Consider the following 56,806-nt stretch of genomic DNA (forward strand, 5'->3'; position numbering starts at 1 on the left):
ACGCGTTCGCGTTTGATTTTCCATTTGCCGCCCTCGCTCACCAATTCCAAGGTTTTTTCGACTACGTCTTGGTAGTTTTGCGAGCTGTAGTTTTGCTTGAACGTCACGTCGGCACGGTCTTTGCTGACATTGGCGCAGCTAAAGTTTTCAAACTTCAGGCTGATATCGCCTTCTTTGTTCACACGAGCACGGCGTTTGGCTTCCCAATCGGCGCGTGTGCGGCCAGCACCCACGTCAAACTGACTGCTGTAAAGCGCTAAATACTCATCGGCTTTCTTGCTAGACCATTGCGTGCGCCAGTTTTCAACAAACTCAGTCACGGTTTTGTCGCACGTTGCAGTGGGCGTAGTGGAAACGGGTGTCGCTGGCGTTGGAGCTAGAGATTCAGCGCTACGCGGTGGGCGCGCTGCTACAGCAGCGGCGCGATCCAGTGGAACGGCCGCGATCAAAGCGCCTGAGCAGCTGATTTTTTCATCTTCGGCCAAATTGTCGCCCAGATCATTGTCGGGCGAGGTGTTTTCGAGCGGCGAAATCTGCAAAGCAGCAAGCAATTCATGCGATTGCATCAACACCCGTGCGTAAGAGAGTTGATGATCGTATTCGGCGCGAACCAAAGCGCGTTTGGCTTCGAAGAGTTCGTTTTCAGTATCGAGCACGTCCAGTAGCGAGCGTTGGCCGATGTCGAATTGTTTACGGAAGGCATCGCGGGCTTTTTCGGTCGACAGCACGTGTTGATCGAGGTATTTGAGTTGTTCTCGCAGGCGATAAGTATCATTCCACGCGATTTGTGTGGTTTGGCGAATATCGCGGCAGGTTTTATCGCGTAGTTCTTGGGCGATATTGAGCAATTCAGCATATTGGCTGGCGCGCGCAGTATCGCTTCCACCGCGGAACAGGTTGTAATTCATGACGAGCTGAATTTTTCCGTCTTTATAGCTGCCGTCGATATTGTCGCGATTGTTGTCATAACCTTGGCTGGCGCGCAATTCAAGTTGCGGATAAAAACTGCTTTTCTTGGTTTGTGCATCAGCACGCGCAGCGCGAATATTGTAAATCGACGCACGGAAGGCCGGATTTTGTGTCATTTGCTCTTTGAGCGTGGCCAAATCTTTCGCGGTTTTTGTCGAAAAGTCCGGTGCATTACTCATTTCGGCGGCGGGCAGTGCGCCAGTCAGGCGCTCATAGCGCGCTGACACATCGTGCAAATTCGATGATTCGGTTAACCAGTTCGATTCGGCCAAAGCCAAACGACCCGATGCGGTTTCCAAATCAACGCGGCGGCCGACACCCGCAGTCACGCGTTCTTGAATTTGATTAAAGGTTTCTTGGTGAATGGCGTAGTTTTCGCTGGCGAGCTGCACCAGCTTGCGATAACGCAGCACATCCAAATACGCATTGGTGGTTTCCAGCGCTGCGGCATCACTGGCGGCGAGTAAATCGTAATAACGGGTGAGTTTGCCATAACCTAGACGGCGCACTTCTTCGGAGGTGGCAAAGCCGTCGAACAACATTTGACGCAATTCCAGCGATACGCCGGGATGGTTAAAAGTGCCGGTATTGGTATTTGGATAATCTTGGCGCTCAACGCCCGCATAGCCTTGCAAATCGATTTTTGGATAATAGTTACCACGCGCAACGTCTTGCTCATTGCCCGCAGCGCGGAAATTGAGCCACTTGGCACGGACTTCGGGATTGCGTAAAACGGTTTGTTCCACGGCATCGCGTAGATTAGATGCGGCAAAAGTGGCCGTGCTACCGCAGGCGAGCAGCAATAGTGCGAGTGGTTTGAGCTTCATGCTAATTTTTCCGCCAAATAAAGTTGAATCGGTTCAGTCCACGCGCATCACGCCAAGGCCTTAGTCCGATTGAAAAGTCGCAATTTTTGTCAATGTAAATAAATTAGCCCTGCTCTACGAGCCAATTGACAATGTTTAACAAACAATCCGAAGCCACTATAGAAAAAACAATAAAACTAGCCCTTTTTTAACTCAGCAGGTACAGTTGCAGCTAGCTTGATCGCAATATTAATCAATGCTTATTTTCAAACTTTAATAGCTTTTAAAAAAATGCGTATTGCCCACCTTGATGATGAAATTTACCAGCTCGATTTAGTCGAACGTGCCATCACGGCGATGGGATATCACTATTTTGGCTTTGAGCGTGGGCATCAATTACTGAATCAATTACGCACCGAGAGCTTTGATTTACTGATTGTCGATTGGCACCTACCTGATACCACCGGCATTGAAGTCGTTCGCTGGGTGCGTGACAATTTTGAACTTAAAATTCCAATTTTATTTCTCACCAATCGCAGCGAAGAACTCGATATCGTCGCAGGCTTAACGGCGGGCGCAGACGACTATATTACTAAGCCCATTCGCCTCTATGAATTAAATGCCCGAATTAAAGCTTTATTACGCCGCAGCTACCCCAATACGGAAGCCAATTTAATTCATTATGGACAATTTCAATTTAATCTTGCGGAGCGCATGTTGAGCTTTGCAAACCAAAACATTGAATTAAAACAAAAAGAATTTGATTTAGCGCGGTATTTATTTGCCAATTGCGGGCGTTTACTCTCGCGCAGCCATTTATTAGAAGCCGTTTGGGGCATTGCCGCCGATATTCCTTCACGCAGTATGGATACGCATATTTCGACCTTGCGCGTGAAATTAAACCTGCGCCCTGCTCGTGGCTATCGCTTAAGCGCCGTGTATGGCCAAGGCTATCGCCTCGAAGCCGTTAGCGCTGATGCGATTCCGACTCCTGCCGAATAAAACCAATTAAAGCTACGCTACTTATGAAAATCTTCTCGCAATTAAGTCCTATTTTATTTCTAATCAGTAGCGGTATCTACGCCTCAGAGCCCAGCGTGCCCTACCAAGTTAAAGCGGGCGATAATCTGTACCGCGTAGCACAGCAATATCTAAATCAAATCGAAGATTGGCGCGCCGTCGCGACGCTCAATCACATCAAAGATCCGCTGGCACTAAAAGTAGGCAGCACGATTGAATTGCCGCTCAGTAAACTCCGTGGCCAAACTCAATCGGCTCGCGCGGTTTTTCTGCGCGGAGAAGTGTTGATCCAGCAAAAGAAACTCCCCCGCCAAGCGCTCTTGCTCAGCACTGAAATTAGCGAAGGCGCGTGGATCAATACGGGCAACGATGGCTTTGCCACTTTACGCTTGGAAGATGGTACAGAAGTACAACTGCCCGCCAATACGCAAATGCAAATGCAGCGTTTACGCCATATTCCGCAAGCGAATGCCGGGCAAACCGAACTGAAACTCAAACAAGGCCGCTTAGATTTAAGTGTTACGCCGCAAAATACCGGTTCGCGCTTTGACGTGCGCACGCCACTGGCAGTAACGGGCGTACGCGGTACACATTTTGGCGTCATGCAAGCCAACGCCAAATCAGCCTCACTGACCGATGTCACCGAAGGCCGCGTCGCTTTTAATAGTAATCGCAGCAAGACCGACCCAAAAACCTTCCTCAATGCAGGCCAAGGCGGCGTGATGAATGCCACGCAGCAGATGCCAATCGTGCGTAATTTAATCGCCGCACCGATGCTAGCCCACGAAAATCTATTGATTGAACGCAGCCCAATGCTGCTGAATTTTGCTCCCGCCTCTGGCGCGCAAGGCTATCGCATTCAAATCGCCAAAAACGCGAAGTTCAGCGAAGTACTATTTAGCGAAGTCGTGCATCGCTTGCCAGCAAAAATCAGCGATTTAGACGATGGTGATTATGTAGTGCAAGTACGTAGCATTGATGGCGATGGCGTATTTGGCCTGATCGCTAGCGCACCATTACGCGTCAAAACCACGCCGCTACCACCATTAGCACAATCGCCTAGCCAAAATAAAACCGTACAAACTGGCAGCGTTGAACTGCAATGCACTGATTTGCCCGACGCCAGCCACTACCAATTGCAATATTCATCCAGCGCCGACTTCAGTAGCAGTAGCAGCAGCGATACCACGACACTCCAGCAAGATCGCTGCCAATTTACGGCGAATATAGAAAAAATCGGTACACATTATTGGCGCGTTGCCACACTAGATTCAGCAGGCCAACGCGGCCCGTATAGCGATACAAGTCAGTTTATTGCCGTTGCTGCGCTGGCCGTTCCTGAGCCAAAATGGGCTTTCGACGATTTACTCCACGTACACTGGGCCGCCATTGAAGGTAGCCATTTCCTGACGCAAGTCGCTACAGATAAAGACTTTACCCATATTGTGTTGAGCCAAACCGTCACCGAGCCACAGGTCAGCTTTGATTTGCCACCGCAATGCACACCGTATTATTTCCACCTACAAAGCATCGATAGTGAAGGCCTGCGCTCGAAGTTCTCTGCGGCGCGCCTTATTAGTATGGATTCGATGATTTGCAGCCCTTCTGGCCCCGTTCTGGATGGCGCAGGGCGGGCGATTAAAAGCCGCGCGCGCTAAGAACTGTGTCGATCCACTCACTAAAATCACTTAAATACGGCTTTAGCGCGCTGGTCTTGATCTGCGCGCTGGCTCTTGGTTTTTTGAATGGCTGGGGGCGAATCGATGCGGCGCTGATTGACCATCTGAGCAATTTTAATCGCCGCGCTGCGCCCAACGATATTGTTATCGTTGCCATCGATGATCAAAGCTTGGCGCAGTTGGGACGCTGGCCATGGCGACGCGCACTGCATGCCGATTTACTCCAACGTTTGCAGGCAGGACAGCCGCGCGCTGTGGGCTTGGATTTAATTTTTTCCGAACCCGATTTTAATCATCCCAACGATGATTTGGCTTTGGGCGCAGCGATTACGCAACTCGGGCGCGTCGTGTTGCCAATTCGCATGACCCTGAATCGCTATGGCGACCCCAGCGCCACCTTACCCACGCCCGCAATTGCGCACGCAACACCCTATTTCGGCCATATTCATCTCGAACTCGATCCCGACGGTATTGCACGCAGTGTATTTCTCAAAGAAGGTGCGTCAAATGTTTGGTGGCCGCATTTTTCACTCGCCTTGCTGGCGGCTGGCGGGCAAGCTTTGCCTAATACGGCGCTCAGCGGTTTGCGCCGCGATCCATCGACGATCACACAGCAAGCCACATGGTCGCGCGACTATTGGCAGCAAATTCCCTATGCAGGGCCACCGAATCATTTTCAGCGAATTAGCTATAGCGATGTCATCGATGGGAAAATCCCCAGTACATTTTGGCGTGATAAATACGTATTAGTCGGAGTAACAGCAGCGGGTCTGGGCGACGCGTATCCGACGCCGTTTGCCAGCCAGCATGCGCTGATGCCCGGCATTGAAATCATTGCTAATACGCTTGATTCACTGCGACAACAGATCCAAATTCGCAAAGCCAGCGCGATGGAAAACGCGCTATTCACTGCGCTGTGGGCAGCGCTGGCCTTGCTGGCGGTGTATCGACTGCCGACGCGCCGCGCTTTAATCGCGGTCGTCGCCCTGTTGCCGCTGCTGTATGTCAGCGCCGGTTTAGCGGTTTTGTGGCTGGGGATTCAGTTCGCGCCGCTGGCTGCGGCCTGCTGCGTAATCGGTATTTATCCGCTGTGGGCGTGGCGACGTTTAGAGGCCGCGCACGCTTATTTATCCAAAGAGCTGGCCGACATTGAGCGCGACAATCTACTGCTGACGAATGATGTTGGTGCGGGCGATGAACTCGATCAAAAAATGTTCGCAATGAATCGTGCCATCGGCCAATTGCGCGATTTGCAACGCTTTGTTCGCGACAGCCTCGATCATCTGAGCGATGCGATGCTGGTTTGTAATTGCGCTGGGCAAATTTTGCTCGCCAATCGCGCCGCGCAGACTTATTTTGATAGCGAACTGATTGGTCTATCGGTCACGGACTATTTCACCGATTTTCGCTGCGAATCAGGCTTGGCTGACTTGGATCCACTCAGCGAGATGGATAGCAGCGCTATTTTAGCCATCAAAGTCCACGATGCAGCGCAAAATGCGCTGCTGTTTAAACGCATCGCGCGTTACGACAGTAGCAACACGCAAGTCGGTTGGATTTTTAGTTTGGTCAATATTTCGGTGCTAGAGCAAGCGCAGCGCCAGCGCGAGGAAATGCTGCACTTTTTATCGCACGATATGCGAGCGCCGCAATCGTCGATTTTGACCATCATTGAACTGTATCGCCAAGATCATCCCGCGCCGCATCCGAGCGAATTGGCGCGTATCGAAAGCCATGCGCGGCGCACCTTGGCGCTAGCCGATGATTTCGTGCATTTAGCGCGCGCGCAAGCCAATGAATATCATTTTGAACCCGTCAATCTGGGCGATATTGTGTTTGATGCGGCGGACTTTTTTTGGGAGCAAGCCCAAGCGCGCGGCGTTGAAATTCAAACCGAAATTCCAGATATGCCGTGTTATAGCCAAGCCGATCGCGCCGCCCTCACCCGCGCAGTGACTAATCTAATCGACAACGCAATGAAATACGGCGGGATCAAAGGAACGATACAGTGCACGATTACGAACAGAATTGAGGCATGGGAAATCAGCATTGAAGACGACGGCGCAGGCATTGCGCCCGAATTTCAAAGTACGTTACGCCAACGCTTTAAACGCATGAACCGCAGCGACGGCCTACCCTCCGGCGGCGTCGGCCTCGGCCTCGCCTTCGTCGAAACCGTCATCGCGCAACATGGCGGGCACATTGAAATCGGCAGTTCAAGCAGCGGCGGTGCGAAGTTCAGCCTGATTCTCAAGCAATGCGATTACATGGATGAAGCGTGATTCAGCCGAAAATAGACTTCGATGGGTATATCTACACAGAGCAATACCTAAAATATCCAGAAGCATATACCCATATAAAATCCATTTTACAACAAATGGATTGAGGCATGATTTAAACGATTTCCATCTGCGTTGATATTGATGGAGATTGCTTCGTTCAATCCCTCCTACGATCTACCGAAGCAAGACTCAAGCGACACCTTGAACAACATTGTGGCGTTTCTCGGCATACAACTTCAATGATTGCATCGTGCGCGGCAGGCCCACATGCAGCTGCTTGGCAACGCTTGGCCCGAACAAAAAGGCCAGCGCGCCCGTGAACCACACGCGATGAACGACTTCCGAGCCGCCATCAACCGGCGCAACCGTATGCTCGAAGTGCATGCGAAATAATGGAATGTAACCCTCGACGGTAAACGAGCGGCTTTCAGTACGCTCGGTAATCACCATAGGCACGCCCATGCCTTTGCTGGGCGTGATCTTGCCCTTAGTTCCAACGGTAAATGGCCCGTTGAGGTGAGCTTGCTTGGTATCTGGATCCCACAGATGCCATCGATCAACCTCGCTCCAAATCTGGTCAACGACCGTAGGCGGAACTGCGATATGGACGCGTTTTTCGATTTGCATAGGGAGACACTCCTGTTGATGGTTTTAGAAAAGATTTGAATTCGATTGACTCAGTGGTGGCTCTCGACTCAAAGCATTTGTAGGGTGCCAATAAGCAAAGCGCATTGCACCGCGTCGCGTAGCCAAAGCCGGTAATGCGCGCAGCTTTCAACACCCTACGGATTGCGGCTTACGAATTGCCGCATCTCGGCCAGTCCGATTGAATGATTTGTTCGGGGTTAATGTGCGACATGACTTTGAGAGCAATTTGGATTGCGCTCTAGATGCTCAAAATGAGCGGCTGCGTGGCCACCTGAACGATGGGGGCGTACTGGCTGAGCGCATTCGGTGCAACGGAAATCTGGGTGAGGGATGCCACCTGAGTCTTTGAGATCAATTGCAGAAACAATATCAATAATCTGTTCGTTCAGAAGACAGGTTGTCATTATTGCCATATTTGTAAATGCTCCTTAGGCTATAAAATCTTAACGCCAAAAGTAAACGGCTGGCCGACCTCGCAAAACGTTCCGACTAAGATGCCGCGTCTCGGCCAGTCCGGCTGAATGACTTATTAGCCCTTATTCACATGCTGTTTTAATGTGGGAAATTATTTCGGAGGCACATGAGTCTTGCGATACGGAAACTAACTCTGCAATTACAGCAGTTGCATGATCTAGAGGTAAGTCGCCTTCTGCATAGCGTTGTAAAACCGATGATATAAAACTGCTCATTAAAATATTCTCTTGTGAATTTAACTTGAAGCGTTCGCCGCTGCCTTTGAATTCAAGAAATGTATAGGGTGGTTGATGGAAAATTTTAACCAAACTACTGGGTTGCCAGTCATCGCCAATGACGACCTCTGCATCAAAAGGGATTGTTTTTTCAAGAGCCTGTAGCTTCCTAATTACTTCTGATGTGTTCATTTATGACTCCGATTAAAAGAGCTAACTATTAAGTAGGCCTCACCCATTAAGGCCAGTACCATAAGTTGGACTAAGCTTGCGCAGCCCAACGTTTACCGTGGATTCGCTTTTTCTTCGTACCTAAAAAATCGCTTTCGATTCTTATGGGTATATTTATGCAGGAACTTATAGATATAGGCTTCACTCGTATACATATAACTTCTGTGCCAAGCCACCATGAACTAGTTACTTCTCGAACGTTGGGCTGCGCAAGCTTAGCCCAACCTACAAACTTTGCTCCATTTAGTTGTGCAGCAATACTTAGCTGGCATCAAATAAATTACCCCTCATAGCTGACAGTCCCCATCAAACGCAAACCATCATGCCCCAAGCATAAATAACAGGCAATGAAATTTCGCCCAACACATCTCAAGCCCATAAAAAAACGCCACGATCAAATCGTGGCGTTTTTCGTTAAGCCAGCGTGCTGGCTTAGAGACTAGCTTATTGCTTAATACCGTACACTTTACCGTTTGGCAGAGTGAGCGTTACGCCGCTTGGTTGTGTCATAGGCATAAACACACGCATACCGATCGTGATGGTTTTGCCTGCGCTAAAGTCAGTCACGCCCCAGCCAGTGCCACCTTTCAGTTCGTACGAAATACGGTGGAAGCCGTTTGGCAAGCCGCCTACGTTACCGATGGTGTTGCTAGCAGGAACCGCAGACCAAGTACCGCCACTGTAGATGTCAACGAGGTTTTCTACGCCGTTACCTGCTGGTGGATCGCTAGGTTTCAGGTATTGAACTTCAGATTGTACCAATGGTGTCGATGGCGCCACGTTGAACGACACTTTCGCGCCAGTCAAATCAACAGTTGAGTTGTTTTTCAGTTTCACACCGATAGCGAGTGGATAGTTTTCCTCACCTTTAGGTTTGAAGCCAACCAAATCAAGCGTTACATCCAGTACTTCGGCTGGTTGAACAAAGTTTACATCGCCCGCTTTGATACCGTATGGTGCTGCTGCGCGCAATTTAGTCGCTGCGAGTGCGGTCAAAGTGCTACCCATGCCGTACGAGCTAGTACCGTTTTGAGCTGGCGTGCTGTAATCACCCGCCATTTCCCAGTACATGATACCGCCAGCGCCTTGATCGATTGCGTACTGTACTTTGGCTGCGAATGATTTCTCATTTTCAGTCGACAAGAACACTTTCTTCGCGGCATTCCACAATGAAGATGATTTCGCAACATCATCGTAGCTTTCAACGTAAGTACCAGTGACTTGGTTAGCTGGCTTAGTGATGTCGTGACCATATTGAGCAACGTACGGAACTGGCAAGCCATCACGCAAGTTGTTCACGTGCCACAATGGATTCACACCGGCAAACATTTCATTGCCTGCTGCATCACGGTCGAACCACAAGTTATCAATACCTTGTGCGCCGAAGCCGCATGGTGCGCCCGCTTTAGTCAAGGCGTTCGGGCCCATGTTCAAACCAGTACCTAAGTAGCACTTAGTTTGATCAGCCAGAGCCGAAAGACCCCACAGACCATTCACGCCGCCCGTTACGTTTTGTGAACCGCGAGTGTAGTACGGTAGACCGATATTGATACGACCACCTGCCAATGCAGTACGGAAGTATTTATAAGACCAGTCAATGTTCAAGTAACCTTGCGAATTGTAGTAATGCGCATCGCCACCTTGGTAGATCTTCGCATCAGCGATTTCGTTATCTTTACCTGTGTCATACAAAGCTGCATTGTGACCCACGAAGTGGTTCCATGCGCCGTGCAAGTCGTACGTCATGATGTTGACGTAATCGAGGTATTTAACGGCTTCGAAGTCTTCCATACCGCGCAGCAAGTAGCCTGACGAAGGTGATGCAATCGTCAACATGTAGTACTTGTTATCCGCTACGGCTTGTTTATCCAACTCAGCACGCAGAGTTTTGGTCAAAGCCATATAGCCTTTCCACAAGTCGCCACGTTTTGCATTACCGATTTTCCAGTCTTCTGGATTACCAGCATCTGCCATTGAAGTTGGGTATTCGTAATCGATATCGATACCGTCAAAGCCGTATTGCTTAACGAATGCAGCAGCTGATTTAGCAAAAGTATTGATACGATCTTGATTCACTGCGCCCGTTGCTGGGTCAGTTGTCAGTGCGTAGAAACCACCACTTACAGTACGGCCATCGGCATCATTAAAGAAACCGCCAGTCTCAGCCCAACCACCAACAGAGAGCAGCAATTTCACGCCGTTCTTGTTGTTGGTCTTCAACATGTTGAAGTGACCTTTGTATGGCAGGCTAGGATTCAGCGCGTATTTAGCGCCTTTCTCTGGCCATTCCATGCCAACTGATGAGTTGTTTGGATTGTTTACATCACCAATCGATACTTTCCATTGGTCATTCACGTGTGCAAATGCATAGTTCACGTGAGTGATGTCATTCCAAGGCACGTCTGCGCCGAGGTATGAAGGTTGACCATTTTTGCCGGTGCGCCAGTTAGTGAAGTAACCGATGCTACGGCGTTTCATGTTGTTAGCCAGTTTTTCACGGCCGTTCGTGTCGTATGCATCGCAATACGGAACGTTCGCAACTTCAGACACCAAGCCAGCTGGGCGGCATTGGTCTTGCGAACCAACGATAGGCGTTGTAGTTGGTGTTGGCGTCACAACCGGCGTTGTTGTCGGGGTTACCGTCGGCGTAGCAGTTGCAGTCGCAGTTGGTTTTGGCGTTGCGGTAACAACAGGTGTTGCTGTTGGCGTTGCAGTCGGCGTAGCGGTTGCAGTCGCAGTTGGTTTTGGTGTTGCAGTAACCACCGGCGTTGCCGTTGGTGTTGCAGTCACAACTGGAGTCGCAGTCGGTGTTGCGGTAACCACTGGCGTTGCTGTCGCAGTCGCAGTTGGTGTTGGCGTTACAACCCCACCAACGCATGGACCAAGATCAAGCCAAGGTTTACCAGAGCCAACGTTAGTCGCTGGATCATTATTTTGTGTCCACCACTGTGCTTTGTAGTTACGACCGTTCGAGCTCACCAATGCACCACCGTTGTAGGCAGTTGCAGAGTTCCAAGCCGCGTAAGTACATGCACCCGGAGCTGGTGTTGGCGTTGCAACAACTGGCGTTGGTGTTGCAGTAACAGGGGTTGCAGTCGGAGCGATTGGCGTTGCAGTTGCTACTGCAGTAATAGCTTCCCAAGGGCCCCATTGTTCGGCGCCAGGTACGTTACCCTGAGTCCACCATTTGGCTTTGTAATCTTTGCCAGAGTAAGTAACAACGTCACCTGCAACATAAGTTGCAGTGCTATTCCATGCAGCGGCTGCAAAAGCATTCACTGAGATCATTGCAATGGCGGCCGGGATAGCTGCGAGTGCGATGCGATTCAAATGGGACATTAAAGTCTCCTCCTATTATTGATTGGCATTCGTGCCGCAAAATAAGTGGTCTTATTCTGCAGCTTAGGGTTATTACCATTTTGTAAGAATCTAGGTATTTACCCTTGCTGAGCGACCACACCATTTCCAGGCCGACCGCGGCAATTACGATTAATCCTGAAGCCAAAACCCTTGTCAACACCACAAAACCAAACAAATACTTTCTTGCCTAATTGAAACAAACATGCGTTATTTACGACTACAAAGCATAGCAACAAAAACAATATTGCACCGCAACAAAAAACTTTTAAACCATTGAATAATATAAATTAAATATTCAACAAAATCAGTCGCAGTACGTCAATTAGCATTAACTTATGTAACTTTTCTTACTTTTACTTGGTAGTTTTTCGCGTAATATTTTTTTAAAACTACGTAAAAGTGTGACGAAAATCTCATGGAATTTTCTGATTAAAAAATAGGCCAAATATTTTACTTTCCCGATACTTTCTTAGTGTTTTCTTGAAAGAAATATCCATTCATTGCTAATCGCGGTCAGTCAAAGGTATTAGTACATCTAATTTGCTCGCCAGATAACAAACCTGTGCCTTGCCCCCAAGCCCTGCTTCTGATACAAACAAGCCTCATTCATCGGTAAAACTTAATATGTTGATTCGCAAACTATTTAAATTTGAAAACGCCCATATCGTCCGCAATTGCTCGTCCGAGCGCTGCCGCACGTCGATTCATGGCCACAGCTATAAAGTAGAAGTGCTGCTGGAGGCCGATGCGCTCGACAATGGGCAAATGGTTTACGATTTTGGCTTGATGAAAGGCACGATTCGCGATGTGATCGATGCATTCGATCATGCGATCTGCTTTTGGGATAAAGACGACGCGGAATACATCCGCTTGTGTAAAACCTTTTCAGCGCGCTGGATTGCAATGCCGGTGTCGCCATCAGCTGAGCAATTTGCGCGCCTGTTCTTTGTGATTATCGATCAAGTGCTGGCGCAAACGGTGATGGCCAATGGCGAAAGCGACGTTCGCCTACATTCGATCATCGCGCACGAAACCGAAACCGGCTACGCCCAAGCCTTCCGCCACGACGCCTACAATCCGCGCATGGGCGAAATCCAACTCTCGCAGATTGAGTTTTCTGCGCAATGCCAGCAAGAATGGATTGATCCAGCGATGTACCAAAAGCTACTCGATGGCGTGAAGTTCACAAATCCGGTCGTGCCACAGCAAGTTATATAAAGTAGCGCCAAAACGACATTAGTAAAAAAGCCCGCTGGATTGACCTAGCGGGCTTTTTCTTTCCTCATTTAAATCCACATCGACAGACATTGAAAAACACCAAACCTTATTAATTCGTCATTCCGGCGTAGGCCGGAATCCAGCTGCAATGGTCACTTTAGCGTCACTCTGGATACCGGCCTACGCCGGTATGACGACAATTTTGGATATTTCAAACTTGCGTCAATGTTTCCCCAGAAATGAAGGGGTTATCTGCTAATTATTGCAACTTCACCCCTAACAATAATCCCGCCAACACCAAATCCTGCGGATAGGTCACTTTCAGATTCCACGGACTACCCATAATCAATTTCGGCGATTTGCCGAGGCGTTCTAGCGCGCTGGCTTCGTCGGTGATGTCTGCAACATGTTCGGGCAGCGCCGCTTGTAGTGCAGCGAGCAATTCTTGCTGACGGAACATTTGCGGCGTTTGTGCTTGCCAGAGTCCGGCGCGTGGCGTCGTGTGAGCGATACTTTGCTCGTTGGTCGCCACTTTAAGGGTATCGGCCACTGGCACAGCGAGAATACCGCCTACGTCGTCATACTCCAACTGGGCAATCATGTCATCGACTTGCTGACTACGCAAACAAGGCCGTGCGGCATCGTGAACTAAGACCCAAGCGTCCGACGCAGGCAATGCCGCTAAGCCATTCAGCACTGACTGAGCACGACTGTCGCCGCCAACGCGCAGCACCAGCAGGCGCGCGAATGACTCACCGAGCAATGCTCGCCAGTCGTAGCTTTCCCACCATTCATCTTCCGGCGAAATCACGACGACGACTTGCGCCAATCGCGCCGCGCCCAGTAATGCGCGCAGCGTGTGGGCGATCAACGGTTGGCCGAGTAAATCAAGATATTGTTTCGGCGTGGTCGACGCCATGCGGCTGCCGCTTCCGGCGGCGGGAACCAGCGCAATCGCGCTCATACTGACTCATCCTCAGCGTCTTCATCGGCATCGAGTGCGTTGTAAACTTCAACGAGTTCGACTTCGGGATGTGCTGCTTGCCAAGCGTCGAGCACGTCGGCCAGCGCTTGATCGTTCAGCGCCGCGACGCCAAATTCACGTTTCGGCTGCCATTCCTGCGCGGTTTCAGCGGCTGCGTGATCGTGATGCTCGTGTGGCTCTCCTTCGCTGCATGCCTTGCATAACATCTGCACATTGCTGCCCCAATCTTCTAGCGCCAAGCCAGAATCGGCAACTAAGCGATCAAGGGTATTCACCGCTAGCGCATTAGGAACAATGGCTTCAATCACATACGTCGAATAATCTGAGCGTTGCCAGAATTCTAGCCAATCAAATACCGGGACCTCTTTACCATTCAGTTCCCGCGTTCCACGCGGTGCGCCGTCATGCAGCACGATGTCGTGAAAGCGCACGCCACAATCGGGCATAGGTACGCTAACAATTTGCGCTCGCGCCGGATCAAGGCGATTGGCCCACAGCACTTCAACATGCTCACCTTGCGTGATGCGTACCGGAATCAATCCAAGCTTTAAGTCTGGCGCGGTAGTTGTTGCCGCATCCAGCGTGATGCCAAAGAATTCCCAAGCCTTCGCCGCAGTCGCCCAATCAGAAATCGCCGTCGCAGCGATACCCAGATTCCACCATGCGGCTTCGTCTTCGGAATTGAGCTCCGCAGCGCGGCGGTTGTAACGTAGCGACTCGGCCCAGCGGCTTTGATATTTATATAACAGCGCCAAATCGTAATTAGTCACCGCGTCTTGCTCATCAATCGCCAGCGCAGCTAAAAAATGCTGCTCAGCCAGCGCCTCATCATGCTCGTTCCACGCGGCATGCGCGGCGGATTTAAGTTCAGTCGTATTCATACACACGCTCATTGTGGATTGCCCTCGGTATTCGGCAACAGCGGTTCAAGTTCGCGCCACACGCACGAGCCTTTGACAGCTTTATCGAGCGCATTGAGATATTTTTGGTGCAACGCCAGCTCTTCAGCGCTGGCCTGCGTGACGATGAGCGGCAAGCTATTGCTGCGGCGCTCTAAATTGCTGGCGTTTTCTTCGGCAGTCGGCGCGTAGTCGATCAGCAGACTATCTTGGCCGCGCGTCATCGCCATATACACTTCGGCGAGCAGCTCACAGTCAATCAGCGCGCCGTGCAATGTCCGGCCTGAGCGATCCACTTCGTAGCGATCACACAGCGCATCCAGACTGTTACGCTTACCCGGCCACAGATCTTTGGCCATTTTCAGCGTGTCGGTGATGCTGACAACGTAATCTTGAATCTTGCCGCGCCCCAGTTTACCTAGCTCCATATTTAGGTAGCCCACGTCAAACGGCGCGTTGTGGATAATCAGCTCAGCGCCTTGCACATAGGCGAGAAAATCATCGACCACTTCGGCAAACTTGGGTTTGTCGCTCAAAAATTGCGTTGTCAAGCCGTGGACGTTCAAAGCGCCCTCTTCCGAATCGCGCCCCGGATTCACGTAGCGATGAAAATGCGCGTCACTTTTGGAGAGCTTGCGATCGATCATTTCTACCGCCGCCATTTCCAGCAAACGATTGCCATCTTCAACGCGCAAACCCGTCGTTTCGGTATCTAAAAACAGCTGACGCATACGAAATTCCCCACAAAACAATGGCGGCTATTGTAACTGATGTTCGTGCCAGCCTGCGCCCAGCGCGGTGAAATCCAAAGTCAAAACCGGAGTCCACGAAAGGCACGAAAAACACGAAAGAAAGACAAAAAAACGAAGCCGCTTAAGTTTCTATGCAAGAAAACTTCGTGGGAGCGGGCTTGCCCGCGAAAGCATTGCCAATACAGAGCAAAAATGAATCCGTACTCAGTGCCTTCGCGGGCAAGTCCACTCCTACAAATTCAATTGCTTTGCCTCTTTTCGTTTTTGTATTTTTTCGTGCCTTTCGTGTTTTTCGTGGACTCCTGCTTTTCAGCCCCAGTTCATTTTTTTTCGATGACTCGTTCAAATCATTTCGCCGCAGGGTTTTGCGCAAAATCGTATGATTGAAGCATCAAAAAGGATGACCTATGCCACGCACTCTCTTTATTAGCCACGGCGCGCCGACGTTGGTGATTGACGATATTCCGGCTCGCGATTTCCTGCTGTCGCTCGGCCAAACCATGCCGCGCCCTAAGTTGATCGTACTGATTTCGGCGCACAATATTCAGGCTCAGAATACCGTTGGCATCACGCACCAATGGCAGGAATGGCAAGACTTTAGCGGCTTTGCGCCTGAACTCTACCAAATGCAATATCGCCCACAAGGCGATACGAATTTCGCGCAACGCTTAGCGCAGCAACTCGCGAATTTGGGCACGACGATTGCGATAAGCGATGATGCGGCGCTCGATCATGGCGCGTGGGTGCCACTGAAACTGATGTATCCGAACGCCGATGTGCCGGTCGTGACAGTTTCATTGGCGCAAAATATGGATGCCGCCGCGCATTGGGCTTTGGGGGAACATTTGGCGGAAATTTTGCCGGATGATGTATTACTGATCGGTTCAGGCAGCATCACGCATAATTTGCGCGAAGCCTTTGGGCGGATGCAGACGGGACAAACTGAATTTGAGATTGAGCCGTATGTGGCTGAGTTCATTACTGCGACTTACTCAGCGCTCAATACCTATAGCCCTGATGATTGGGCAAACTGGCAAAATACCTTGCCGCACGCCCGCCGCGCGCATCCAACGCCCGAGCATTTTTTACCACTATTGATCGCGCGCGCTGCCGCAGGAAAATCAGCGACTAGCACCGCCTTGCATCAAAGTATGTCGCTGGGCGTATTGGGCATGGATGTGATTGGATTTGCACCAGCCACGACGTGAGAAATGACAAAAATCACCCTAAAACCAGCTATAAAACGGAGACGCTATTTACAATCAAAATAAATAACTGGGGTGACAATGCATACCAGCTTACTTCGACTTAACCGGATTGCACGTCGTCACCCGCAGATTGCACTCAGCCTATATCAGCGCATCGAAGCCAACGCTGCCGCAGCCGGAGATTTAGCGCTGCAATTTGATGCGCTGTATCAGCGCTACTTCACGCTAGAACGTATCGGGCAAGCGGCCAGTATTGAGGGAGAACTCAAAGCAGCGCTCAATCTGGCCGAAGAAAATACACTCGCCACACAAGCCGGACGACTCTACGAGGCGCTCGGCCGTATTCACTACACCCGCAGCGAATACCGTGACGCTTTGCAACTTTGGACGCGCTGCATCGACACCAGCCTACTGACTGGCGATATTGCATCCGGCATCGAAGCGCGCATTGGTTTAAGCCAAATTAGCAATGAATTAGGCGATCCCGGCCAAGGTGCACGCTACTTTAAAGACGCTGAACAACTGATCGACAAAATTGATAATCCCTACCTAGCCAGCAAGCTTGCACTCAACCGTGGCGTGAATCATTTTTATTTTCCCAATGAACTTGATCTGGCAGAACAGCAATTTGAACGCGGTTTGTACTATGCCACGCAAGGCGATATCCAAGAATACATCGCCGAAGCGCATTGGCATCTCGCCCATGTTTATCTGGATCAGCAACAATTAGACAAAGGCAAAGCCAGCGCCACACAAGCGCTGGCGCTGGCCGAAAAAAGTGGCTATTCCTGGCTACGCAGCGTTTGCTACGACACGCTTTCGCATATATTGCAGCAGCAAGGCGACCACAATGCCGCTTATGCGCTCAGTGAAAAAGCTCTGGCCTTTGCACAGCAAACTGACTCACTCTATAACCAGCGTGATCATTTGGAGCGATTATCTCGCCTAGCCGAACAGCAAGGCGATCTGCAAACCGCTTTGGAATTAGCGAGGCAACAACAAGCAATTAACCAGCAAATGGATTTACTCAGCGCCCCCGAGCGCTTGCAATCGCTGCGCCACTACGACTTAACGCAAAAACCCGTCAGCGAGCAATTGCTCGAACTGGCCGCCAATCCCGAGATTAATCTGGGGCAACACGCTTCATTGCAGCTGGTGCTCAACGAAGCAGCACAGATTTTGCAGCTCGATTGGATTGGCATCTGGACACTCAATCCGCATGCGTCCGGCTATGATTGCGCCGTGCAGTACAGCAAAAAAGTGCAGTTACAATTTCAAATTAACCCGCAGCAAACGCCGCATTATTTCAAATATATCAATCAGATGGAGCAGCTCGTAATCGCTCCCGACGCGCGCCTACATCCTGCTGCGACCGAAATTTTGCAGTGCTATCGCGATGCAATGCCGCAATCGATTTTGGATTTCCCACTGCAAATTCATAATAAGCACTTTGGCATGGTGAGCTTTATGCAAATCGCCCAGCCCAATCCATGGCGGCGCGAAGACATTATGCATTGCAGCCATATTGTGCATTTACTCGAGCGCATTTTTGCCAACAAAGAGCGTGACGAGATTCAGCTTGAATTGCAGCGCAATGAAAAAATGGCGTCTTTGGGTCGTCTGGTCGCCGGCATCGCGCATGAAATCAACACGCCGATTGGCATTGGCGTCACCGCCACCAGCACTTTACACAGTGAAATTAAACTGGTCTTAAACGATCTAGATGAAGGCAAACTAGGCAAAAATCGGCTCACCCAATTTCTACAAGCCGCGCGTGAAAACGTCATGGTCACCGAGCGTAATTTGCAGCGTGCTGCTGAACTCATCAAAAGCTTTAAAGAAATCGCCGTCGATCAAAATAGCGATGTGCGGCGCTGGATTAATGTGAATGATTATCTCAATGAAATTTTGCTCAATCTATCGCCCAGCGTAAAACACACACCGTATTACTGGGAAACCCAATGCCCAAAAGAGCTACAAGTCGATACCTACCCAGGTAGCCTAGCGCAAATTATTACCAACTTTATTAATAACAGTATTTTGCACGGCTTTGAAGGCAAGAGCGCCGGTGTGATGCAGATTGAATTAAGCCAGAATGCCAGCGGTGCCTTAGTGCTGGATTACCGCGATGATGGCTGCGGGATGGATGAAAATATCCAACAACATATTTTCGACCCCTTTTTCACGACCAAGCTCGGCCAAGGCGGCAGCGGTTTGGGCATGAATATTGTGTACAACCTGATTACCCAGCGACTCAAGGGGAGCATCGAAATTCACAGCCAGCCCAATAGCGGCGTGCACTTTCATTGCGTTTTCCCAAAATTGCCGGATTAATCAGGCAAGATCCGTGTTCTGCGCCATCATGCGAATATTTACATCCCGCTGTGGATATGGGATTTCGATATTTTCAGCTTTCAGTGCGGCATGGATGCCCAGCGCCATTTCACTGCGAATCGTAAGCGATTGATCGTAATTATCAATCCAGGCTCGCACACTAAAATCGAGCGAATTTTCACCAAAGCCCATAAACAAAACCACAGGAGCCGGCTCCAAGCTGATCCCGGCCGTGCTTTGCGCTACAGCAAGTAGCAAAGCCTGCACGGCTTTCGGATCACTGCGATAGCTCACACCAATAGGGATTTCAATTCGGCGGCGCTTATTATTCAGCGTCCAGTTGGTCAGCTTTTCGGACAACAACATGCCATTGGGCACCACCACATCAGCACCGTCAAATGTCGTTAACGTCGTGGTGCGCATGCCAATATCGCGAATACTGCCTATCGTGCCGGAAACTTCCACCATATCACCCGGTTGAATCGGCCGCTCAACCATCAGAATCAAACCTGAAACGAAATTATTTACAACGGTTTGCAAACCAAAACCAATCCCCACACTGAGCGCACCAAGAATAATAGCCAGTTGTGACAACTGAAAGCCTGCCGCTGTGAGGGCAATCATCAGACCGAGAATCAATAAGAAATAATACGACATGGTCGAAATACTATTGGCTACGCCACGCGGCAAAATCATCGAAGGCAAAATGTCTTCGCTTAGAATGCTACGTAGCGTTTGTGCCAACCAGAACGACAAATAAACCGAAACACAAAACAGCACTATCCCACCTAGCGTGAGTGAAATCGAACCGAGCGCTAGGGTATAGCCAGCGATAACACTCAACTCATCCAAGGTGGGGCGCAAAGCGCGAAAGGCTTCCAGCACGCCATACACCCAAGCCACAGCCAAGGCCAAAATAAATAAGCGATGCACCACCCCCAGCAAGCGATAAGCATGCTGCGTGCGATGGCGTAAAGCAATGGCGCTCCGATGCAATAATAGAGAGAAATTGGCCAGTATCACGTTATGGGCAGCAAGAATAAATAGCCCCAGATACATACTGTAGAGTGTTGCTTGCGTGAGTAAGCTTGCTAGATGCACATTACCAATTAGATTTCCCAGTAAAGCAAGAACCATCAATATGGCACCGCCCCACAATAAAATCTGCACCCATCTTTGAACCCGCCCGGATGCGAGGCGCTGCTGCCGCACAATCAAGACGATAAACATCATCAGCATCAAAATCGTATTGGATAACACGAACAATCGAAATATCAATGGCTCGCCAACAATGAGACTCGACAGTACTTGAATCACAAAAAAGATCAGCGTGGCATACAGCCAACGCCCAACCGCATCATGCATGGACTGAGACTGCAAGCGCATAACAGGCAACCATGCCAGCAACAGTAGCATCTGCTGGCGTAAGTAGGAGCCATTGGTATTTTCCAGAATCATGCCCGCAGCCAGTAATAGCAGCCATGCAGAAACCGGACGTGATAATACAGTGCGATTCACCGCAACTTTAGCATCGGCAGCAGCAAGAGACTTCGCCTGAAAAGACAGCCAGATTAATAAAGGCAGCAGCAAAACCAAGAAAATCAATAACAAGGTGCGCTGACTACGGCTTCCTTGCTTGAAATCATTGGCTAATTCGAGCTCATCAGCCAGTTGGTCAGTCAGTGGCGTGGGATTAAGTACGGCATGCTGCTCGGCAAAAATCGCTGACCACAGATTTGGAGAATCAATATTCCACAGTAATTCATCGGTTTGCGTAATTTGTTGCCGGAGACTTTGCAAGTCTTTATTCAACTCGAGATGCCGCTGGCTCGCCTGACGATCCAATGCCATCAAGCTAGATAAGGGTTGCGATATGGCCACTTCAGCGAGAGAAAAATCCTGCTCTAGGCGATCAATGCTCGATTGCAGCGCTGAAGGTAATAAACCCGCAGTGGCTTTATGCGTTTCTCGCCAGACGGAGCGGCGAACTGCCAATTGCGCCGCATCTTCTGCCAGTGGCTGCGCACTGGCCTGAAGCCGGGCTTGCCATGCAATCAGTTGCTCATTAATAAATTGATAATGCCGAACCAGCGTTTCCAGCTGGGCAAAGGGCGTCTCATTTAAATGTACCGCATTAATCCGTTGCTGTAGTTTGTCTGCGCTGACTTTGATTTTCTGTAACGATTGCTGGAATCCATCAGTTGGCGGTGCAGCCTGACTACGCTGGATGAGGTTTTGCAAAAATGTACTATCGGCATCGATTTGCTGCGGAATGTCGGTGATCGCAATGGCATGCGGCGCGGTATCGGGAACCGCCTTGATATCGGCCAGCACAACAGATGACTGCGATTGAGCAGCAAAAACCTGTATGTGCAGCAGCATCGCCAGCAGGCACAGCAATCGTAGCCATCGCGCCATTCAAAAACCCCATCAGACTATTTAAGAAATCATCCTTCTCTCAACGCTCGTTCACAAGACTTGAAAGCGCTGCAATTGACCGCTCGGGTCAAAATCACACTGAAATGATTTTTTACCTTGCTGACCTAAATCAGCAGAACCTTTGATTGCATATCCAGCGGATGTTACAGAAGCTTTTTCAGTCTGGATGTACTTTGGCTTGGTGTTCAATTGGCCGGCGGCTTCTCCAGAACAATAGCTGCCCATATTCTTTGGCATCGTTTTCTTCGCGGCAGGCTGAGCAGTAGATTTTGGGGCGTCGACTTCAGAGCACATGCCATTGGCACCGTGCTTGCCTGTATAGCTCACGATACGAGAACCATCAGGATTGCTTCCCACCTCGACCGAGACACCATTACCCCGAACTTCAAAGTAATTTTCATTCACTATTTTTAATTTGGCATCTTTACCGTTCAAATAGGCGCGGCCACCTTGCTCAATATGCAGCTCTATCCCTGTCGGGCAAGCATAGTTCATCGTTGAAATGGCCGCTTGCGCGGAGCCAACAATCAGAAGGGCAAAAGTAGAAAGAGTTAGGGTTTTCATGGTGGCATCCTTTGTGTGTCAATCACATCGCGAGTACGTGAAATCACTTCAGATGGTCAGCCACCAAAATCAGTGATTACAGTAAGAACACAGAAATTAGAGAACAAAACTTTCTGCATCCCAACCATGATACTACTGCGTGAATAGTGGGTTACGCCCTACTTATCACAGTGGTCTTTTTACCATTCAAGCTAATGATTTGGAGTGGGTATCCGCGAAGAGACAAAGCATGAATCATGCTTAAAATTATTTTCCTTCCTGCCTTGAACCCGATTTCGCGCTTGACGTTTAAGTTGATAGCGATTCAACGCCGCGATTGGCGAGTTGGTCAGCGCGCTCGTTGCCCGGATTACCCGCGTGGCCTTTCACCCAGCGCCATTGCACCGTGTGCCGCGCGACTTCTGCATCGAGCTGTTTCCACAGGTCTTCATTTTTTACTGGCTGCTTGGCGGCGGTTTTCCAGCCGTTTTTCTTCCAACCATGAATCCACGTTTCGATGCCGTTTTTAACGTATTGCGAATCGGTATGAATCGTCACTTCGCAAGCGCGCGTTAACGCAGCCAGCGCTGAAATCACGCCGAGCAATTCCATGCGATTATTAGTGGTATGCGCTTCGCCGCCAAAAAGTTCTTTTTCGTGCTCGCCATAAATCATATAAGCGCCCCAGCCGCCTGGGCCAGGGTTGCCTTTACAGGCACCATCGGTGTAGATTTCAATCATTGTTCGTTCACTTTCGGATTAAGTATTCGTGCAAAAGTTTTATGGCAAGACGGGCAAGCCCAAGACAGTACATCTAGTACGACAAGGCGAGACAACGATGCAAGACCGGGTGGCCTTAGGCCAAAACTTTTGCTTATCTATCTAGGATTAGACTTATGCGCCAGATTGCAATTGCTTTAAGCTTCATTTTAACCGCTACGACAAGCGCAGCGGCGACTTTCTGTCCGTGGAAAATACTGGGCGAGGCCAAACCCGAGCGCTTTATCAATCTCACCGTAGTGCAATACGTCGATATTGCAGATGACGAGTTAAGAGTTTCATTTGGCGGCGGTAATTTTGGCAGTGGTTATGATGTCAAAATCGCCATCAAAACCCGTGAAGACGGGCTAAAAATCCTAAAAGCGATGCAAGAGACAGCCAAGCAATGCGATAGGGTATAGCCATCCAGCCATTACTAAATAATGGCTAGATTAATATACCTACTTGCATCGATCTTTATTCGCCTGCTGACGCATTTTCTCAACGGCGACGGCCGTATTTGGATTTACCGTTACGGCGCGCCATTGCGGCTCGATCACATGCATGCCGCGCACGCGTTTTACCGCTTCAAGACAATACACACCGCCACCCGCAGGCCACAAGCGATCACCGGCTTGATCAAAGAATCGGCTTTTTTCTAACCATTTAGAACGCTGGATCGGCGGGCGATAACACAAATGTTCATCGTGCAAGGGTTGCAAATCGAGTAGACCCAACCAATCTTTCAATTTAGGCAGCGCGACAAAATTGCCTTTCCACGGCATATCTTGATTGGGTTTTAAACGGCGCAAACCCCATAAACTCCACGGATTAAAACCCGTAATCAACAAACGACCTTCGGGGCGCAAAGCGCGTTGGCATTCACGCAGCACAGCGTGTGGATCAGGAGAAAAATCCAGCACATGCGGCAAGGCAATTAAATCGAGGCTTTGCTCGTCAAACGGCAATTCATGCGCCACGCATTTCAATTGTGTGCCTGTCGCCTCACCGGCTTGCAAGCGCCACGGCATGCGATTGCTACGTAAGCAATCGATTTGCGGTAATTCCAGTTGCACAGCTTTGTAGCCGAAAATATCCACGGCGGCGCGCTCAAACCATGCCGCTTCACTCAATGCCACATAACGCCCTAAGGGCGTGGCGAGCCAAACGGCAAAATGATCAAACTCAGCATTCATGACGATGATCCACAGGATTGATATACAACATGCTCAAAATAATATGCCTGCCTATTTTTACTGATAATTATATCTGGCTGATGCAGAAAGAAAATCAAGTCATCGCCGTCGATCCCGGTGCGGCTGAGCCGCTGCAAGCGTGGCTGGCCGAACAGCAATGCCAACTCGCCGCGATCTTAATCACCCACCACCATCACGATCACACCGACGGCTTGCCGACCTTAGCACAAGCTGGATTACCCATTTATGGTCCCGCAGGCATTGCGCACGTCAACCATGTGCTCCACGGCGGCGAAACCCTTCATTTGTTCGATGAAGCCTTCCAAGTCATCGCCACACCGGGCCACACTCTGGATCATTTAAGTTACTTTGGCGCGGGCGCGCTGTTTTGCGGCGATACGCTATTTGCTGGTGGCTGCGGGCGGCTATTTGAAGGCACGCACGAGCAACTGTTTCAGAGTTTACAACGCCTCGCCGCATTACCGGCAGATACCCTCGTCTGCTGTACCCATGAATACACGCTGAGTAATTTGCGCTTTGCGCTAGTGCTCGAACCTGCCTTGCCCGCACTGATTCAACGTCAGGCCATCGAAAGCGAAAAACGTTCCCGCAATCTGCCGACTTTACCCAGCACGATTGCACTGGAACTGGCGACCAATCCCTATTTGCGCGTGCATGACGAAGCACTATTTGCTCGCGTCAAAGCACATACGCCCAGCATTCAAACTGAGCTAGATTGCTTCACGGCACTGCGAAAATGGAAGGATTCTTTCCGTTGATCAAGAAATTCCCCGTATCTACGTTGACACAGCAGGAAAGCGGCATTTAGTATCCCAAGATTCATCACACACATCCAATGGGATCGGCTTATGAAGCTGCAATTGCCTGCGCTTATCCTTACTGCCATCTTGGCAACGCCGCTGTTTGCTGCCGACCCCATCATTCGGCTCGATTACCAGCTGAATAATCACCCGCTCCAAGTTGATCACGATACCGCGCAAGTGATGAATGCTTTGTTCAGCAACGGCATCAGCAGCGTCATCAACGCGCCCATCGAGAAAGACTTATGGAGCCGCGTTCGCAAAGGCTTTGTCATTCCCGATATTGACAGCCCATTAGTCAGTAAATGGGAAAACTATTACGCCAGTCGGCCTGATTATTTGAATCGAATCATTAATCGCAGTAATCCCTACCTATTTTTCGTCGTTGAAGAAGTCGAAAAACGCGGCATGCCGATGGAATTCGCGCTGCTACCGATGATTGAATCTGCCTACAACCCGAAAGCAATTTCTTCAGCGCAAGCCGCAGGCATGTGGCAATTTATCCCTGCAACAGGCAAGCGCTACGGGCTAGAGCGTACTTGGTGGTATGACGGTCGCCGCGATGTCGTGGCTGCAACGGGTGCTGCGCTGTCTTATTTGCAAGAAATCCACGGTATGTTTGACGACTGGCAACTCGCATTGGCTTCATACAACTGGGGCGAAAATGCGGTTAAACGTGCGGTCAATAAGAATCTCGCGGCGGGCTTACCTGCTGAATACATCGACTTAAAAATGCCGGATGAAACGCGCAATTACGTACCAAAATTACTCGCGATTCGCAATATCATTGCCGACCCAGCCGCTTATGGCGTTACCTTAACGCCAATGAATAACCAAGCGTATTTCACAACCTTGCAAACCGGCAAACACATGGATGTATCAGTTGCGGCGCAATTAGCGGAAATCAGCGTTGATGAATTATTGCGCCTGAATCCTGGCTTTATCCGCCCCGTTATCGCGCACAAAGATGACCGCCAAATGGTGTTGCCGATTGCGAAAAAAGCCGCATTCGAGCGCAACCTAGCGCAATACACCGAGCCACTACTCAATTGGCAGCCGTATGTGACCAAATCGGGTGAGCGATTTGATGAACTGGCCAGCACTTTTGGCATTGCGCCAGCCGAGCTGCGTGACATCAACGACATTGCTGGAAAAGACAATATCGCCCGCGGCCAAACGATTTTGGTGCCAAAAGTAGCCGGGCTAGACATCTCTGAGCGCCAAACCCTCGCCGCTTTGCATAAAAATCGCGAATCCGATGCGATTGATACCGGCGCGAATGACGCACCGAAAGCGATGCCAGTGCTCGCCAAAACCAATAAAGGTAGCGAACATAAAGTGGCTAAAGGCGATACCTTGTTTAATATCGCCAACCGCTACGGCCTAAGCGTGGCGCAGCTTAAAGCGCTGAACGGGCAAAAATCGAATCATTTAGCGATTGGCGATACGCTGGCCGTACAGCGCAGCAACGCGAAAAACAGCAAAACAGCTGCGCCGATTCGCTATGTAGCCAAGCGCGGTGACACGTATAGCTTAATCGCCAAAAAATACGATGTTGAACTCGATGACTTAAAAAAATGGAATCGACAAAACTTAGTGCCAGGGATGAAAGTCGTTTTATATCAACCCAATAGCTAAGTTGATCCACTCAAAAAAACCGCTGCTCAGTCAGCGGTTTTTTTATGCCGATTCGCCACAAAACGCCGTGCATTTTGCAATGAAAAAGCCTAATCTACCTTAACGATAAGACTTATCGAGAGATTCAATCATGAAACCGCACACCGATCAGCACCAGCAACATAGAGATATTGTATTTAGTGCTCTGCCCACCGATCAGGCGGCGCAAGCGGCTAGAATTTTAAGCCGCATCGTCGGCGTTACAGCACAAGCTCACATCCGCGAGCACCGCGTTACCGTGCAATACGACGTCAGCGAACACAATTTACTGGAGCTCGAAACACTGCTCTGCGACATTGGTTTTCATCTCGATAATCACATTCTGCAAAAAATCAAACGTGCGCTGGCGCATTATTGCGAAGAAGTGCAATGCGATAATCTGCATATCCCCGAACACAATCTAAAAAGCCGCGATGTGTATGTCCAAGTTTGGGGCAATCACCCGCACGGCGACCACGACGATACCCCCGAAGAACTGCGCCGTTATTTATAGTCGGTATACAGCTGTAGACCATATTGCACAATGGCTACCGACAAATACATATAAAAACTACAATGTTTGGATTAGGCATTGAGGCTATAAAAAACCATTCATGGTTCGACAACGCACTCCTGCGCTAAGCCTAAGGGTTCGCCACGAACGATTTTTTTGCCTAAGCTTTGAGCAGCAACAGCAAATCCAAGCATCGCAAAAAAAAACCACATTTAAAACGCCTAAAAATCTGAGATCAATAAAGACATGCTTAAAACCTTGTGCCTCCTTATCATGACCGCAGTGAGCGGCTATGCCAGTGCACAAGTCATCCAAGTTGCCATTGGCGTAACGAAAATGCCCTATATTTCAGCCGAAAACCGCACGGGGATTGAGTACGAAATTATTGATCTGGCACTCAAAAAAGCCGGTTTTTCCGCCCAAATTCAGCATATGCCCATTAAACGCGCACAAAATGAGCTGGCACAGGGACGCTTGGATGCGGCCATCCATACCGAAGGTGCTAACACTTCCGATGCGTATATCACCTATCAAAACATGGCGATTACGCTATGTGAGCGACGGCTGCAAATCGAAAAAATCGCTGACCTGAGCCGCTATCAAGTCGGCTCCTTTCACAATGCGAGCCATGTTCTCGGTACAGACTTTGCCCGCATCGCCAGCGACAAGCGTCGTTTCCGGGAAATATCACCTCAGCAACTAATGAACCGGATGCTGATGGCCAATCACTTGGACGTAGTCATTAGCGACATCAATATTTTTAAGCACACCCAAGCAGAAATCGATCCGCAAGCCACAAAATCACTCTGCCCATTTGCCATTTTCGCACCCACTTTATATCGCCTTCAATTTCGCGACACCACGATGAGAGATAAATTCAACATCGCACTCAAACAGCTGCGCGAACAGGGGCTGTATGAAGCCTTGGCAAAAAAATACAACACCGCCCTCGACCAAAAGACACCTTACTTCAAACCCAAAGGGCACGGTTTAAATTAACGCTCTTGAATTTCCTGCGTGCCCGACAGCGATACAGATTCGTCAAATAAGACCGAGTTCTCGACCTACGAATTGCATCATATCGGGAAGTGATTTCGAACCATGTCCGGAGCTAAAACAAAGCATCTGCAGCAAGGCGCAGCAGGCTATAATTTACAGCTCACTACTTGGCTCACTACTTGGCTCACTACTTGGCTCACTCGCTTATGACCTTCTGCCCCACCCGCACTGCGAAAATTGATCTCGATGACGCCGCTTTATTACGTTACAGCCGCCATATTTTGCTCGATGAAATCGGCATCGAAGGCCAAACAGCGCTCAGCAATGCGCATGTTTTAGTCATCGGCGCGGGCGGTTTAGGCTCGCCGGTGGCGCTGTATTTAGCCAGCGCAGGCATTGCTACACTCACAATTGTCGATGATGATGTGGTGGATCTGACTAATTTGCAGCGGCAGATTATCCATACTGAAGCCAGCGTGGGCAGCAATAAAGCCGAATCAGCCAAACATTCTTTAAGCCAGCTCAATAGCCAAATTAATATCATCGCTCTGGCTGAACGCGCCACAGGTGAGCGCTTGCTGGAGCTAGTTCGCGCGGCCGATATTGTTGTTGATTGCTGCGATAATTTTGCCACTCGCCACGCGATTAACCGCGCTTGCGTCGCAACGAAAACACCGCTGGTTTCTGGCGCTGCGGTGCGTTTTGATGGCCAGCTCACCGTGTTTGACAGCCGAGTTGCTGGCGCGCCCTGCTATCACTGCCTATTTAGCGAAGATGGAGAAGATAGTGACAGCCCATGCGCCACCTTTGGCGTGTTTGCGCCGCTGGTTGGCATGATTGGCGCAGCGCAAGCCGCTGAAGCGCTTAAAGTGTTGATGGGCTTGGGCGAAACGCTAATTGGCCGTTTGCAACTGTTTGATGCACGCAACTCGCGCTGGCGTGAAATGAAGTACAAACAAGATCCACACTGTCCAGTCTGCGGCGATGCTGATGCTTGAAAAACCGCGCCGCCCTTCACTGCAAGACGTCGCTGATGTCGTTGGCACATCGAAAATGACTGTAAATCCCGTTATCTCTGCGTGCCAAATGCGATCCAATCATGCTTGAAAAACCACGTCGCCCCTCCCTGCAAGACGTTGCTGATCTCGTCGGTACATCGAAGATGACAATCAGTCGTTACCTGCGTTCGCCCGAACAAGTCGCGGCACCTACCGCAACTAAAATTGCCGCAGCCATGAGTGAGCTGGGCTATATCCCCAGCCGAGTTCCCGAAATGCTATCCAATTCCCGCAGCCGCGCGATTGGCGTGCTGTTGCCGTCCATGTCGAATCAGGTTTTTTCGGCCGTCGCGCATGGCATTGAGCAAGTCAGCACGCAAGCGGGTTATCACACGCTGTATGGTCATTACGGTTATGAAGCTGAACGCGAAGAGCAGCAAATCGAGCAATTGCTGTCCTTCCATATCGACGGGCTAATTTTATCCGAATCCAATCATACGGCGCGCACGCGGCAAATGCTGGCAACCGCCGCGATTCCGGTTGTTGAAATCATGGATTTGCCAGCGCAGCCGATTGATTTGGCGGTAGGCTTGGATCACCGCGCCGCCGCGATGGCGATGGTGAATGCGATGCTAGATCAAGGTTGCCAGCACATGGTGTATTTAGCGGCACGAATGGATACGCGAACGCAGCTACGCGAAGCGGGTTTTCGCGCCGCATTGGCCGCACGTCAACTCCCCGCACATGTGGTGCAAACCAGCAAATCGTCGAGCTTTACTTTGGGCGGCGAACTCATTCGCCAAGCGCTCCAAGAAGTCCCGCAGCTCGATAGCGTGTTTTGTACCAATGACGATATCGCCGCTGGCGCACTGCTGGCTTTGCAAAGTATGGGTAAACGTATTCCGCAAGATGTGCGCATTGCGGGCGTTAACCACCTGGATATTGGGCTGGCGCTGCAACCGCAATTGGCCAGCATCATTACGCCGCGCGAAGCGATTGGCCGCCACGCTGCCGAGCGCTTAATTGGCAGCATCAACGGCCAAACCTATGCGGAGCGCACACTCGATCTGGGCTTTACTTTGTTTATGGGCGGCAGCGTCATCACTCTACCTTGATGTATTGAACGCCAAGCCATTAGCTGCAATGCATACAGCCCAATACATGATGTAGTAAATATTAACTCGACTACATACGTAGTATCCCTAGGCCAATTTCACGCCTCAATCCCTGTTTTTGCTTGAATCCACTTCAAAATGTAGGCAAGATGTTACCAATAACATGTTACTGGTAACATTGATTCAAAGTTCTCATGCAAAAGTTTATCGCAAAACGTAGTCTCCGCAGACTGTGCAACAAGTACGGCAAGGCAAAGCGATAAAACTGATGTTTCACTACTCATTTCGATTGGAGTCGAAAAATGACAAGTACAACCAAGGTATTCGTTCTGATGGGCGTTTCGGGCTGTGGTAAATCCGCCGTCGCCAGCCAACTCGCACAAAAGCTAGGCGCGGCATTTTTGGATGGCGATTTTTTACATCCGCGCGCCAATATCGAAAAAATGGCATCCGGCCAACCACTCAATGACGACGATAGAGCGCCGTGGCTGGCAGCACTGAACGATGCCGCATATGCAATGCAGCGCGCCAATCCTGTCTCGCTCATCGTTTGCTCATCGCTCAAAAAAGCCTATCGCGATCGCCTGCGCGTGGGTAATCCAAATTTAGCGTTTCTGTTTTTAAAAGGTGATTTCGATTTAATCGAGCAGCGCTTAATCGCGCGAAAAGGTCATTTTCAAAAAAGTGGCATGTTGGCCTCACAATTTGCCGCACTGGAAGTGCCCGGCGCGGATGAGACGGATGTGATCGTGATTGATATCGCGCCGCCACTCGATGTCGTGATTGATGAGGCCTACACCGCAATTTTGGCGCAGGAGTAATCATCATGGAAACGTTCACTCTGATCTTTACCGCGCTCGGCTCGGTGCTCTTGCTACTGTTTTTAGTCATGAAAGCGCGCTTGCACGCTTTTGTTGCGCTGATGATCGTGTCATTTGGCGCAGGGATTTTCTCGGGAATGCCAGTCGATAAAATCGCCGATACGATGCAAAAAGGCATGGGCGGCACGCTGGGATTTTTAGCCGTGGTCGTTGCGCTGGGTGCGATGTTTGGCAAAATCCTGCATGAAACCGGTGCACTGGATCAAATCGCCGTTAAGTTACTCGATAAATTCGGCCACAGCCGCGCCAATTACGCGCTTGGGATTGCCGGTTTGATTTGCACGCTGCCGTTGTTTTTTGATGTGGCGATTGTGTTGTTGATCGGTGTGGTGTTTGCCGTAGCGCGCCGCACTGGCGGCAATGTGGTAAAACTGGCGATTCCTTTATTTGCTGGCGTTGCAGCTTCAGCGGCGTTTTTGATTCCCGGCCCAACCGCGATGCTGCTCGCCTCGCAAATGAATGCCGATTTTGGCTGGATGATTTTGCTCGGGCTTGCTGCGGCAATTCCAGGCATGATTTTGGCGGGGCCCGTGTTTGGCAACTTCATCAGCAAACACGTACATTTGCCGCTACCTGATGATGTCAGCGAGCCTACATTAGGGCAAAGCCAAATGCCTTCGTTTGGCTTTAGCTTGTCACTGATTCTATTTCCTTTGCTGCTAGTCGGCCTAAAAACCATCGTCGCGCGCTTTATTGATACCAGCGGTACGCTACATCAATGGCTGCAACTGATCGGCCATCCGTTCTCGGCTATTTTGTTGGCATGTTTGCTGGCAATCTATGGCTTGGCGATTCCACGCGGCATGAGCAAAGAAAAAATCATGGAAGTATGTAGCGCTGCATTGCAACCAGCGGGGATTATTTTGCTGGTGACGGGTGCTGGCGGCGTGTTTAAACAAGTATTGGTCGATTCAGGTGTTGGCCCTGCCCTGGGTAATGCGCTGATTGGCGCGGGTTTGCCGATTGCATTGGCCTGCTTTGTGCTCGCTGCTGCGGTACGTGTGATTCAAGGCTCGGCGACGGTTGCTTGTTTAACCACCGTCGGCCTCGTATTGCCGGTGATTGAGTTCGCGGGATTTTCTGGTGCGCAATTGGCAGCCTTGTCGATTTGTATTGCGGGCGGCTCGATTGTTCTGAGCCATGTGAATGATTCTGGCTTTTGGCTCTACGGTAAATTTACCGGCGCCAATGAAGTACAAACACTGAAAACGTGGACTGTGATGGAAACCATCCTTGGTAGCACAGGCGCAATCGTCGGGATGATTGCATTTTCGGTATTATAAATCGCGTGAAATCCGCTCACAAAGCCGCGTTTTGCGGCTTTGCGTTTTTCTGCGCCAAGAATCAGCACAAGCGACTCCGCATAATTTACAAGCCTCAAGCTTGCTACATAATTTTGACAGTACAACACCCAAAGCAAGAAACAACACTCATTCGCCGATTATCTGTTCAAGCACTTCCCAGCGCGGCAATTAATCACATCATGCTTATATTCACGTTACAATTTAAAGCTAATTAAATAATAAGAGAGACACGATGCTGCGTATTTTGCTACTAAGCCTTTGCCTTTTGAGCCCGCTGGTTCACGCTGAAACGATGAACGACAAAATCATCCTCACTGTAAACGGTAAATCTCCAGTAACAGAAGTGCAGCTGACCGAAGCCATGCTCGCCAAAATGCCGCAAAAAAGCATGACGCTCAACACGCCTTGGTATCCCACCCAACAAACCTTCGAAGGCCCGCTACTGCGTGATGTTTTGAAATTAGCCAATATCAAATCAGGCAATATCACGCTTAAAGCGCTAAATGACTATGCGATTTCGATTCCGGTCGGCGATGCGCTGCAATACGATGTGATCGTTGCACGATTACTGAATGGCAAGCCGATGTCGGTACGGGAAAAAGGACCGCTATTTATCGTGTATCCATTTCATGAACACGAAGAATTACGCAAGACAGATTACTATCGCCGCTGTAGCTGGCAATTACGCAGCATCACCGCAGAATAAGCTCACCCATGACCCGATTTAGACTGATCCTCGCGGCAATCTGCATTGTCTTGCTCGCTAACTTTAGCTTGATGGTGCATTTTGAACTCAAGCAAAAAGCGACGCTCAGTCACGCCAGCGAGATTGGTTTAGATAACCAGCTATGGCAGTTTTTTCAGCTCAATAATGAATATCAACGCCTGCGCGAAGCAGTGCAATACGGTAATCCGGCTGAGCGCGAGCAAATTGATCTGCGCTTTGATATTTTTTACAGCCGAATCAATAGCTTTGCCGCCGGAGAAATTGAATCGGCATCGCTATTTCAACACCACGAGCTGAGCGAGCCACTGGTCGCGCCACTGGTACAGTACATCCATGAAGCGGCGAAAATCTTAGAAAAGCCATCATTAAGCCAGCAAGACTGGCTCACTTTCCAAACAAAAACGCTAGCTCAAGAAAACCTCGTCAATCAGTTGATTCAAGCCGCGCGCACGCACGATGCTCAGGAAGTCGATGCCAACCGCCAGGATATTCGCCACTGGGGCGAGCTACGAATTATCCTCGCCACAGCCCAAATGCTACTGCTACTGGTTTTCGCCTCTCTTGGCGTCTATGCGCTCTGGCGCTCAGAAAAAAGTCGGCAGCAATTGGCAGAGACGGCCGAGTCACTACTTGAAGCACGCCAGCAGGCCGATGTCGCTAACGCGGCCAAAAGCCGCTTTTTGGCGCACATCAGTCATGAAATTCGCACGCCGCTCACGTCAATTTTGGGCTACACCGACCGACTTTCCCGCAAAAGCACTTTGGCCGCAGAAGACCAACGCGAAATCGGCTATATCGCCAAAAGTGGCGCTCACTTACTGAGCCTACTCAATAATGTGCTGGATCTATCCAAATCCGACCAAAATAAACTCAGCCTAATCAATGAGCCACTCAATTTCAAACAGCTCAAACAAGAGCTGGAAACGATGTTTGAAATGATGGCGCAAAGTAAATCAATTCAATTTTCCATTCTATTTGCCCGCGATTTGCCCGAGAACGTTGAGCTGGATGCGGGGAAATTTCGTCAGATTTTGATTAATCTGATTGGCAATGCGCTGAAATTTACCAACTCTGGCGAAATTAATGTCACCTTTTATGGCGAAGAATTCGCCGATTATTATCAACTGTCGGCGGCCGTATGCGATAGCGGATGCGGTATCAAAGTCGAAGATCAGCAGCGGATTTTCCAGCCTTTCGAGCAAAGCGAATCAGGTCAACTCGCGGGCGGAACAGGGCTGGGATTGGCCCTAAGCCGCGATTATGCACGCTTGATGCAAGGCGATATTAGCTTTAATAGCCAGCTCGGTTGTGGCAGTGAATTTACCGTTACGGTGAAAGCCCAGCACTTTGCTGCCCCGCAAAAAGTCGCCAGCCCGACCGTGATTCTCACTCAAAAAAGCAATCCACCCTTAGCAGGCAAGCTGATTTTGGTGGTCGAAGATCAGGCGGTAAATCGTGAAATGATTTGCGAAATCTTGCATGATTTCGGTGCCAAAACACTGGAAGCTGCCAATGGCCTTGAAGGTTTACAGCAAGCACAGCTTCATCCCGAGATCGACGATATCATCATGGATTACCAGATGCCGGAAATGAATGGCATCACTGCGGCCAAACAGCTACGCGAACAAGGCTGGCACAAACCGATTTATTTGGTTTCGGCCAGCCCTTTAAATGAATTGCAACTCTCCGCCGGCTTTGCCGCGTTTACCGGCCATTTGCGAAAGCCATTTACCATTGATGAGATTGTGGCTTTATTAAACGGGCAGCCCATCAGCAGCCCCCAGCACAATGAAGCCAGCGCGCTGCTGGATGCAACAACGGCAATGCGCAATTTGGGATTTACCACTGAGCGCTTCTGGCCCGTGTGCCAAAGAGGTTTAAACCGAATTGAAGAATTAGAAGTCGCCTATATTGCGGCGCTGGACGTGGATGCGCAGGCAGATGCCATTCGCCACGCCCACAGTGCGAAAGGGATCGCCTTACAAATTGGTGCAAATGCGCTGGCGCAAGCGTGGGCACAATTAGAAACCGCCCCCACTCTGCCTTTAACTGATTTAATCGCCTTACGCCAACAAACTCAGCAAGCGCTCAAGCAGTCTCAGGCTTAAGCCGCAAACCTAAAATCACCAAATCGCGCTCAATCTCATCGAGCACTGCGACGCGTGGCAAATGCCCCCAAGTGCTAAAACCCATTTTTTCAAATAGTTGGATACTGGGGGTATTATGCCCAAAGACAAAGCCAAGCAAGCTATGCAGACCAATACCTGGCGCAAAATTCATTGCAGCGCAAAGTAAAAATCGACCCAGCCCTTGCCCACGCACGGACTCGGCTAGATAAATACTCACTTCGGCAGTACCTTGATAGGCCGGACGGCCATAGAAACTAGAAAAAGACAGCCAGCCAACGATTTCACCCGCTTGCTCCACCACCCATAAAGGACGATCAGGCCGCTGATGCGCATCAAACCAAGCTTGGCGGCTCGCAACGCTCACCGGCTCGGTGTCGGCAGTCACCATCCTCGATGCAACCGTGCTGTTATAAATAGCAACAATCGCTGGTAAATCAGCGATTGTTGCAAGTCGATAAGCCCAATTCATTCCTTCCCCAGTCGCAGCATCACAATGATGGTGACTGTATCTGCACCCAAGGCTTCCAGCAAGACGGAAAAGCCGTACAACTTCTGCTCAGGATTACAGGCCTTTCGGTGCGATATTTTTAATCGTGTTCCAGCTCACCGTCGCTACTTTCAAATTGCCTGAAACATCAACCAACCAGTTTTTCTGCACTTCTTTGCTTTGCAGTACAAATAAATAGCCATCCACAATGCGCCACGCCGTTGGATCGCTATCAATTTTCTTATCTTTCGCAATCCCCATCGCGCAAAAAGCACCAAACTTAGGCGCGTATTGCGTTGGATTGGCTTTGAATTTGGCTAGATTTTCCGCAGAAGCGAACCAATAAGTTGCGCCTTCAAACACAAATTTATAATCATCGCTGCCCATCATAGGGCCTTTGCCGGTGAAATAAGACATTGGATCAAAACCACGCAGCGCAACCCCTTTCTCATTCACATTCACAGGGCGGCTTGAATTAGCATCAAAGGCCAATACAGTCACTGGTGCCGATATCAATAGCGTAGCGGCAAGAATACAAGAGCGAAGGGCTGGGGAGAACATGACAAATCCTTATCAATAAATGCTTACTAAAAAAACTTACGGCGCTCATTAGGCCAGATGACCTTGAGCGCCGTCAATTTTTACACATCTTGCATTGCACAAATCATACGTATTAGGACTAATCAATCAGTAATACCACTCACAAAATACTTAGCCTTTGATTTTTAGCGATTTTTTCTATTGACAATTACAATTCTTTACAAAACTAACCGCCAGCACCTGCGTAATGACGCATCCCCGCTTGCCACATCCAGTTGAGTCCTGCCACACATACCCCTGCTAGTAAGGCCATACCCAGCCAAGTCAATGGCAAACTCGCATTACGCAGTAAGGCTTGGCACGGCCACCACACGGTGCCCGCCAAGGGTAGCGCCATGAAAATCATCGTCGCCAACTTCGGAAATAAATCGAGCGGATAGCGCGACATATCAACTAATTTTCCGGTCGTCATAAATACCGGATGCGATTCGCCCAGCCAAAAACATGTCGACAATGCAGCTAAATTAATCACCCACAGCACCAATGCTGACAAGGGCATCAGCAAAGCAAAGCCAACATAAAACATTGGTTCAAATAAAAGTGAGCTACCCCACAAACCAAACAGGCAGTAAGCCAAACCGATCACCAACACGATAAAACCCTGAGGATGAAAGCGCTCCAACGCCAAAAGCAGTAAGGGATTGGCGGGCCGAGTATAAAAACGCAAAAACGCACCGGTTTTTAGCCAATGCTCTAGCCAAAACATACTGTTGTAACACGCACTTTGCGGCGCAAAAATACAGAACATAAAGCCCTGCATAAAAATCAATTCACCCCGATTCCAACCGGCAATCGTGCCTGTCGCGCCGAGCATAAAATACAAAGTAGCTGCAGTCGATAAAGACGTCACGGCCACGCCCAAAATAATCAGCGCAAAATCGGCTCGATTTTCCAAACGCGCCCGCGCTTCTGATCCCACCATGCGCCGATACGCGCGCCAAAATGGACTGAGTTGCATATAAATCCTTTTAAATTTATTAGTCCACGAAAGACACGAAAGGCACGAAAAGGGTCAAAAAACACCAATACAAAGTCTGTATATCTATGCAGATCAATTAAATCATGAGCTACAAGCAGATACCCATCAAGACAATTAAATCATATCGCTTTTGATTTTTTTCGTGCCTTTCGTGCTTTTCGTGGACTCTGGTTTTAGCTTTTACGCTCCAAACACAATTAATTTTCTCAGCACAATCCGCCCCGCCAATCCAGCAGCAAAAAGGAAAACCAGCGTCCACGCCGCCTGAATGAGCACAGGCTGAAAACTCACAATCTCGCCGGTGATATAGCCAACGGGCGTATTAAAAAAATGTCCGAAGGGCAAATACGCCAACACCTCGCGCATCGCCGCTGGGAAAAATGCCAAGGGAATCAGCGCGCCGCCCAAAAATTGCACCAGCGCATCTTTACTCGCTGTGATACCCCACAAGTCCGTCGCGATAAATCCAGCCAAACCGACGACAAAATCAATGCAAAATAGCAGCACAAAAGACAAAGCAACTGAAAGTAGCGCCAAGCCTATGGTTTGTGGCGCTAAGCGCAAATCAAACCACCATAAAAACGCGATAAACGCCGGCAGGATATACACGGCTTGCGCCAAAGCACGCCCCAAGGCAATCGAAAACTGCCGCACATTGAGCGACATCGGCAAGATGAGCTGCGTCGCAATTTCGCCCGAACGAATCTCACGCGCCATGCGCCAATCGGTTCCGACATGCAAAAAAGTAAACAGCGTTTGCGCCACCGCAACATGCAAAAATGCAGCCTCGAAACTCATCCCCGCCCGCATTGGGCTGTCTTTAAATAGCGCCGACCACAAGTAATACAGCAGCCACATCGCAATCAAATAGCCAAAAGTCACCAACCAGCGCCCTTTTCTATCGGTAGCCAGAATGCGTGCGCTCCCCCAAACCAATGCCGCACAGCCCTTCAAAGGCAGTCGTGGAATACTCAACATACCGCCTCCGTTTTATTGGCCAAGTAAAAACCATGCAGCAATTCTTCAAATTCCTGCTCAACAGGTTTGAGTTCGCTCACAGAATACGGCGCAAGCAATTGCATTAACTCAGCAAACGGCAGCGTGTCGTGGCGCGCAATTTCCAACCAATCACCGCGCAAACGCACTGGCAAGGCTGAATGATGCTGACGCAAAATCAATTCAGCCGCCGCGACCAAATCCGGCTGTAAACGCGCCGCCCACCAGCGGCCATCGCCAGCGTGTTGGCGAAATTGCGCCAAGCTACCGTCAAAACGCAGCGTGCCTTTGTCGATCAATAACAGCCGCTGCGTGAGCCGTTCGATATCGCCGACGTCATGTGACGTAATCAGCACTGTCGTTCCTGCGTCTACATTGAGTTTACGAATCAGGCCGCGCATTCTGGATTTCATGTCCAGATCCAGCCCAATCGTCGGTTCATCCAAAAACACCACATCAGGGCTATGCAAAAACGCAGCTGCGATCTCACAGAGCATGCGCTGACCTAAGGACAGCGTGCGTACTGGCCGATGATAAAACTCGTCCAAATTCGCTTCGCGGCGAAATAAATCGAGTCGCGCATTAAACGCGGCCTGCGGCACATCAAATAAAGCCTGCAAAATTTCAAATGAATCCTTGACTGGCAAATCCCACCATAATTGGCTGCGCTGGCCAAATACCACGCCAATTTTCTTGACGTATTTAACTCTATCCCTTTGTGGATGATGGCCAGCGACCAATACCTTGCCTGAGCTGGGCGCTAAAATGCCGGTCAACATTTTAATCGTCGTCGATTTTCCCGCGCCATTGGGGCCGACTAAACCGACGCACTCGCCCGCCGCGACGGTGAAACTCACATCACTAACCGAGAGTTTGTCCTCGAAATTAGCGCGAATTAAATGTTTAAAACGCTCGCCCCAATTTTTAGGCGCGACCGGCGTACGGTACACACGGCTTAGGTTTTCTACTTCGATCAGCATCATTTATTTCCCTGTATAAATCGGCTAGCTCTAGTTATTTTGAATCCAGTCTGCGCCAAATTTCATGCTCAACTTGCACGCCATTTTCCCAACGCGTGTTATGCCAAAGATCGCCTTCAATGCAAAACTGAAACGCAAACTCACGGCCCAATAAATGCAGTGAACTGGTCGTTTGAATTTGCTCAACGTAACGATCCGCTTCGACTGAATACACGCCACCCGCACAACATGAAAATGCATCACCCGCATGCGTGATAAACGTAAAGTGAGTTTCCGACAAAACTTTGAGCGAGTTATATTTCACCGCTTCGTAATCCACCATCGGCCCATCGCTCTCTTCTTGGCATTCACCCGTCACCAAAGCCCAAGCACCCATCATCGGCGGCTGAATTTTAATTGTTACGTTAGTCATTCCAAATACCCTGGCAACATTGAAAGGTAATAGACAGTTAATTTACAGGCTTGATCAGATATTGAAAATGTTGCAACATGACATTTAGTTTGTTTAAAACTCACACAGCACTCTCAGAAAAACCATGGCACTCATTTATCGCGAACGATTGGATGTTGGCTCAAGCATTCCACAAATCATGGTGGGCACGCATGTGTTCCACAAAGAGTCTTACCCAGCGCTGCGGGATCGCGGGATTATGATTTGTGGTATCAGCGAGGGAACCGAGCCATTTGAAGTCGAGCGTATTGATACGCCTTGGCATGTCGTGGCTTTCTGTTTGGGGGGAAGTGGCGAGGTGTTCACACCCGATGGACAATGCCGCGCAATCAATGCCGGACAATTGGCCTTAATGCCGCAAGGCGTGCACAGCGGTTACCGCCGCGTGGGCGACGCAGCAATGCCCCACGTGTGGTTTTTGCTGTATCACCATTCGCGTTGGGATTATTTGAATCAAGCGCGACCATCGATTTTGCCTAGCCAAGAAGGGATTGCATTGCACGATGCATTACGCCAATTTCATCGCGAAACCCAGCGCTTTAATGCTGGTGATTCCGCGTCTCTCGCCGTACAGGCGCTAGATTTTTTATGCTTGGCTCTGGAGCGTGCAATCAAACCGCTACATCCGCGCTTGGGTTGGGCAGAGCAATTGCAACAAATGTTTGCCCACGTGCAGCAGAATCTTGATCAAGAATGGAATAACACGGCGCTAGCGGCGCAACTACATATCACGACAACACATCTGCATCGCCTGTGCATACAGCATTTGGGCGAAACGCCCAATAAAATTGTCTTTCGCATGAAAATGAATCAAGCCAAAGAGTTGCTGATGCACGGCAATAGTGTCGGCAATGTGGCACGCATCAGTGGCTACCAAGAAATCGCCAGCTTTTCTCGTCGCTTCCGCCAATATTTTGGCTATAACCCCAGCCAAGTGCTCAGCAAACACCTCGCGAGTTTGGGGCATGAGCAGGTTTGGTCTTGATTAAAGCTTGGCTTTACCCTCTATAAACCAGTGCACAGCACCAAATCAAGCGCAATAAAAAAACCCGCCGTAGCGGGTTTAAAATTAAGCCAAGTGAACTTAAGCAGCGAGTTTGCGGCGACGAGCAGCCAACAAACCAACTAAACCCAGACCCATCAACGCGTATGTTTCTGGCTCTGGAACTGGTGCAGTGACCAATGAAATATCCACTTTCCCAGTGCTCAGACCTGTAAAACCAAGCGCATAAGCAAAAGTCTCTGGATTCGTTACTGTAAATTTGTATTCATTGGTGTACGCACCAGGCAAAGTAAAGGCTTTATTTTCAACCTTTACCACTCCTTTTTGAAATGAAAACAATACATCAGCCAAAGTTGCAATACCTGGGTTTGAATCAGGCGTAACGCTGACTTTAAATAGATAATCGCCAGCCTTGCTAACTGTAAATGGCGAAGTCCAATTACTAAAAGAATTAGCGCCAATTTTAGAAATTGTATCTTTTTCAAAAACATGAACAACCGCAGCCTGACTAGTGACAGCAGCGAGAGCAAAAGTAGCAGCTACAGCAATATTAGAGAAACGCATTTTTAAATCTCCATAAGTATATGATAATAAGATAAATCGTTGATTTTGCAGTGTTTTTATTATTGAATTGCATTCTACACAGATAAATTCTTATGTCAAACAAATGGAGCAGTAAGCTAAATTAAGTTTTAATGAATTTCAAATTAGGGTTTTCTCTAGTATTAATTGTTAATATTATGATATTCATAATTAATACTTTAAATATTAATATTTAATACTCGTCGCGTATTTTCAGCACAGCTAACTGCAAGCGTAGTTAAATCTATATTTCTTAATTGAGCCAATTCTTGTGCAATCGGCAATAGCTCTGCGGGCTCATTTCTGAGCTTGGGCGGGCCAGCTAACCAGCTCGGTTGAATATCGGGCGCATCCGTTTCCAACACCAGCGCCTCTAGCGGTAAGGTTTGCGCCAAACGACGAATTCTTTGCGATCCGCTATAAGTCAACGCGCCGCCAAAGCCAAGACAAAACCCCAATTTGATAAATTGCTCGGCCTGCTGCTCGCTGCCATTAAACGCGTGTGCGATGCCGCCACGGACTTGCCATTTACGTAGATACTTTAGAACTTGATCTTGGCTGCGCCGAATATGTACGATGACGGGCAGGTCGTAATCGCGGGCGATTTTAAGCTGTGCTTCAAAAAAATGGATTTGCCGATCGGCACTCAGCTCTGGTAAATAAAAATCCAGCCCAATTTCACCGACCGCGATGGCAAGACCTAAATCCAGCTGTTGCCGCAAGCGCACTAAATGTTCATCGCGGTGCTGTGCTTCATAAATCGGATGCAGGCCAAAAGCGATCTCTGCGCCATATTGCTGCTGCATAGCGGCGGTTTTTGCAAACGTCGCCGCAGTCACCGCTGGCACTACCCAACGTGCCACACCGGCAGCGCGTGAACGCGCCACCACGTCATCCCGATCAAGGTCAAATTCTGGGGCGTCGAGATGACAATGACTGTCGATGAAACTTATTTCAGATTCCATGATCATAATGCTATCGTTCGCGTCGTCTAATTCGTAATGATCTAGTCTGATTGTAAATAATCAGCTTAGCAAGCAATCACAAAAGGGAAAAAAATGGATCTGTTAATGGGCTTATGGGTCGGCTATCCAATCTGGGTTTGGCTGATGTTTTTCGTGGTCGTACTCTCACTGCTGGCATTTGACTTGGGCGTTTTGCAAAAAGACGACCATGAAATCAGCGTTAAAGAAAGTCTGAAACTCTCGGCGATGTATATCGCGATGGGGCTTTTATTTGGGGTATGGCTCTGGTGGTACCGTGGCCCAACAGCTGGGATGGAATACGTCACAGGTTATCTGATTGAGAAATCACTCTCGATGGATAATGTGTTTGTCATTGCACTGATTTTCACTAGCCTAGGCGTGCCACGGGTTTACCAACATCGTGTGCTGTTCTGGGGGATTCTCGGCGCAATCATCATGCGCGGTTTGATGATTAGCATTGGCGCGGTCTTGGTATCGGAATATCAATGGGTGCTGATGATTTTCGGTGCGTTCTTGATTTTCACCGGTATCAAAATGCTGATCGCCGATGACGAGCACGGCAAATTAGAGGACAACGGCTTTTATAAATGGCTACGCGGCCATATGCGCTTTACACCAAGCATTCACGGCAATCACTTTTGGGTGCGCGGTGAAGAGCAAGGTCTGGCCAAAGGCTGGTGGGCAACGCCATTGTTCTTGTGCTTGATCTTGGTTGAAACGGCGGATTTGGTGTTTGCCGTGGATAGTATCCCAGCGATTTTTGCGATTACCCAAGATCCATTCATCGTTTACACGTCGAATATTTTTGCTATTTTAGGTCTGCGTGCGCTGTATTTTGCCTTGGCGGCAATGGTGCATCGTTTCCATTACCTAAAATACGCGCTAGCTGTCGTGCTGGTATTCATCGGGATTAAGGTCGGTTTGGTGTATTTGAATGACATTAATTTAGTCGAATTCAAGATTCCAACCTTAGTTTCACTCGTCGTCACCTTTGGCTTATTACTCTCGGGCGTGCTGTATTCGCTGTGGAAAACCAAGGACGAGCCGTTCCCAGAAAAAACTGAATAATCGGAATCACTGAATAATCAAAATCAGTACCAAAAAAGGCCGCGTACTTTAGTGCGCGGCCTTTTTATATTCAGCGAATCAAAACACGTCTGTCACCATTGCCGAAAAATCACGCAAACCTGCGTTGCATCCAGCACAGCAAACTCCCTCGCTCCCCAAGGCTTCTCTGCGACGACGTTTGAATTGGGGTGCAGCAAATCAGCGCGCTTGGCCGAAATCTCGGCAAACAAATCATCGATAGAATCAGTTTCAATCGTAATCTCGGGTCTATCTTTGGCAGCAAACTCGGCATCTTGCACCAAATAAGCCTTGGCGCCATCACGCTCAATCACTGCTAAAGCATCATCCTGGTATAAGATTTTAAAGCCCAAACCGTTCACAAATAGATCGATGCCATCGGCCATCTTGGCGTAAAAAATCTTTGGGATGAGTCGATTCATCATGGCCAGCGCCTCCAATTACTTCGTTAATTTAAACGACGCACACGGATCTGGGCGCGCTGCGACCGGAATCAAATGCACTTCATCAAAATGCGCATCGCTTTTTGACTCCACAAAACCCACCGAATACGCCGATTTCAGCCATTGTGGCACGCCAATATCGGTGCGCACATGGCCATTCCCCGCAATCAGCACTACACCGCGCGATTGATAGGGCAGCATCGTCGCCGCCATCACACGATCTCGCGCAATTTGCGCTCGCGCCATGCCCTCTTCCATTCCAATAGGCAATTGATTGCAATGCCCAGCCTGCACCGCTTGGCGCTGTTGATTAATTAACTGTAAGGGAATGGCTGAATTCAAATCGATATCTTGCGCACCCGCCAAATCCAAACGGCCATTTTTTACAAGCTGACTGGCTTCTTTACGCGATAAATTCGCTGCCAAAATCGGCAAATCATAGCGTAATGCCAACTCAATCACAGGGCGATAAAAACGCCAATCCCAGCGCTCGCCCCCAACCGCTTTAATCAAATAATCGACGTCATTTGGATGCTCTTTTCTAGCTAGCTCTAAGTCTGCTTGGCGCTCACGGTCAAACTGCTCCATCGCAATCGCAGGCCGCCAGCCTTGCTCGATTTTATGGGTCAGCCATGCCAAGCGCTGCTGATGACCGATTTCATTGTCGTGGACTTCGCCAAGCAAAACAGTATTGCTCTTTACAGGCATGCTTTGGCATGCAGAAAGCAAGGTGACAAGAATAAATGGGAAAACAATTTTCATGTTGATGTCATTAAAAAAGAAAGGTTAAGCCTTGATTTTATTGGCAAATAAAATCAATTGCAAATGAGAATAAATATCGTTACCATGCGACCCATAAAAATTAAATGATATTGATTCTCATTTGATTGCATAAAGATAAACAAACCACAGTCCCTGCCACGCGCCAACAAATTGGGCAACTACGCGTGTCACGGCCTGCCCACATCCACAAGGGAAAATCATGAAGGGCTCTATTTTTACTTTGACATTGCTGTCGATCTCACTTCAGCACGCTTTTGCAGCGGAGCCAATGCCAGCGAAAGCCACTGCGACCAAGCCAGTCGCAGCAGAGCAAATCGCATTCAATCAGCTTGATCCTATTGTCGTCACCGCCACACGCACTGAAAGAAATTTGGCTGACTTGCCACCCTCTGTGAGCGCCACACAGCGTGAAGAACTCGACGCCAATATGATTAACGATTTCCGTGATTTTGCGCGTTCTGAGCCGGGCGTCAATATCAGTAAACATTCGCGCTTTGGCCTATCTAGCGTCAATATTCGCGGTTTAGAAAGTAATCGCGTGTTGATGCTGGTCGACGGCATTCGCCTGCCGGATGTGTTTACTTTTGGTGCCTACCTCAATAGTGGCCGCGATCAAGTCGATTTTGCGCAGCTATCCGCAATTGAAGTCGTCCGCGGCCCAGCATCGACCTTGTATGGCTCAGATGCACTCGGCGGTGTAGTCGGTATGCGCACGACTGAACCGACTGATTTGCTGCAAGCAGGACAAACAGTCGCCGGACAAATCAAAGCCGATTACGGCAGCGCCGATCAAAGCTATGGCGCGCAAGGCGCAGTGGCGTTTGCGGTAGGTGAAAACACACTTGGCCTCGTACAAGTGGCAGGCCGTCGTGGCCATGAACTTGAAAACATGGGCGATATCGATATCCAAAAATATGGCCGCACCACCGCCAATCCACAAGATACCGAAAAACGTAGCGCGCTGGTCAAACTCCAACATTACCTCGATGGTGGGCACAAACTCGGCCTGACTGCAGAAGCCTATCGCAGCGAAGTCGATACGATGATGTACACCGAAATCGGCGCGCCTATGCTCACCTCAGTCCAGTCTAGCCGCGCGTCGGACGAACAAGATCGTCGCCGTATTTCACTGGATTACAGCTATGTTGCGCCTGAAGCAGGCGGCTTGATCGATGGTGCACAAGCCAAAATTTATCGCCAAACCATGGATAGCACGCAAAGCTCCTACCAAGTCCGCCAAGTTGGCAAAGTCGTGACGCCGAACTGGAGCCGCGTTTCAACGTATGAGCAAGATTTAATCGGTGCAAGCGGTCTGATCGAAAAACAAATTGCAGGTGACGTGAGCCAGCGCTGGACTGTCGGCGCAGAATGGTTCCAAACCGATTTCAGTGACCTACGCGATGGCACGCCTGCATCGAGCAGCCTCAATGTCCGCGACATTCCAAAAACCAAAACCACACAATGGGGTATCTACGCACAAAATGAATTGGGCTTTGACGACGGCCGTTTCACTTTAACGCCGGGCTTGCGTTATGACTCGTATGACTTATCGCCCGATGTCGATAAACAATTTAGCAGTGGTGGTGGCAAGGCAACGGCGCTCAAAGATTCGGCCGTATCGCCAAAATTAGTCGCCGCATGGCAATTGGCCGATAAAGTGACCGTATTTGGTCAATACAGCAGCGGTTTTCGCGCACCCAATGCGCTTGAACTCAATGGTAGCTACGTCTCACCGATGGGCTACGCCGCCATTGCCAATCCCGATCTCAAACCTGAAACCAGCCGAGGCTTTGAATTTGGCTCGCGCTTTGGCGACAACGCGCTCGGCGGCAGCGTAACGGCTTTTGATAATCGCTACGACGATTTCATCGAACAAGCCAGCATCAACTGCCCAGGTAAACCTGCTTGCGTGCCCGGCACATTTGTCACTTACCAAAGCCAAAACATCAGCGAAGCGCGCATTTACGGCGCAGAAGCGCGTCTACATTGGCAGTTTGCTGAAGGTTGGCAAAGCTGGGGCAATGTCGCCTGGGCCAAAGGCACCAACGAAAGCAACGACAAACCTTTAGGTTCTGTTGCGCCACTCAAAGGCGTATTGGGTGTGTCGTACAGCCAAAGCCAATGGGGTAGCCAATTACTGCTCACTGCGGTTGAGAAACAAACCGAAACAGCCAACGCCACGGATTTTCAAGCACCTGGTTATGGCTTACTCGACCTCACTGCATGGTGGAGCCCAGTCAAAAATCTAACTCTCACTGGCGGTATTTTCAATATTACGGATAAAAAATATTGGATCGATAGCGATGTACGCAGCATCGCCGCCTCGACCCCTTACCTAGATCGCCTCACCCAAGCTGGCCGCAATGTGCGCATTGCTGCGGACTGGAAATTCTAAACGGCAGAAATTCTAAACTGACACAAAAAAACGCCGCTGGATTACGGTTCAGCGGCATCACCTTTGGAAAAAATAGCATGAATATCATCGGCTTACACCCTTTTGTTCCTGCGCGTGATTTCGAGATCTCGCTCCAGTTTTACCAAGACTTGGGCTTTGAACTCGTTTGGCGCGACGACGCACTCGCGCGTTTGCAATGCGATGAACATGCGTTTTTTCTGCAAGATTTTTATGTCAAAGACTTCGCGGAAAACCTGATGCTGCATTTACACGTTAGCGATGTTGCCGCTTGGTGGCGCATCGCTGAACCTTTGCAGCAAAAATACTCAGTTCGCGCGCAGCCGCCCACCGATCAGCCATGGGCGATGCGCGACTTTGTTTTATTCGATCCGAGCGGCGTACTTTGGCGTATCGCTCAAAATATTTAACCCAACATAAGGACACAAGATCATGAACGCGATTACTTTTACTGAACGCGCCGCCACCCTGCAAGCGGCCTACCAAGCACTACTTGAAACCGAACCAAAACTACGCGCCCGCGAGCGCGCCAAACGGCTTGATGTGAGCGAAGCCGAACTCGTTGCTGCGCAATGCGGCGTGACCGCGACGCCATTGGCCGGAACAGCGCAAGAAATCTTCCGCGAACTACCGACTTTAGGCGAAGTGATGGTACTCAGCCGCAATGACTGGTGTGTGCACGAGCGTCATGGAGAATACGAACAGGTCGATGCCGAAAAAGGCATCGGTCTGGTGCTCGGTAAAGACCTCGATTTGCGGATGTTTTTCTCAATGTGGAAAAGCTACTTTACTGTCGTCGAAGGCGAACGCCGCAGCGTGCAATTTTTTGATGGCGCGGGCGTTGCAATCCATAAAGTGTATTTGACCGAACACAGCAATATCGCCGCTTTTGACGCCATCAGCGCGAAATTTGCCGCACCGGAAGCGACATGGCCGCACATCTCCGCCTACCCTATCGACGAAACGCCGAATCAACCAGAAGACGCCGCCGCACTACGCGAATCATGGTTGGCACTGACCGATACGCATGGCTTTTTCCCGATGCTGCGCAAGCACAAAGTCAGCCGCCTGGGCGCGTTGCAAGCCGCTGGCAATGATTTAGCCCAAGCCGTGGCGATTGATGCGACCGAAACCATGTTGCAAGCTGCGGCCGCTTCATCGCTCGCGATTATGTGTTTTGTCGGCAATCGCGGCATCGTGCAAATTCATTCAGGCTCAGTACAAAAACTACTTCGCACCGGCCCTTGGTACAACATTCTCGATCCAAAATTCAATCTACATTTGAACACCGAAGCGATTGCGTCTTGCTGGGTCGTCAACAAGCCAACGAGTGATGGTTGGGTCACATCGCTCGAAGTCTACGCCGCCGATGGCGAGCTAATCGTGCAATTCTTCGGCGTACGCAAACCGGGCGTACCCGAATTACCAGAATGGCGCGCACTGCTGGAAAGCTTGTGCAGTACGCCTTTAGCTAAATAGAAGGTATTTAACTGTAGCCATTGATAAGGAATGGCTACAAGTAAATACCATCAATGATTAGTCAAGATTCAGATTTGCTGTTGATGCTATGCCGCGATGGTTGGACTGCGCAAAATCCCTTGCATCAAGCCGAGCGAGGAACAAGCGGCAAGGGGCTTTCGGTGGGCTCTGTTTTGTTAAAGCCCACCACCTTGCCGATTGTCCGCAGCGAGGGTATCCGGCGAAGCCGGACGCAGATACAGGGCGGCCTTCTTTTGCTTACTTTTCTTGGCCGTTCAAGAAAAGTAAGTGCCGCGCGGCATTAGCGCGACCATGGTGAGTAGAACTTGGATGCTTTCAAATTAAGTTTTTTCATTCATGCGAAATCTTGCTGCTCAAAAAAATAATTAGGTATTTTCCTGTAGGTATTAATCAATAAAGCCTACAGGCAAATACCCAAACAACAATCTTAAGTAGTCTACTAATTTAACTACTTTTACTGCTTGCTGGGACCCACCATGCGTATTTTTAATTCCATCGCCACGCTGCTGGCGCTGTACTGTTTAAGCGCGATTTCTGCGGTGGCTAGCGCCGCCGAAATGCGCGTCGTCAGTTTAGGCGGGCCGCTGACTGAAATCGTTTATGCGCTCAACGCCGGAGATCGCTTGGTCGCCGTCGATCAATCCAGCGTGTACCCCGCTGCCGCCAATCAACTCCCCAAAGTCGGCTACTACCGCCAATTCTCAGTCGAAGGCGTATTGTCGGCCAAGCCCGATTTGATTCTGGCGTCTGATCAAGCTGGCCCGCCCGAAGCACTGGAGCAATTGCGCCGCATGGGGCGTCGCGTTATCGTGCTGCCGAGCGCGCCCACTGTTGCCGCTCTAGAGCAGCGCATTCATGGCGTTGCCGCTGCGCTGGGTTTACGTGATGACGGCCGTAAAATGGTGGCATCCGTGCAGCAACAAGTCGCGGCACTAACGCAAAAACCCAATCAAACCCGCGCGCTGATGCTAATGAGCCGCACAGGCGAAGCGGAAGGTGGCGGTAAAAACACCAGCGCCGATGCGATGATGAGCCTAGCAGGCATGAGCAATGTACTCGCCAAGCAGCAAGGCTATAAACCGCTATCGCAAGAAAGCCTCGCCGCGCTGCGCCCCGACGTCATTATCACCACCACGCGCTCGCTGGAAAGCATGGGCGGAATGGATAAATTGCTCGCCTCACCCGGCCTGTCGCAATCGCCCGCCGCCAAGCAAAAACGCGTGTTGGTGATGGATGATTTATTGCTACTCGGTTTTGGCCCGCGCTTGCCCGAAGCAATGAAGCAACTCAATACGCTAGTTCGCAAATGAGCGCCGCACGTACTCACACACTGCGCTGGCTTGCCAGCGGCGGCGTGCTATTGGCGCTGATTATCCTGACCGCCAGCCACGGCAGCGTCAAAATCCCGCTGGCAGAAATCCCGAGCTTGTTTTTCCGTTCCACTTTGGATGGCGACCAGCAATTTTGGCACGACGTCTTGCTCGATATTCGCCTACCGCGCGTGCTGCTCGCCGCGCTGGCCGGTGGCGTGTTGGCGCTCGCTGGCGCAACGATGCAAGCGCTGTTTCGCAATCCTTTGGCCGAACCGAGTCTGATAGGTATATCGTCGGGTGCCTCTCTGGGTGCGGTGATGGCGATTGTACTTGGGGGGGGTAGTTTCGCGATTCTGGCGCCTGCTGCTTTTTTAGGCAGCGTGTTGGCGACGGCGCTGGCCTATCACTTGGGGCGGCGCTATCCAGGCATGGCGGGTTTGCTGCTGGCAGGGATTGCGATTAACGCAATTTGCGGCAGCTTGATTGGCCTATTCACTTATCTGGCGGACGACAATCAATTACGCAGCCTGACTTTTTGGAATATGGGCAGTTTGGCTGGTGCGAGCTGGCAGCGTTTAGCAGTATTAGCACCTTTTTTACTGCTGGTTTCACTCGCGATTATGCGCTACTGGCGTGCGATGAATGCGCTGCTACTGGGCGAGCGCGAAGCGCATCATTTGGGCTTTGAGATCAAGGGTTTACGCCGAATTTTAATCACGCTCACCGCGCTGTTGATCGGCCCTTTGGTCGCCGCAACGGGCGGGATTGGTTTCGTCGGCTTGGTCGTACCGCATTGCGTACGCATGGTCTTGGGCGCAGATCATAAACGCCTATTACCAGCATCATTTTTGCTCGGCGCGATGGCCTTGCTGCTCGCCGATTGGCTAGCCCGCATCGCCGTACAACCCGCTGAATTACCCATTGGCGTCATCACCAGCCTGATTGGCGGACCATTTTTTCTAGCACTTTTGCTACGCCGCAAGCCTTAAAACGCCAGATGAACTGTTCATATCAAAAATCATTAACTCGTCATTCCGGCGAAAGCCGGAATCTAGCTGCAATGGTGATCTTACCGACGCTCTGGATACCGGCCTGAGCCGGTATGACGAAAAAATAGAGTATTTCTTTATGTTACAACTGAAAAACATTTCTTTTTCACGCGGTAAATCGACCATTTTGCAAGATGTTTCGCTGGACATCCCCGCAGGCGATTTCACGGCGATTTTGGGTGCAAATGGCGCGGGTAAATCGACGCTATTGTCGATTGCTGCGGGCGAACTGAACGCCAGCACAGGGCAAGTTCAATGGGGCGATGTGGCTTTGGCTTCGCTGAATACCGCCCAACTAGCGCGCAAACGCGTCGTTTTGCCACAAAATCCGGGATTGAATTTCAATTTAATGGTCGAAGAAGTGATCGCGATGGGGGCTTACCCATTTCCAGAGTTGTCCCCTGCCGCCGTCGCCGAGCAAGCCGAGCGAGCGGGGCAATGGGCGGATGTGATGCATTTGCTCGGCCGCTGCTACCCAACGCTCTCAGGTGGCGAGCAGCAGCGAGTGCAATTTGCGCGCTCTATTGTGCAGATTTTGGCGGGCTACCAAGGCGGTGAATATCGCTGCTTACTACTTGATGAACCGACGGCCAGCTTAGATCCCTTGCATCAGCATAGCCTACTGTCGGCAGCGAGAAAATTGGCCGTTGAAACCGGCATCGCCGTCGTCGCGGTCTTGCATGATGTGAATTTAGCGGCCAGATATTGCACCCGTATTGCCATGCTAGCTAATAACAGCATCATCGCCAGCGGTATACCCAGCAACGTGCTGCGAGCGGATTTATTAGAGCAAACCTACGACCTCCCCGTCACCGTACTAGCGCACCCACAAGATGCACAACGACCTTTGGTGTTGTTTGCTTAAGTAGGCAAAGTCCATTCCGTACTAAATTATTGAGTTAAACTACCTGAAAGGCTGATTTCGGCCAACCATAGACTTTTTGTCCTCACGGTTTTGGCTTAACTGAAAGTCTGCAGTAGCTTCTATTGCAGACCCTCAGCCAACCACTCCCGCCTTCAGTAGCTCGGCCAAAACGGACATCTAAAGGTTATGTAGGTTTTTCGATGGGCGATTGAGCATGGCATTTGCGAAAATCTAGACGTAAATTTACAACGCCACGGGTTTATTTGTAATTTTTGTTGGAAAATATTTTGTTTTGTTTTGGATTAGATTGGCCTGATTTTAATCGTGGGGATGTGGGATGCTTTGTCGAAAAATATTAGTAACTTTGTTGGCTGCCGGATTGGCGGGCTGCGGCGGAGGATCAACCCCCCCCGTGACAGAACCTTCTCCAACTTCAACCCCAACTTCAACCCTAAGCCCCATCCTAACTCCGGCGCCCGCACCATCGATGTCGATACAGTCTGATGCACTGTCGAGGATGATTGCACAGGGTACTAGTATCAATATTCAGCTGACTGCACTGGCATCCAACTTCACCCCGACATCGACCCTATACGCAAGTGCCAGCGACACAATGGGCGTCTTGCAAAAACCAGTGACTGTCGTTGACAACGGTGCTGGTAGTTATACATTCTCTCTAGATACCCTCAGCACTGCGCCTTCAGGACACTACGCTGGTACGCTCAAGATCAAGCTATGTAGTGATCAAGATTGCAAAGTTCCTCAGGCTGTGTCCTCGATCAGCATTCCTTATGATTTGACGATCATTGGGAGCAACAGCGCTTGGCTGGGGAACAAAATTACGCCATTGGCAGCAATGAATGGTGCAGCTAATTGGAGTACTTTCCAGGGTAATAACGCGCACACTGGTTATGTCCCAGTCGAAGTGAAGCCTGATCAAATGCAGCCACGCTGGAAGCGCGGAGCGGTGAGTGCCAACGGAACGGGCTATAGCAGTGCGATGTCTTCGCTCGTGACTTCCAACGGCCTTTTCTATGCGAGCATGAATAAGCAATTGACTGCTTTCAAAGAGCTCGATGGTAGCGCCGTCTGGAGTTACGACGTATCGGGCTTAGAGTATCCATCCGTAAATCCGCCTGCCGTAGCGAACGGCGTCGTTTACATGGCGGCTGGGCAGCAAAGCTCAACCTTCCTGTTTGCACTCGATGGAACAAACGGTAGTTTGCGATTCAAAGCGCCGATGAGCGCTCAATGGGAAGACTATCTTGCCCCTGTAGTGACCGATAGTGGTGTCTACACAAATGCAGGCACATTCGGTGGTATGTACGCCTTTTCCTTGAGCGGGGAACAGCTTTTCTTCGGGTCGTTGGATATGACAGATATGTGGTCACCCGCTGCTGATAATAAGCACATCTATGCTTATACTGGCGAAGCACTCACGATGTTTGATCCCAAAACTGGCGTTAAACAGGGAACTATTGTCGATTCCAATTTCACAAACTACGTCTACCAACTTAGTGGTGCGGCTGTAATTGGTGCAAATGGGGGGGTGTACGCGGCCGCTTATGAAAATGCATACTTAAGCGGTGGCGGCATTGGCAATGATCTTGTTCGTTTCGACACGACCAAAGGCATTCTCGACTGGCGTATCAATGGTGTTTACACGAAAACACCAGCCTACGCCGATGGCGTACTGTATATCCCTAATAGTAAGCCATATCGAATCGAAGCGCGCGCCGAAAAAGATGGCGCCTTGCTGTGGCAGTGGATACCTCCCTATAGTGGTGACACAGCTTATTTTAGCTCGCCCATCGTAACCAAGAACCTGCTTTTTGTAAGTAGCAACTTGAATACGTATGCGGTTGACCTACGCAGCCACAAAGTGGTATGGAGTTATCCGATGCCAGGCAACTTGGCGCTTAGCCAGAATGGAATTCTGTATATTCAGGGAGCGGATACTTTGGTTGCCATCAATCTTAAATAAGCAAGTATTGAAGTAGGCTGCTCATATATGAACACTAAAGCTTGGGACAAAATCTACCAAAAATAACTTTTTAGATGTCCGTTAAGGCCGATGCTGTGGCCGCTCAAATTAATCACTGAGCGAATCACTGAGCGGCAGCTTTACTTCCAAAGCTCGTCACTCGCATTCTCGGTGAACCAGTGTCTGCAGTGGGTCGAGGCCTATCGCTAGCCAAACGAGACTCCGGCCTTCGCCGGAATGACGAGTTAAGTGCTTGTTTTAAGCATGCCGCTTAATCAACCAAGAATGCAGCGCCGCCGCAATAATCAGTACCGCCGCCACGCCACCTGTAATCGCCTCAGGAATATGAAAACGCGCGGCGAGTAGCATGACGGCGGCGAGTGCGCCGATTGCCCAAAACGCGCCGTGCTCCAGATATTTGAACGCGTTCAGCGTGCCTTTTTCGACTAACAAAATCGTAAAGCTACGCACAAACATCGCGCCAATACCAAGGCCAATCGCAATCAAAAAGATGTTTTTCGTTAAAGCAAATGCACCCAGCACGCCGTCGAACGAGAACGATGCGTCTAAAATTTCTAAATAAATAAATCCTGCCCAGCCAGTCTTGGCCGCAGCGCCTTCGTCGCCAATCAAATCGCCCAAACCATCGACCAGCACAAAGGTCACCACGCCCCAAACGCCAGCGACCAAGAATCGATAGCCTTCTGCGGCGGGCAATGAGCCTGCCATCCATGCCAAAACGACCAAACTGAGCAAGACTGCAGCCATATCCAGCTTGCCTAATTTGGCCAATACGCGCTCTACAGGGAAAAACCAGTGCGTTTTTTTGTCTGAATCAATAAAGAAATTCAAAAATACCAGTAATAAAAATGCGCCACCAAAGGCGGTGACTTCGATATGCGCCGACGTCAAAATTGCCGCATATCGATTGGGCTCGATAATGGCCATCGACAACACATCATTGGTCGGCCATGCACCAGTGCTGAAATAATCCAACAAAGCCATCGGCCCCGGCATGGGTGCAAGCCCCGCAATCACCGCCACAATCACCAGCGGAAAAATCACCCGCATGCCAAACACGGCGATCAGCATGCCCCATAGCAAAAAGCGTTTGCGCCATTTTTCATCCCAATGCTTGAGCACCGACGCATTCACCACGGCATTATCAAAACTCAGGCTGATTTCCAGTAGCGCCAAATTAAACGCCACCCACAGCCCGCCCCAGCCCGCAATCAGCCATGCGCCCACAAAGCCAATCAAAGTCACAATCAATGAACTATGAAAATAATGAAACATGCCTACCTCAATTGAATTTCAAACATTATGCAGCACTTTGCTGACGCAACCTTGCCTACGTCCCCAAATCACGGGCTAAGTCAGCGCTTTCTTGCTCTGAAGCAATCCGAACCACTCTGAATCAGCAACACTTGAGTACAGGCTACGGCGCATTTTTGCTGCCCTTACTGACTTAAATGCTGTGAATAATCAAGCCAAAAGCCACTTGCTTGCGTCAGACTCTTGGTTGCTAGAGTTTGAACGCCTATACTCTTGATAATGTTTTTTTCCTGCCCTGCAACACGCACCGGAGTTTGCCCAATGAGTAATCCCTACCTCGCGCTGGTTGAAGCGCACAACGCCCTATTACAAAAAACCGACGCACCGCTATTCGCCAATTTAGACACGCTAGGCCACGCGCCTGCAGCAGCTGTTGCTAGCGACGCACCTGTGGCGATGATTTTCGCGCCGCATCCCGATGACGAATGCATTATCGGCGCGCTGCCGCTGCGTTTGGGTCGTGAAGCGGGTTTTAAAGTGATTAACGTTGCGGTTTCGCAAGGATCAAACCTAAAACGCCAGCCAGAGCGCTGGGTTGAAGTGAAAAACGCCTGCGATTACCTCGGCTGGGGCTTGCTAGAAACCATTCCGGGCGGCTTGATGGATGTGAACTGCAAAACACGCGATGGCAATCCTGCTGCGTGGGCGGAAAAAGTCGCCGTCATTGCCAAAATCCTGAATGAGCACAAACCACAAGTCGTCGTTTGCCCGCACAATAATGATTACCATTCTGCACATATCGGCACGTATTACCTGCTGATGGACGCGCTGAAAGCGACTAATCACAAGTGTATTTTGGTGCAAAGCGAATTCTGGCGCCAAATGGAAGCACCAAATGCGTTGATCGCGACTAGCCTCACCGACACCGCCGATTTGATCGCCGCGCTGGCTTGCCACGTCGAAGAAGTTCGCCGTAATCCTTACCATTTACGTCTACCAGGCTATATGGCTGACAACGTACGCCGTGGCGCCGAAGTCTGCGGCGGCCAAGGTGCAGCAGCGCCGACATTCTCATTCGGCACGATTTACCATATCGGCCATTTTGACGGCAAAGATCTGGTCGCCACCGACAAGAAATTCACGATTAGCGAAAGCGACGATATTAAAGCTGTGCTGGTTTAATTCAACCCGCTCAAGCACAAAAAAACCGCATGAATTTCGTGCGGTTTTTTACTTTCAATGGGTATATCAATGCGGCGCTTACTTATTAATTTCTACATTGATATACCCAAGAATTAGTAGCGATGTTCAAATTTGGTTGATGCTGTGCCACGATGGTTGAGCTGCGCGAAATCCCTTGTATCAAGCCGAGCGAGGAACAAACGGCAAGGGGGTTTCGGCGGGTTCTGTTTTGTTAAAACCCGCCGCCTTGCCGATTGTCCGCAGCGAGGGAATACGGCGCGGCCGGACGCAGATACTAGGGCGGCCTTCTTTGGCTTACCTTTCTTGGCCGTTCAAGAAAGGTAGATACCGTCTTGTTCGTCAAGCATTTTGATACTCTGCTTGATACTTTTTTTGGGTTTTCAGTACGCCGAAACAGAGATGAACTAGCTTACGCATTGCCGCGCCAAGGGCAGACATTTTGCTTTTTCCTTTCACCAATAGACGCTCATATAAAGCCTTAACATGCGGATTGTGCTTGATCCCAACCATCGCCGCCATGTACAGCACGGCACGCAGGCGAGCAGGTCCATTTTTCGATAAGCGGGCTCGCCCAAGTAGCGATGTACCTGACTGTCTTTCGATCGGAACCAGCCCCAAATAAGCTGCTAATTGTTCGGCTGAATTAAAATGGTGATTGTGCATCACG

Annotated in this window: 49 protein-coding genes and 1 pseudogene; 27 read left to right on the forward strand and 23 right to left on the reverse strand. The window is 49.9% G+C overall.

Features of this window, described 5'->3' with window-relative positions:
• Window positions 1–1,796: TolC family outer membrane protein (locus Q320_RS19160; protein ID WP_051534611.1), on the reverse strand; the 1,796-nt coding region annotated here is incomplete at its 3' end.
• A 270-nt stretch (window positions 1,797–2,066) separates the two neighbouring features.
• Between Q320_RS19160 and Q320_RS0108845 the strand changes: the two genes are divergently transcribed.
• From Q320_RS0108845 to Q320_RS0108855, 3 genes are read left to right on the forward strand one after another with little or no spacing between them, the layout of a single operon-like run.
• Window positions 2,067–2,777, forward strand: a complete 711-nt coding sequence (locus tag Q320_RS0108845) for a response regulator transcription factor (RefSeq protein ID WP_027468706.1) — start codon at window positions 2,067–2,069, stop codon at window positions 2,775–2,777.
• Window positions 2,778–2,800: 23 nt separating this feature from the next.
• Window positions 2,801–4,453, forward strand: coding sequence for a FecR domain-containing protein (locus tag Q320_RS0108850; RefSeq protein ID WP_027468707.1), 1,653 nt, complete (start codon window positions 2,801–2,803; stop codon window positions 4,451–4,453).
• Between the two features lie 5 nt (window positions 4,454–4,458).
• Window positions 4,459–6,756, forward strand: a complete 2,298-nt coding sequence (locus Q320_RS0108855) for a CHASE2 domain-containing protein (RefSeq protein ID WP_051534612.1) — start codon at window positions 4,459–4,461, stop codon at window positions 6,754–6,756.
• 189 nt (window positions 6,757–6,945) lie between these two features.
• Here Q320_RS0108855 and Q320_RS0108860 read toward each other — a convergent pair whose 3' ends face one another.
• The 3 genes from Q320_RS0108860 to Q320_RS19170 form a co-directional block, all read right to left on the reverse strand.
• On the reverse strand, window positions 6,946–7,383 hold the full coding sequence (locus Q320_RS0108860; protein WP_027468709.1) for an SRPBCC family protein: 438 nt from the start codon (window positions 7,381–7,383) through the stop codon (window positions 6,946–6,948).
• Window positions 7,384–7,940: 557 nt separating this feature from the next.
• A complete protein-coding gene (locus Q320_RS19165; protein ID WP_035853270.1) occupies window positions 7,941–8,285 on the reverse strand; it encodes a hypothetical protein in 345 nt (114 codons plus the stop codon).
• Window positions 8,286–8,768: 483 nt separating this feature from the next.
• Complete coding sequence (locus Q320_RS19170; RefSeq protein ID WP_051534613.1) at window positions 8,769–11,663, reverse strand: glycosyl hydrolase family 18 protein; 2,895 nt, start codon at window positions 11,661–11,663, stop codon at window positions 8,769–8,771.
• A gap of 645 nt (window positions 11,664–12,308) precedes the next feature.
• Here Q320_RS19170 and Q320_RS0108875 point away from each other — a divergent pair.
• Window positions 12,309–12,902, forward strand: a complete 594-nt coding sequence (locus tag Q320_RS0108875; RefSeq protein ID WP_027468710.1) for a 6-pyruvoyl trahydropterin synthase family protein — start codon at window positions 12,309–12,311, stop codon at window positions 12,900–12,902.
• A gap of 259 nt (window positions 12,903–13,161) precedes the next feature.
• Here the strand turns inward: Q320_RS0108875 and ispD are convergent, their stop codons facing one another.
• From ispD to dnaQ, 3 genes are read right to left on the reverse strand one after another with little or no spacing between them, the layout of a single operon-like run.
• Window positions 13,162–13,866 (reverse strand): 2-C-methyl-D-erythritol 4-phosphate cytidylyltransferase, encoded by a 705-nt coding sequence (gene ispD / locus Q320_RS0108880; protein ID WP_027468711.1) that lies wholly within the window; start codon window positions 13,864–13,866, stop codon window positions 13,162–13,164.
• Window positions 13,863–14,768, reverse strand: coding sequence for a hypothetical protein (locus Q320_RS19175; RefSeq protein WP_051534614.1), 906 nt, complete (start codon window positions 14,766–14,768; stop codon window positions 13,863–13,865). The genes ispD and Q320_RS19175 overlap by 4 nt, the downstream gene beginning before the upstream one ends.
• 8 nt (window positions 14,769–14,776) lie before the next feature.
• On the reverse strand, window positions 14,777–15,517 hold the full coding sequence (dnaQ, locus tag Q320_RS0108890) for a DNA polymerase III subunit epsilon (protein ID WP_027468712.1): 741 nt from the start codon (window positions 15,515–15,517) through the stop codon (window positions 14,777–14,779).
• A gap of 428 nt (window positions 15,518–15,945) precedes the next feature.
• Here dnaQ and Q320_RS0108895 point away from each other — a divergent pair, with 428 nt between their 5' ends.
• Entirely contained in the window at window positions 15,946–16,746 is an 801-nt protein-coding gene (locus Q320_RS0108895; RefSeq protein WP_027468713.1) for a DODA-type extradiol aromatic ring-opening family dioxygenase, read from the forward strand.
• A 78-nt stretch (window positions 16,747–16,824) separates the two neighbouring features.
• Window positions 16,825–19,080 (forward strand): ATP-binding protein, encoded by a 2,256-nt coding sequence (locus Q320_RS20765; protein ID WP_051534615.1) that lies wholly within the window; start codon window positions 16,825–16,827, stop codon window positions 19,078–19,080.
• On the opposite strand, the gene Q320_RS19185 is transcribed toward Q320_RS20765, so the two are convergent.
• The 3 genes from Q320_RS19185 to rnhA all read right to left on the reverse strand — a co-directional run bounded on the left by Q320_RS19185 (window position 19,081) and on the right by rnhA (window position 22,803).
• Entirely contained in the window at window positions 19,081–21,498 is a 2,418-nt protein-coding gene (locus Q320_RS19185) for a mechanosensitive ion channel domain-containing protein (protein WP_051534616.1), read from the reverse strand.
• A gap of 51 nt (window positions 21,499–21,549) precedes the next feature.
• The gene (locus Q320_RS21830) at window positions 21,550–22,083 is read right to left on the reverse strand and encodes a hypothetical protein (protein WP_211251207.1); all 534 of its coding nucleotides are present in this window, start codon (window positions 22,081–22,083) and stop codon (window positions 21,550–21,552) included.
• A gap of 288 nt (window positions 22,084–22,371) precedes the next feature.
• Window positions 22,372–22,803 (reverse strand): ribonuclease HI, encoded by a 432-nt coding sequence (gene rnhA / locus Q320_RS0108915; protein WP_027468714.1) that lies wholly within the window; start codon window positions 22,801–22,803, stop codon window positions 22,372–22,374.
• A gap of 155 nt (window positions 22,804–22,958) precedes the next feature.
• Between rnhA and Q320_RS0108920 the strand changes: the two genes are divergently transcribed.
• A complete protein-coding gene (locus tag Q320_RS0108920; RefSeq protein WP_027468715.1) occupies window positions 22,959–23,243 on the forward strand; it encodes a hypothetical protein in 285 nt (94 codons plus the stop codon).
• A gap of 39 nt (window positions 23,244–23,282) precedes the next feature.
• Here the strand turns inward: Q320_RS0108920 and Q320_RS0108925 are convergent, their stop codons facing one another.
• Window positions 23,283–24,017, reverse strand: a complete 735-nt coding sequence (locus Q320_RS0108925) for a class I SAM-dependent methyltransferase (protein WP_027468716.1) — start codon at window positions 24,015–24,017, stop codon at window positions 23,283–23,285.
• 29 nt (window positions 24,018–24,046) lie between these two features.
• Between Q320_RS0108925 and gloB the strand changes: the two genes are divergently transcribed.
• The 10 genes from gloB (at window position 24,047) to Q320_RS20770 (ending at window position 35,140) form a co-directional block, all read left to right on the forward strand.
• On the forward strand, window positions 24,047–24,796 hold the full coding sequence (gene gloB / locus Q320_RS0108930) for a hydroxyacylglutathione hydrolase (RefSeq protein ID WP_027468717.1): 750 nt from the start codon (window positions 24,047–24,049) through the stop codon (window positions 24,794–24,796).
• A gap of 90 nt (window positions 24,797–24,886) precedes the next feature.
• Window positions 24,887–26,476: a LysM peptidoglycan-binding domain-containing protein gene (locus tag Q320_RS19195; RefSeq protein WP_035853274.1), complete on the forward strand. Its 1,590-nt coding sequence runs from the start codon at window positions 24,887–24,889 to the stop codon at window positions 26,474–26,476.
• Window positions 26,477–26,606: 130 nt separating this feature from the next.
• Window positions 26,607–27,008, forward strand: coding sequence for a hypothetical protein (locus tag Q320_RS0108940; protein WP_035853276.1), 402 nt, complete (start codon window positions 26,607–26,609; stop codon window positions 27,006–27,008).
• A 273-nt stretch (window positions 27,009–27,281) separates the two neighbouring features.
• Entirely contained in the window at window positions 27,282–28,007 is a 726-nt protein-coding gene (locus tag Q320_RS19200; protein ID WP_051534617.1) for a substrate-binding periplasmic protein, read from the forward strand.
• A gap of 206 nt (window positions 28,008–28,213) precedes the next feature.
• Window positions 28,214–29,005: a HesA/MoeB/ThiF family protein gene (locus Q320_RS0108955; RefSeq protein ID WP_051534618.1), complete on the forward strand. Its 792-nt coding sequence runs from the start codon at window positions 28,214–28,216 to the stop codon at window positions 29,003–29,005.
• A 101-nt stretch (window positions 29,006–29,106) separates the two neighbouring features.
• Window positions 29,107–30,120 carry a substrate-binding domain-containing protein gene (locus Q320_RS0108960; RefSeq protein ID WP_027468720.1) on the forward strand — a complete coding sequence of 338 codons (1,014 nt, stop codon included), beginning with the start codon at window positions 29,107–29,109 and terminating at the stop codon, window positions 30,118–30,120.
• Between the two features lie 302 nt (window positions 30,121–30,422).
• Entirely contained in the window at window positions 30,423–30,941 is a 519-nt protein-coding gene (gene gntK, locus Q320_RS0108965) for a gluconokinase (protein WP_027468721.1), read from the forward strand.
• A gap of 5 nt (window positions 30,942–30,946) precedes the next feature.
• Window positions 30,947–32,284, forward strand: a complete 1,338-nt coding sequence (gene gntU / locus Q320_RS0108970) for a gluconate transporter (RefSeq protein WP_027468722.1) — start codon at window positions 30,947–30,949, stop codon at window positions 32,282–32,284.
• A 253-nt stretch (window positions 32,285–32,537) separates the two neighbouring features.
• A complete protein-coding gene (locus Q320_RS0108975; protein WP_027468723.1) occupies window positions 32,538–33,011 on the forward strand; it encodes a putative pterin-binding protein in 474 nt (157 codons plus the stop codon).
• A gap of 8 nt (window positions 33,012–33,019) precedes the next feature.
• Entirely contained in the window at window positions 33,020–35,140 is a 2,121-nt protein-coding gene (locus Q320_RS20770) for an ATP-binding protein (RefSeq protein ID WP_027468724.1), read from the forward strand.
• Here Q320_RS20770 and Q320_RS0108985 read toward each other — a convergent pair.
• From Q320_RS0108985 to Q320_RS0109010, 6 genes are all read right to left on the reverse strand, one after another.
• Window positions 35,121–35,630, reverse strand: a complete 510-nt coding sequence (locus tag Q320_RS0108985; RefSeq protein ID WP_027468725.1) for a GNAT family N-acetyltransferase — start codon at window positions 35,628–35,630, stop codon at window positions 35,121–35,123. The genes Q320_RS20770 and Q320_RS0108985 overlap by 20 nt on opposite strands.
• A 93-nt stretch (window positions 35,631–35,723) precedes the next feature.
• Complete coding sequence (locus Q320_RS0108990) at window positions 35,724–36,209, reverse strand: YHS domain-containing (seleno)protein (protein WP_027468726.1); 486 nt, start codon at window positions 36,207–36,209, stop codon at window positions 35,724–35,726.
• A 205-nt stretch (window positions 36,210–36,414) separates the two neighbouring features.
• Entirely contained in the window at window positions 36,415–37,206 is a 792-nt protein-coding gene (locus Q320_RS0108995; RefSeq protein ID WP_027468727.1) for an ABC-2 family transporter protein, read from the reverse strand.
• Between the two features lie 201 nt (window positions 37,207–37,407).
• A complete protein-coding gene (locus Q320_RS0109000) occupies window positions 37,408–38,205 on the reverse strand; it encodes an ABC transporter permease (protein WP_027468728.1) in 798 nt (265 codons plus the stop codon).
• Window positions 38,199–39,206: an ABC transporter ATP-binding protein gene (locus Q320_RS19210; protein ID WP_084282512.1), complete on the reverse strand. Its 1,008-nt coding sequence runs from the start codon at window positions 39,204–39,206 to the stop codon at window positions 38,199–38,201. The genes Q320_RS0109000 and Q320_RS19210 overlap by 7 nt, the downstream gene beginning before the upstream one ends.
• A gap of 31 nt (window positions 39,207–39,237) precedes the next feature.
• Window positions 39,238–39,615 (reverse strand): hypothetical protein, encoded by a 378-nt coding sequence (locus Q320_RS0109010; RefSeq protein ID WP_027468729.1) that lies wholly within the window; start codon window positions 39,613–39,615, stop codon window positions 39,238–39,240.
• A gap of 124 nt (window positions 39,616–39,739) precedes the next feature.
• On the opposite strand from Q320_RS0109010, the gene Q320_RS0109015 reads away from it, so the two are divergent.
• On the forward strand, window positions 39,740–40,639 hold the full coding sequence (locus Q320_RS0109015; protein ID WP_027468730.1) for a helix-turn-helix transcriptional regulator: 900 nt from the start codon (window positions 39,740–39,742) through the stop codon (window positions 40,637–40,639).
• Window positions 40,640–40,738: 99 nt separating this feature from the next.
• Here Q320_RS0109015 and Q320_RS22250 read toward each other — a convergent pair.
• Both Q320_RS22250 and Q320_RS0109025 read right to left on the reverse strand, forming a co-directional pair.
• Window positions 40,739–40,834, reverse strand: a pseudogene (locus tag Q320_RS22250) (PEP-CTERM sorting domain-containing protein); the annotation flags it as partial.
• A 584-nt stretch (window positions 40,835–41,418) separates the two neighbouring features.
• A complete protein-coding gene (locus Q320_RS0109025) occupies window positions 41,419–42,204 on the reverse strand; it encodes a TatD family hydrolase (protein WP_051534624.1) in 786 nt (261 codons plus the stop codon).
• A gap of 93 nt (window positions 42,205–42,297) precedes the next feature.
• On the opposite strand from Q320_RS0109025, the gene Q320_RS0109030 reads away from it, so the two are divergent.
• Window positions 42,298–43,293 (forward strand): TerC family protein, encoded by a 996-nt coding sequence (locus Q320_RS0109030; protein WP_027468733.1) that lies wholly within the window; start codon window positions 42,298–42,300, stop codon window positions 43,291–43,293.
• Between the two features lie 92 nt (window positions 43,294–43,385).
• Here Q320_RS0109030 and Q320_RS0109035 read toward each other — a convergent pair whose 3' ends face one another.
• Together Q320_RS0109035 and Q320_RS19220 are read right to left on the reverse strand one after the other, a co-directional pair.
• Window positions 43,386–43,736 (reverse strand): VOC family protein, encoded by a 351-nt coding sequence (locus Q320_RS0109035; RefSeq protein ID WP_027468734.1) that lies wholly within the window; start codon window positions 43,734–43,736, stop codon window positions 43,386–43,388.
• Window positions 43,737–43,751: 15 nt separating this feature from the next.
• Complete coding sequence (locus Q320_RS19220) at window positions 43,752–44,516, reverse strand: ChaN family lipoprotein (protein ID WP_051534620.1); 765 nt, start codon at window positions 44,514–44,516, stop codon at window positions 43,752–43,754.
• Window positions 44,517–44,736: 220 nt separating this feature from the next.
• Here Q320_RS19220 and Q320_RS0109045 point away from each other — a divergent pair, with 220 nt between their 5' ends.
• The 7 genes from Q320_RS0109045 (at window position 44,737) to Q320_RS0109080 (ending at window position 53,661) form a co-directional block, all read left to right on the forward strand.
• Window positions 44,737–46,932, forward strand: coding sequence for a TonB-dependent hemoglobin/transferrin/lactoferrin family receptor (locus Q320_RS0109045; RefSeq protein ID WP_027468735.1), 2,196 nt, complete (start codon window positions 44,737–44,739; stop codon window positions 46,930–46,932).
• 77 nt (window positions 46,933–47,009) lie between these two features.
• Complete coding sequence (locus Q320_RS0109050) at window positions 47,010–47,360, forward strand: VOC family protein (RefSeq protein WP_035853281.1); 351 nt, start codon at window positions 47,010–47,012, stop codon at window positions 47,358–47,360.
• 22 nt (window positions 47,361–47,382) lie between these two features.
• Window positions 47,383–48,429, forward strand: coding sequence for a hemin-degrading factor (locus tag Q320_RS0109055; RefSeq protein ID WP_027468737.1), 1,047 nt, complete (start codon window positions 47,383–47,385; stop codon window positions 48,427–48,429).
• A 497-nt stretch (window positions 48,430–48,926) separates the two neighbouring features.
• Window positions 48,927–49,760: a heme/hemin ABC transporter substrate-binding protein gene (locus tag Q320_RS0109065; RefSeq protein WP_027468739.1), complete on the forward strand. Its 834-nt coding sequence runs from the start codon at window positions 48,927–48,929 to the stop codon at window positions 49,758–49,760.
• Entirely contained in the window at window positions 49,757–50,752 is a 996-nt protein-coding gene (locus Q320_RS0109070) for a FecCD family ABC transporter permease (RefSeq protein ID WP_035853284.1), read from the forward strand. Before Q320_RS0109065 ends, Q320_RS0109070 begins: the two co-directional genes overlap by 4 nt.
• Window positions 50,753–50,891: 139 nt before the next feature.
• Complete coding sequence (locus Q320_RS0109075; RefSeq protein WP_027468741.1) at window positions 50,892–51,677, forward strand: heme ABC transporter ATP-binding protein; 786 nt, start codon at window positions 50,892–50,894, stop codon at window positions 51,675–51,677.
• A gap of 487 nt (window positions 51,678–52,164) precedes the next feature.
• A complete protein-coding gene (locus Q320_RS0109080) occupies window positions 52,165–53,661 on the forward strand; it encodes an outer membrane protein assembly factor BamB family protein (protein ID WP_169734444.1) in 1,497 nt (498 codons plus the stop codon).
• A gap of 258 nt (window positions 53,662–53,919) precedes the next feature.
• Here Q320_RS0109080 and Q320_RS0109085 read toward each other — a convergent pair whose 3' ends face one another.
• Window positions 53,920–54,957 (reverse strand): DUF475 domain-containing protein, encoded by a 1,038-nt coding sequence (locus tag Q320_RS0109085; protein WP_027468743.1) that lies wholly within the window; start codon window positions 54,955–54,957, stop codon window positions 53,920–53,922.
• Between the two features lie 300 nt (window positions 54,958–55,257).
• Here Q320_RS0109085 and Q320_RS19225 point away from each other — a divergent pair, with 300 nt between their 5' ends.
• Window positions 55,258–56,118 carry a PIG-L deacetylase family protein gene (locus Q320_RS19225; RefSeq protein WP_051534621.1) on the forward strand — a complete coding sequence of 287 codons (861 nt, stop codon included), beginning with the start codon at window positions 55,258–55,260 and terminating at the stop codon, window positions 56,116–56,118.
• 360 nt (window positions 56,119–56,478) lie between these two features.
• Here the strand turns inward: Q320_RS19225 and Q320_RS0109095 are convergent.
• The coding region (locus tag Q320_RS0109095; RefSeq protein ID WP_027468744.1) for an IS110 family transposase at window positions 56,479–56,806 on the reverse strand (328 nt) is incomplete at its 5' end.

The sequence above is a fragment of the Deefgea rivuli DSM 18356 genome, from assembly GCF_000620145.1.
Taxonomy (GTDB): Bacteria; Pseudomonadota; Gammaproteobacteria; order Burkholderiales; family Chitinibacteraceae; genus Deefgea; species Deefgea rivuli.

Bases quoted from the DNA above. Each gene is read 5' to 3' on its own strand.
- Q320_RS0108845 (WP_027468706.1), top strand. From the start codon at position 2,067: ATGCGTATTGCCCACCTTGATGATGAAATTTACCAGCTCGATTTAGTC.
- Q320_RS0108850 (WP_027468707.1), top strand. From the start codon at position 2,801: ATGAAAATCTTCTCGCAATTAAGTCCTATTTTATTTCTAATCAGTAGC.
- Q320_RS0108860 (WP_027468709.1), bottom strand. From the start codon at position 7,383: ATGCAAATCGAAAAACGCGTCCATATCGCAGTTCCGCCTACGGTCGTT.
- Q320_RS19165 (WP_035853270.1), bottom strand. From the start codon at position 8,285: ATGAACACATCAGAAGTAATTAGGAAGCTACAGGCTCTTGAAAAAACA.
- Q320_RS19170 (WP_051534613.1), bottom strand. From the start codon at position 11,663: ATGTCCCATTTGAATCGCATCGCACTCGCAGCTATCCCGGCCGCCATT.
- Q320_RS0108875 (WP_027468710.1), top strand. From the start codon at position 12,309: ATGTTGATTCGCAAACTATTTAAATTTGAAAACGCCCATATCGTCCGC.
- ispD (WP_027468711.1), bottom strand. From the start codon at position 13,866: ATGAGCGCGATTGCGCTGGTTCCCGCCGCCGGAAGCGGCAGCCGCATG.
- Q320_RS19175 (WP_051534614.1), bottom strand. From the start codon at position 14,768: ATGAATACGACTGAACTTAAATCCGCCGCGCATGCCGCGTGGAACGAG.
- dnaQ (WP_027468712.1), bottom strand. From the start codon at position 15,517: ATGCGTCAGCTGTTTTTAGATACCGAAACGACGGGTTTGCGCGTTGAA.
- Q320_RS0108895 (WP_027468713.1), top strand. From the start codon at position 15,946: ATGCCACGCACTCTCTTTATTAGCCACGGCGCGCCGACGTTGGTGATT.
- Q320_RS20765 (WP_051534615.1), top strand. From the start codon at position 16,825: ATGCATACCAGCTTACTTCGACTTAACCGGATTGCACGTCGTCACCCG.
- Q320_RS19185 (WP_051534616.1), bottom strand. From the start codon at position 21,498: ATGGCGCGATGGCTACGATTGCTGTGCCTGCTGGCGATGCTGCTGCAC.
- Q320_RS21830 (WP_211251207.1), bottom strand. From the start codon at position 22,083: ATGAAAACCCTAACTCTTTCTACTTTTGCCCTTCTGATTGTTGGCTCC.
- rnhA (WP_027468714.1), bottom strand. From the start codon at position 22,803: ATGATTGAAATCTACACCGATGGTGCCTGTAAAGGCAACCCTGGCCCA.
- Q320_RS0108920 (WP_027468715.1), top strand. From the start codon at position 22,959: ATGCGCCAGATTGCAATTGCTTTAAGCTTCATTTTAACCGCTACGACA.
- Q320_RS0108925 (WP_027468716.1), bottom strand. From the start codon at position 24,017: ATGAATGCTGAGTTTGATCATTTTGCCGTTTGGCTCGCCACGCCCTTA.
- gloB (WP_027468717.1), top strand. From the start codon at position 24,047: ATGCTCAAAATAATATGCCTGCCTATTTTTACTGATAATTATATCTGG.
- Q320_RS19195 (WP_035853274.1), top strand. From the start codon at position 24,887: ATGAAGCTGCAATTGCCTGCGCTTATCCTTACTGCCATCTTGGCAACG.
- Q320_RS0108940 (WP_035853276.1), top strand. From the start codon at position 26,607: ATGAAACCGCACACCGATCAGCACCAGCAACATAGAGATATTGTATTT.
- Q320_RS19200 (WP_051534617.1), top strand. From the start codon at position 27,282: ATGACCGCAGTGAGCGGCTATGCCAGTGCACAAGTCATCCAAGTTGCC.
- Q320_RS0108955 (WP_051534618.1), top strand. From the start codon at position 28,214: ATGACCTTCTGCCCCACCCGCACTGCGAAAATTGATCTCGATGACGCC.
- Q320_RS0108960 (WP_027468720.1), top strand. From the start codon at position 29,107: ATGCTTGAAAAACCACGTCGCCCCTCCCTGCAAGACGTTGCTGATCTC.
- gntK (WP_027468721.1), top strand. From the start codon at position 30,423: ATGACAAGTACAACCAAGGTATTCGTTCTGATGGGCGTTTCGGGCTGT.
- gntU (WP_027468722.1), top strand. From the start codon at position 30,947: ATGGAAACGTTCACTCTGATCTTTACCGCGCTCGGCTCGGTGCTCTTG.
- Q320_RS0108975 (WP_027468723.1), top strand. From the start codon at position 32,538: ATGCTGCGTATTTTGCTACTAAGCCTTTGCCTTTTGAGCCCGCTGGTT.
- Q320_RS20770 (WP_027468724.1), top strand. From the start codon at position 33,020: ATGACCCGATTTAGACTGATCCTCGCGGCAATCTGCATTGTCTTGCTC.
- Q320_RS0108985 (WP_027468725.1), bottom strand. From the start codon at position 35,630: ATGAATTGGGCTTATCGACTTGCAACAATCGCTGATTTACCAGCGATT.
- Q320_RS0108990 (WP_027468726.1), bottom strand. From the start codon at position 36,209: ATGTTCTCCCCAGCCCTTCGCTCTTGTATTCTTGCCGCTACGCTATTG.
- Q320_RS0108995 (WP_027468727.1), bottom strand. From the start codon at position 37,206: ATGCAACTCAGTCCATTTTGGCGCGCGTATCGGCGCATGGTGGGATCA.
- Q320_RS0109000 (WP_027468728.1), bottom strand. From the start codon at position 38,205: ATGTTGAGTATTCCACGACTGCCTTTGAAGGGCTGTGCGGCATTGGTT.
- Q320_RS19210 (WP_084282512.1), bottom strand. From the start codon at position 39,206: ATGATGCTGATCGAAGTAGAAAACCTAAGCCGTGTGTACCGTACGCCG.
- Q320_RS0109010 (WP_027468729.1), bottom strand. From the start codon at position 39,615: ATGACTAACGTAACAATTAAAATTCAGCCGCCGATGATGGGTGCTTGG.
- Q320_RS0109015 (WP_027468730.1), top strand. From the start codon at position 39,740: ATGGCACTCATTTATCGCGAACGATTGGATGTTGGCTCAAGCATTCCA.
- Q320_RS0109025 (WP_051534624.1), bottom strand. From the start codon at position 42,204: ATGGAATCTGAAATAAGTTTCATCGACAGTCATTGTCATCTCGACGCC.
- Q320_RS0109030 (WP_027468733.1), top strand. From the start codon at position 42,298: ATGGATCTGTTAATGGGCTTATGGGTCGGCTATCCAATCTGGGTTTGG.
- Q320_RS0109035 (WP_027468734.1), bottom strand. From the start codon at position 43,736: ATGATGAATCGACTCATCCCAAAGATTTTTTACGCCAAGATGGCCGAT.
- Q320_RS19220 (WP_051534620.1), bottom strand. From the start codon at position 44,516: ATGAAAATTGTTTTCCCATTTATTCTTGTCACCTTGCTTTCTGCATGC.
- Q320_RS0109045 (WP_027468735.1), top strand. From the start codon at position 44,737: ATGAAGGGCTCTATTTTTACTTTGACATTGCTGTCGATCTCACTTCAG.
- Q320_RS0109050 (WP_035853281.1), top strand. From the start codon at position 47,010: ATGAATATCATCGGCTTACACCCTTTTGTTCCTGCGCGTGATTTCGAG.
- Q320_RS0109055 (WP_027468737.1), top strand. From the start codon at position 47,383: ATGAACGCGATTACTTTTACTGAACGCGCCGCCACCCTGCAAGCGGCC.
- Q320_RS0109065 (WP_027468739.1), top strand. From the start codon at position 48,927: ATGCGTATTTTTAATTCCATCGCCACGCTGCTGGCGCTGTACTGTTTA.
- Q320_RS0109070 (WP_035853284.1), top strand. From the start codon at position 49,757: ATGAGCGCCGCACGTACTCACACACTGCGCTGGCTTGCCAGCGGCGGC.
- Q320_RS0109075 (WP_027468741.1), top strand. From the start codon at position 50,892: ATGTTACAACTGAAAAACATTTCTTTTTCACGCGGTAAATCGACCATT.
- Q320_RS0109080 (WP_169734444.1), top strand. From the start codon at position 52,165: ATGTCGATACAGTCTGATGCACTGTCGAGGATGATTGCACAGGGTACT.
- Q320_RS0109085 (WP_027468743.1), bottom strand. From the start codon at position 54,957: ATGTTTCATTATTTTCATAGTTCATTGATTGTGACTTTGATTGGCTTT.
- Q320_RS19225 (WP_051534621.1), top strand. From the start codon at position 55,258: ATGAGTAATCCCTACCTCGCGCTGGTTGAAGCGCACAACGCCCTATTA.